47 protein-coding genes (2 of these 47 only partly in view) are annotated in these 57671 nt (G+C 45.6%); 5 read left to right on the top strand and 42 right to left on the bottom strand.

Annotated features, from left to right (window positions below; all coding sequences use genetic code 11):
• Positions 1-188: the 5' portion of an RNA polymerase sigma factor gene (locus tag ASL11_RS05295; RefSeq protein WP_056610566.1), read on the bottom strand. 385 nt of this gene lie to the left of the window's left edge; the window shows 188 of its 573 coding nt (coding positions 1-188); its start codon is at positions 186-188; its stop codon lies beyond the left edge, outside the window.
• A 139-nt stretch (positions 189-327) separates the two neighbouring features.
• On the bottom strand, positions 328-2007 hold the full coding sequence (locus ASL11_RS05290) for a hypothetical protein (protein WP_056610564.1): 1680 nt from the start codon (positions 2005-2007) through the stop codon (positions 328-330).
• Positions 2008-2272: 265 nt separating this feature from the next.
• On the opposite strand from ASL11_RS05290, the gene ASL11_RS05285 reads away from it, so the two are divergent.
• Positions 2273-3028: a DeoR/GlpR family DNA-binding transcription regulator gene (locus ASL11_RS05285; RefSeq protein ID WP_056610561.1), complete on the top strand. Its 756-nt coding sequence runs from the start codon at positions 2273-2275 to the stop codon at positions 3026-3028.
• A gap of 62 nt (positions 3029-3090) precedes the next feature.
• Here ASL11_RS05285 and ASL11_RS05280 read toward each other — a convergent pair whose 3' ends face one another.
• The 8 genes from ASL11_RS05280 to ASL11_RS05245 form a co-directional block, all read right to left on the bottom strand.
• Positions 3091-4350 (bottom strand): MFS transporter, encoded by a 1260-nt coding sequence (locus tag ASL11_RS05280; protein ID WP_056610558.1) that lies wholly within the window; start codon positions 4348-4350, stop codon positions 3091-3093.
• Positions 4351-4510: 160 nt separating this feature from the next.
• Positions 4511-6142 (bottom strand): beta-N-acetylhexosaminidase, encoded by a 1632-nt coding sequence (gene nagZ, locus ASL11_RS05275; RefSeq protein WP_056610554.1) that lies wholly within the window; start codon positions 6140-6142, stop codon positions 4511-4513.
• Positions 6143-6169: 27 nt separating this feature from the next.
• Positions 6170-6985 (bottom strand): carbohydrate ABC transporter permease, encoded by an 816-nt coding sequence (locus tag ASL11_RS05270; protein ID WP_056610552.1) that lies wholly within the window; start codon positions 6983-6985, stop codon positions 6170-6172.
• Positions 6982-7866 carry a carbohydrate ABC transporter permease gene (locus tag ASL11_RS05265; protein WP_056610548.1) on the bottom strand — a complete coding sequence of 295 codons (885 nt, stop codon included), beginning with the start codon at positions 7864-7866 and terminating at the stop codon, positions 6982-6984. Before ASL11_RS05265 ends, ASL11_RS05270 begins: the two co-directional genes overlap by 4 nt.
• Before the next feature lie 14 nt (positions 7867-7880).
• Positions 7881-9227, bottom strand: a complete 1347-nt coding sequence (locus ASL11_RS05260) for an extracellular solute-binding protein (protein ID WP_056610545.1) — start codon at positions 9225-9227, stop codon at positions 7881-7883.
• Positions 9228-9321: 94 nt separating this feature from the next.
• On the bottom strand, positions 9322-10920 hold the full coding sequence (locus ASL11_RS05255) for a response regulator transcription factor (RefSeq protein ID WP_056610542.1): 1599 nt from the start codon (positions 10918-10920) through the stop codon (positions 9322-9324).
• Entirely contained in the window at positions 10917-12731 is a 1815-nt protein-coding gene (locus tag ASL11_RS05250; RefSeq protein WP_056610539.1) for a cache domain-containing sensor histidine kinase, read from the bottom strand. Before ASL11_RS05250 ends, ASL11_RS05255 begins: the two co-directional genes overlap by 4 nt.
• A gap of 40 nt (positions 12732-12771) precedes the next feature.
• The gene (locus ASL11_RS05245) at positions 12772-13215 is read right to left on the bottom strand and encodes an OsmC family protein (protein WP_056610536.1); all 444 of its coding nucleotides are present in this window, start codon (positions 13213-13215) and stop codon (positions 12772-12774) included.
• Between the two features lie 773 nt (positions 13216-13988).
• On the opposite strand from ASL11_RS05245, the gene ASL11_RS05240 reads away from it, so the two are divergent.
• Entirely contained in the window at positions 13989-14669 is a 681-nt protein-coding gene (locus ASL11_RS05240; protein ID WP_235550388.1) for an endonuclease domain-containing protein, read from the top strand.
• Between the two features lie 230 nt (positions 14670-14899).
• Here ASL11_RS05240 and ASL11_RS05235 read toward each other — a convergent pair whose 3' ends face one another.
• Positions 14900-16666 (bottom strand): methyl-accepting chemotaxis protein, encoded by a 1767-nt coding sequence (locus ASL11_RS05235; RefSeq protein ID WP_056610533.1) that lies wholly within the window; start codon positions 16664-16666, stop codon positions 14900-14902.
• Between the two features lie 208 nt (positions 16667-16874).
• On the opposite strand from ASL11_RS05235, the gene ASL11_RS05230 reads away from it, so the two are divergent.
• Positions 16875-17819 (top strand): diacylglycerol/lipid kinase family protein, encoded by a 945-nt coding sequence (locus tag ASL11_RS05230; RefSeq protein ID WP_056610530.1) that lies wholly within the window; start codon positions 16875-16877, stop codon positions 17817-17819.
• On the opposite strand, the gene ASL11_RS05225 is transcribed toward ASL11_RS05230, so the two are convergent.
• The 13 genes from ASL11_RS05225 to pdhA all read right to left on the bottom strand — a co-directional run bounded on the left by ASL11_RS05225 (position 17816) and on the right by pdhA (position 36824).
• Positions 17816-19996 carry an AMP-binding protein gene (locus tag ASL11_RS05225; protein ID WP_235550387.1) on the bottom strand — a complete coding sequence of 727 codons (2181 nt, stop codon included), beginning with the start codon at positions 19994-19996 and terminating at the stop codon, positions 17816-17818. The two genes, ASL11_RS05230 and ASL11_RS05225, sit on opposite strands and share 4 nt — an antisense overlap.
• Before the next feature lie 291 nt (positions 19997-20287).
• Complete coding sequence (locus ASL11_RS05220) at positions 20288-21988, bottom strand: methyl-accepting chemotaxis protein (protein WP_056610527.1); 1701 nt, start codon at positions 21986-21988, stop codon at positions 20288-20290.
• A gap of 43 nt (positions 21989-22031) precedes the next feature.
• Positions 22032-22889: a protein phosphatase 2C domain-containing protein gene (locus ASL11_RS05215; RefSeq protein ID WP_056610524.1), complete on the bottom strand. Its 858-nt coding sequence runs from the start codon at positions 22887-22889 to the stop codon at positions 22032-22034.
• Between the two features lie 57 nt (positions 22890-22946).
• Positions 22947-24173 (bottom strand): extracellular solute-binding protein, encoded by a 1227-nt coding sequence (locus ASL11_RS05210; protein WP_056610521.1) that lies wholly within the window; start codon positions 24171-24173, stop codon positions 22947-22949.
• A 100-nt stretch (positions 24174-24273) separates the two neighbouring features.
• Positions 24274-25941: an ABC transporter permease gene (locus ASL11_RS05205; RefSeq protein WP_235550386.1), complete on the bottom strand. Its 1668-nt coding sequence runs from the start codon at positions 25939-25941 to the stop codon at positions 24274-24276.
• Positions 25928-27028 carry an ABC transporter ATP-binding protein gene (locus ASL11_RS05200; protein ID WP_056610515.1) on the bottom strand — a complete coding sequence of 367 codons (1101 nt, stop codon included), beginning with the start codon at positions 27026-27028 and terminating at the stop codon, positions 25928-25930. The genes ASL11_RS05205 and ASL11_RS05200 overlap by 14 nt, the downstream gene beginning before the upstream one ends.
• Positions 27029-27101: 73 nt before the next feature.
• A complete protein-coding gene (locus ASL11_RS05195) occupies positions 27102-28163 on the bottom strand; it encodes an ABC transporter substrate-binding protein (protein WP_056610512.1) in 1062 nt (353 codons plus the stop codon).
• Positions 28164-28320: 157 nt separating this feature from the next.
• Positions 28321-29922: a response regulator gene (locus ASL11_RS05190; protein ID WP_056610509.1), complete on the bottom strand. Its 1602-nt coding sequence runs from the start codon at positions 29920-29922 to the stop codon at positions 28321-28323.
• Positions 29915-31729, bottom strand: coding sequence for a sensor histidine kinase (locus ASL11_RS05185; RefSeq protein ID WP_056610506.1), 1815 nt, complete (start codon positions 31727-31729; stop codon positions 29915-29917). The genes ASL11_RS05190 and ASL11_RS05185 overlap by 8 nt, the downstream gene beginning before the upstream one ends.
• A gap of 189 nt (positions 31730-31918) precedes the next feature.
• Positions 31919-33334 carry a dihydrolipoyl dehydrogenase gene (gene lpdA, locus ASL11_RS05180; protein ID WP_056610503.1) on the bottom strand — a complete coding sequence of 472 codons (1416 nt, stop codon included), beginning with the start codon at positions 33332-33334 and terminating at the stop codon, positions 31919-31921.
• 4 nt (positions 33335-33338) lie between these two features.
• Positions 33339-34679, bottom strand: coding sequence for a dihydrolipoamide acetyltransferase family protein (locus ASL11_RS05175; protein WP_056610500.1), 1341 nt, complete (start codon positions 34677-34679; stop codon positions 33339-33341).
• Between the two features lie 34 nt (positions 34680-34713).
• The gene (locus ASL11_RS05170) at positions 34714-35694 is read right to left on the bottom strand and encodes an alpha-ketoacid dehydrogenase subunit beta (protein ID WP_056610497.1); all 981 of its coding nucleotides are present in this window, start codon (positions 35692-35694) and stop codon (positions 34714-34716) included.
• Positions 35695-35741: 47 nt separating this feature from the next.
• Positions 35742-36824, bottom strand: a complete 1083-nt coding sequence (gene pdhA / locus ASL11_RS05165; RefSeq protein WP_056610495.1) for a pyruvate dehydrogenase (acetyl-transferring) E1 component subunit alpha — start codon at positions 36822-36824, stop codon at positions 35742-35744.
• A 218-nt stretch (positions 36825-37042) separates the two neighbouring features.
• Between pdhA and ASL11_RS05160 the strand changes: the two genes are divergently transcribed.
• On the top strand, positions 37043-37774 hold the full coding sequence (locus ASL11_RS05160; RefSeq protein ID WP_056610493.1) for an alpha/beta hydrolase: 732 nt from the start codon (positions 37043-37045) through the stop codon (positions 37772-37774).
• Here the strand turns inward: ASL11_RS05160 and ASL11_RS05155 are convergent.
• From ASL11_RS05155 to ASL11_RS36295, 12 genes are all read right to left on the bottom strand, one after another.
• Complete coding sequence (locus ASL11_RS05155; protein ID WP_235550385.1) at positions 37766-38587, bottom strand: lipoate--protein ligase family protein; 822 nt, start codon at positions 38585-38587, stop codon at positions 37766-37768. The genes ASL11_RS05160 and ASL11_RS05155 overlap by 9 nt on opposite strands.
• Positions 38588-38661: 74 nt before the next feature.
• A complete protein-coding gene (locus ASL11_RS05150; RefSeq protein ID WP_056610491.1) occupies positions 38662-40482 on the bottom strand; it encodes a peptidoglycan D,D-transpeptidase FtsI family protein in 1821 nt (606 codons plus the stop codon).
• A gap of 138 nt (positions 40483-40620) precedes the next feature.
• A complete protein-coding gene (locus ASL11_RS05145) occupies positions 40621-42798 on the bottom strand; it encodes a methyl-accepting chemotaxis protein (RefSeq protein WP_056610631.1) in 2178 nt (725 codons plus the stop codon).
• Positions 42799-42980: 182 nt separating this feature from the next.
• The gene (locus ASL11_RS05140) at positions 42981-44264 is read right to left on the bottom strand and encodes a peptidase U32 family protein (RefSeq protein ID WP_056610489.1); all 1284 of its coding nucleotides are present in this window, start codon (positions 44262-44264) and stop codon (positions 42981-42983) included.
• Positions 44265-44289: 25 nt separating this feature from the next.
• Positions 44290-45216, bottom strand: a complete 927-nt coding sequence (locus ASL11_RS05135) for a peptidase U32 family protein (protein WP_235550384.1) — start codon at positions 45214-45216, stop codon at positions 44290-44292.
• A 23-nt stretch (positions 45217-45239) separates the two neighbouring features.
• Positions 45240-46337, bottom strand: a complete 1098-nt coding sequence (gene mltG / locus ASL11_RS05130) for an endolytic transglycosylase MltG (RefSeq protein WP_056610624.1) — start codon at positions 46335-46337, stop codon at positions 45240-45242.
• 125 nt (positions 46338-46462) lie between these two features.
• Positions 46463-46762, bottom strand: a complete 300-nt coding sequence (locus ASL11_RS05125; protein WP_056610487.1) for a DUF1292 domain-containing protein — start codon at positions 46760-46762, stop codon at positions 46463-46465.
• Positions 46759-47067: a DUF1292 domain-containing protein gene (locus ASL11_RS05120; protein WP_056610485.1), complete on the bottom strand. Its 309-nt coding sequence runs from the start codon at positions 47065-47067 to the stop codon at positions 46759-46761. The genes ASL11_RS05125 and ASL11_RS05120 overlap by 4 nt, the downstream gene beginning before the upstream one ends.
• A gap of 6 nt (positions 47068-47073) precedes the next feature.
• Positions 47074-47490, bottom strand: a complete 417-nt coding sequence (gene ruvX / locus ASL11_RS05115) for a Holliday junction resolvase RuvX (RefSeq protein WP_056610483.1) — start codon at positions 47488-47490, stop codon at positions 47074-47076.
• Positions 47491-47507: 17 nt separating this feature from the next.
• The gene (locus tag ASL11_RS05110; protein WP_028555746.1) at positions 47508-47768 is read right to left on the bottom strand and encodes an IreB family regulatory phosphoprotein; all 261 of its coding nucleotides are present in this window, start codon (positions 47766-47768) and stop codon (positions 47508-47510) included.
• Positions 47769-47878: 110 nt separating this feature from the next.
• A complete protein-coding gene (gene alaS / locus ASL11_RS05105; protein ID WP_056610481.1) occupies positions 47879-50506 on the bottom strand; it encodes an alanine--tRNA ligase in 2628 nt (875 codons plus the stop codon).
• 91 nt (positions 50507-50597) lie between these two features.
• The gene (locus ASL11_RS36295; RefSeq protein WP_157256823.1) at positions 50598-50765 is read right to left on the bottom strand and encodes a hypothetical protein; all 168 of its coding nucleotides are present in this window, start codon (positions 50763-50765) and stop codon (positions 50598-50600) included.
• Positions 50766-50903: 138 nt separating this feature from the next.
• Here ASL11_RS36295 and ASL11_RS05100 point away from each other — a divergent pair, with 138 nt between their 5' ends.
• Positions 50904-51134, top strand: coding sequence for a DUF3951 domain-containing protein (locus tag ASL11_RS05100; RefSeq protein ID WP_056610479.1), 231 nt, complete (start codon positions 50904-50906; stop codon positions 51132-51134).
• A gap of 386 nt (positions 51135-51520) precedes the next feature.
• On the opposite strand, the gene ASL11_RS05095 is transcribed toward ASL11_RS05100, so the two are convergent.
• From ASL11_RS05095 to ASL11_RS05070, 6 genes are all read right to left on the bottom strand, one after another.
• On the bottom strand, positions 51521-52630 hold the full coding sequence (locus ASL11_RS05095) for an SGNH/GDSL hydrolase family protein (protein ID WP_235550383.1): 1110 nt from the start codon (positions 52628-52630) through the stop codon (positions 51521-51523).
• 180 nt (positions 52631-52810) lie between these two features.
• Positions 52811-53566 (bottom strand): Cof-type HAD-IIB family hydrolase, encoded by a 756-nt coding sequence (locus ASL11_RS05090; RefSeq protein ID WP_056610477.1) that lies wholly within the window; start codon positions 53564-53566, stop codon positions 52811-52813.
• Positions 53567-53692: 126 nt separating this feature from the next.
• Positions 53693-54745 carry a Gfo/Idh/MocA family protein gene (locus ASL11_RS05085; protein ID WP_056610475.1) on the bottom strand — a complete coding sequence of 351 codons (1053 nt, stop codon included), beginning with the start codon at positions 54743-54745 and terminating at the stop codon, positions 53693-53695.
• Positions 54745-55725 carry a Gfo/Idh/MocA family protein gene (locus ASL11_RS05080; protein ID WP_056610474.1) on the bottom strand — a complete coding sequence of 327 codons (981 nt, stop codon included), beginning with the start codon at positions 55723-55725 and terminating at the stop codon, positions 54745-54747. The genes ASL11_RS05085 and ASL11_RS05080 overlap by 1 nt, the downstream gene beginning before the upstream one ends.
• A gap of 38 nt (positions 55726-55763) precedes the next feature.
• A complete protein-coding gene (locus ASL11_RS05075; protein ID WP_056610472.1) occupies positions 55764-56936 on the bottom strand; it encodes an ROK family transcriptional regulator in 1173 nt (390 codons plus the stop codon).
• Between the two features lie 47 nt (positions 56937-56983).
• Positions 56984-57671, bottom strand: the 3' portion of a protein-coding gene (locus ASL11_RS05070; RefSeq protein ID WP_235550382.1) for a carbohydrate ABC transporter permease. 155 nt of this gene lie beyond the right edge of the window; 688 of the gene's 843 nt are visible here — the last part of the coding sequence; its start codon lies beyond the right edge, outside the window; its stop codon occupies positions 56984-56986.

Below are 57671 nucleotides of genomic sequence, written 5' to 3'. Positions count from 1 at the left end.
CCCTTGCCTGTTGTCCACAGACGCGTAAACACCAATTGTACGATTTCTCTAGCTTCCTGCTCATTCTTCATGGATTTCATAGCAAACGAGTACACTAGCTTAGCATAACGATCGTAGAGCTCTTCTAAAGCAGAGTGCTCTTTCGCCATAATTAGCTGCATAAGCTCCCCATCTGTTCGATTTCGCATAGCTTGGCTCTCCCCGAGTGAAATTGATGTCTAATTAACTCTTACATTACCATATTTCCAGCTCGAATAGACAAAAACTCCAACCTTTCTGCATCAAGCAGAAGGCCAGAGTTCACAGTTACAGCTTTTCTGTTACCTGCTACCTGATTTCAGTTTTTGCAGGATCTAGAACGAACCACACTTTTCCTACGTTTTGCCCCGTCGTATCCCCAGGGTTTTTATCTTTAATCCAATAGTACAATGGCCAACCTTTGTAGGTGTTTTGCTTGGTTCCGTCAGTTCGAGTGAATTCTCCGAAATCACTCCCATTCAAATCACTCGACACCGTCAGATTCGCATCATAGAAAATCGGCCAATTTACAATACATGCACCAACACAAGAGTTCACATCGGCTTTATCCTTGGTAAACAAGTACAGCGCCATGCCATTAGCATCGACTAGATATGTGCCAAGTTGATCCGATTTGCTTGTTTTTACCGAACTGTTGACAGCTTTCGTTCCGCTGAAAGTCGCTGGATCTACGACGAACCATACATTACCCACATTTTGTCCTGTCGTATCCCCCATCTTCTTATCGTCTACCCAATAGTACAAAGGAAAGCCTTTGTAGGTTGTTTGCTTCTTGCCATCCGCACGAATGATCGTTCCAAAATCAGCCGAGTTCGTACCCGTAGGTGCAGCTATGTGGTCGGCATTATATAAAGGCCATTTCTCCAAACATTTTCCAGCACAATTGCTGACACCTTTCGTATCTTTGTCGTAATAATAAAGTGTCATGCCCTTGGTATCCGTCAAATAGTTGCCAAGATCGGCTTTGGTCCCTATAGCAATTCCAGCTGCCGGCTTAATGACATACCAGATCTTACCAACCGCATCGCCTTTCGTATCCCCTGCTGCTTGATCCATAGCATAATAATATAAAGGCCATCCTTTGTACATCAATTGCTGCTTACCATCTTTACGCAGTAACACACTGAAATCGGCTGCTTGAAAGCCTGCTGGCACCATCAGTTGATCATCGTAATAGACAGGCCATTTTGCTAAGCAAGCATCCACACATGAATTCGGATCAGCTGCATCTTTTGTAAAATAGTAGAGTGTCATTCCTTTGGAATCAGCCAAATAGCTTCCAAGTGCATCGTTTTTCTTTAATTGAAGTGATTTGTATGTAAGTACTTCAAGCTTATTCGCAGCAAGGATACCTTTTTCTGATAACACCGTTGCAAGTGTTTTGTTACTGCCTTTCAATGGCGCGTGCAAGGCTTCGATTGTTGCAGTTGCCACATTCATATTGACGACTTGCCCTACACTTGCGATTTTGGATAATCCCTTTTGTTCAGCGAAAGCAAGTGCCTGATCGAACTCAAAATCTGTTCCCTGCTTGTAACCGAGGGCTTCCAGTAACACCTTGTAATATGCTTGAGCTGTGATGCCAGATACGGGATCAAATTGATCTCCACCTATGCCTTGCCAACCTAGCTCAGGGTGATCTTTGAGGTAACCAAGAACCGCTTGGCCCTCTTTGTAGACAAGACTCGCATCCTTGAAATTATTCATCCCACTGTAAGCTAATGCTTCAGTTTCCAGTCCTTTTAATCGTAGAAACATGATCGCTGCTTGAAATCTCGTTGTAGACTTATTTAGATATTCCGTCGTAAGTCCGTTGCCGTCTCCTTGTAAAATACCCAGATCGCCTGCCACATCGGTCTCTGATTTCACATGCATTTGCTCAGCTGCAATCGCTGTCAAAGCGGTCAGACCCATGATAACACCTAGAAGTACAACAGCTGAAATGACTAATTTCTTTAAATACCTCATACCCGTACACGCCTCCTTAAATGGGGTGAAGCAAACTCAATTTTGAGTGGAATGCTTTTCCTATTTAAGGTAACGAAGCGGAATAGATATCGGTTTGTACTTCTTTCATAAATTAATTAAACAGAAGAAATGAAACAACATTTCATCGGATAGACGACCTTCCTTTGCCATGATAAGATATAGGGAAGCGTTATTTTTAGCCAAAAAGCCTATTAACATAGAATCGTTACTTAGCTTTCCAGATGGAAAGCTGTCAGGAGGTACCATGGGAAAGACCGATGTTCGCCGAGATGCCATCATGCATGCAATTAAAGATAAAGGCTCCATTGCCTTGACGGATATTGTGAAGCAATTCAATGTCTCTGAAGCAACTGCACGACGAGATCTAGAAATTCTCGAGCAAGAAAAACGCTGTATCCGCACCTTTGGCGGAGCTGTGCTTGAGAGCTTGAAAGTGGAAGTTCCCTTCTTTAATAAAATGGACCTCTACACAGATGAAAAGAAAGAAATCGCTGACAAAGCCCTTCGTTACATCGAGGATGGCGATATTATCGGGCTAACAGGTGGAACGACTACGACTTTCATTGCCAAAAAACTGAACCAATTCAAAAACTTAACCGTCATTACGAATGCCGTGAATATTGCCTATGAGCTCATCGGAACGCCTGGCCTTCAGTTGATTCTAACTGGTGGTGTGATTCGCACACAAACCTTTGAGCTTTCAGGTCCGCTTGCAAATGCTACACTTGATAATCTCAGTATCCGCAAAACATTTATGGGCTGCGACGGTATCTCCCTCTCCCGCGGCATGATGATCTACAACGAGCTTGAAGCCGAAACGAATCGCCGGATGATGAAGCAATCGATGGAAACGTATCTGGTGGCTGATCATTCCAAATTTAGCCGAAGCTCTTTGTTTGTTATTGGTGAGGTACAGGAAGCAGTTGGAATCATTAGCGACTCCTCCATCACGCCTGAAATGAAGCTGGCGTTCAAGGAATCGGGAACACCATTTCTATAAAACAATAAAGCGATATCCCTAGCCATCAGGCCAAGAGATATCGCTTTTTTCGCTTTATATGCTTATTTCAGTTCACTGCTTGGCTGTGGAATTGGAGCAGACTTCATTTTCAAAGACGGCACCATAATACCAACACCGATAACAAAAAGCAACGCCGATGTGAGGTAGATCGATTCAAGTGAGAAAGACGCTTTAATCGTCCCTGCCAGACTCATGGTAATGACCATCGAACCCATAAAGAGCGGTGTTAGAATACCATTCACGCGTCCAACGAAAGATTCCTCGGCATTCCCTAGAATTAATGTACTAATCCCGATCTGAATAGCTGGCATCACAAGTCCTGAGATAAACTGCATCAGAAGTGCCAACCATACCAAATGCGTCACACCTAGCATGGCAAAAGTGGCTGCGCTAACCGCCATACCGACGGTGAGCATCGCTTGTGGGGATATTTTTTTGGCAAAGGCCATCGTTACACCACCGCCTATAATCATCGCGGCCCCATTCGCCGCCATAAACCACTGCAAGCTCGACTTCTCTAAGCCTAATTGCTCAGTTACTAGAAAAATGCCAAGTGGGCTTATCAACCCAATCGCTAGACCAGCAACTGCAAAACAACCACCAAGGATGACTAGCATACGGTTCCTTAGCACATAACGAAAGCCTTGACCCATTTCCGTGAAAATATGCGTAGTGCGCGGCTCCGATGTATCTTCTTTCATATCTTTAGGTAGGAACGTAAGAACCAGAGCTGATAACAGGAAGCATGCTCCCATGATCGCCACAGCCGTTTCGATCCCGAAACGATAATAGATGAATGAGCCCAGCATCGGCCCCAAAATCATGAAAATCGCCATCATCGATTGAAACATCGACATCCCCAGTTGCATTTGCGAAGCAGGGACATGCACTTTAAACAGCTTCATGTTGGAAGGTTGAGAGAATTGGGAAAGAATCGATGACACCAATGTGGCGAAGAAGATCGCTTTCCAGGACCCCATATACAACGTGATCAAAATAACAAAAACAGATGCTGCGCTAAGTAAATCGCACCAAACCATCGTCAGCTTGGGCCTCCAGCGATCGGCGAATGCCCCACCGATAAAAGAAAAGATAAATATCGGCGCGAACTCCGCTACCGAGATTAAGGAAAGCGAGTATGGATCATTATTCGTCATGTCCGTAACATAGAGCAGAATCGCAAAGTTACGTATCCAAATTCCGATTTGAAGCAAAATGCCCGATAGCATAATCGTTTGAACGAATCGATTTGCAAAAAAAGATCGCATCGTTGGCTCGGATTGAGCGTTTGCTTGACTCATTTGAAAAAAAACACCCCTTCATCATTAGATCGCTTGTGAAATGCGTGAAATGTGCGCATTGTTCCTACGTAATTGGAAACGAAAAGTTTCACAAGCCTTTCTGATTTTACTAAGAGATGCATCAAGTTGCTAGATATAAATTTTGTATATTTATTTTCCCCTAGTCTTGTCTCCAGCCAATCGGATATTCCTCCGACAACGTGATAGGTAAACGCCCAACAGCTGCTTCACGACCAAGCAACACATTAGCTAGCGAAACCATCGCCAGCGGTCGATTCTCATAACAAGCATAGTACGTTTTCACTTCAGGGAACTCAAGCAAGTCATATGGATTACGCCCTGCCGCGACGATGAGATGCACATCTTCTTTCTGTGCCAATGCCTTAACCAGCTGTGTTTGTCCCTCAGAGAACGTCGCATTGTAGGTCACAATGACCACTTGCTCATAGGATTCGCAACGCTTCAATGTCTCCGCAATTTCCTCTTCGGAAGGAAATAAACCCAAGTACATCTCTTGCACAGGCTCCCCAGTCAACTCGGACAACACACTGCCAAGAGTTCCTTCACGATCAACAACCTCATCGATTTCCGTCCCCGATTGGACTTCCGTCCAAATCACGCATGTTTTCTCATTTACTTGAATGTTTTTACCTACTTCATCCTTGACCTTTGTGATGCTCTTACGACTTAACTCCTTCGCCAGCAGCTGATGTTCAGGTGTCGAGATGGGCCCATCTGGAACCTGCGTTAGTGTATCATAACGGATTTCACGCTTGTATTTATAGGTCATAATGCGTAGAACAGACTCATCAATGCGTGCTTCTGAAACCCGACCGCTTTCCACAGCAGCAATGACCGCTTCCATAGCCGCGATCTGACGCTCCAACTCATGGCTTACCAGCAAAATATCCGCCCCCGCTTCGAGTGCACGAACTGCCCCTTCCGCTACGCCAACCCCTTCAGAGATCGCCTTCATTTCTAAGCAATCCGTGACAATTAGCCCTTTGAAGCCAAGCTGACCGCGCAGTAATTCAGTCAGTATCTTGTACGACAACGTCGAAGGTACACTGCTGTCTTCCAACGCTTCAAAGACCACATGTGCGGACATAATCGCATCTACGCCGCCTTCAATGGCCTTAATGAACGGGGCTAGCTCCAGCTCCATTAATCGCTCCATGCTATGCGGAACCACAGGTAAATCATGATGCGAATCAGCTGTCGTATCCCCATGCCCAGGGAAGTGCTTCACGGTTGCGATTACGCCCATATCTTGCAACCCTTTGACAGCGTGCGTGCCCATATCACTAACAATTGCCGCTGTTTCACCATAAGAACGGACGCCAATGACGGGATTTAACGGGTTATTATTAATGTCTAAGCAAGGCGCCAAGTTCATGTTCACGCCCATTTGGCGAAGCTCTTTCCCCATCACCTTCGCGCTGGCGTAAACGCCAGATGGTGCAAAGGCAGCACCTAATGCCATATTCCCCGGCAGCAACGTTGCTCCCTTTTCAACTCGTGACACCATTCCGCCTTCTTGATCCACGGAAATAAATAACGGCTGGCCGCCACTATTGAGGGAGATCGCTTGCAAATCGGCAGACAGCTGAGCAAGCTGATGAGCGTCCTTCACATTACGACGGAAATAAATAACGCCGCCAATCCCGTACTCCTCGATTAATTGCGTAATATGAGGATTCGGTTCCAGTGCGTCAAACCCACAAGCGAATAATTGGCCTACCTTTTGACGTAACGTGAGTGGTTTATAGTTCGAATTTCCTGCTGATGACATGTATGTACACGCTCCTTGAGAGTTTAATTAGGCTTTGATATTTTCCATGATGCCTCTCTGTAGAAGGAGATACATCACAACAACCGGAATCATGCTGATCATGATCGCCGCGCATAGCGAACCATAGTTCATATTCAATTGGTCATAGAAGGCCACCATGCTCACAGGGAGCGTCCTCAGCTTCTCTTTGGTCAGAAATAAATTAGCCATGATGAATTCATTCCAGCTCGTAAGAAAGTTCAACATGAATACAGTAAATAGAGACGGTAGTGAAATAGGAACGATGATCCGACACAACAACCCGTATATGGAGAGCCCATCCATAATGCCCGCTTCTTCCAGTTCATTCGGTATGGAAGTAAGGAAGCTGCTTACCATGAATACGGTCCAAGGTAATCCTACTGTCACATAAGGCAGAATTAATGCTAATGGTGTGTTATACAGATGCAAGTTTCTTAACAGCATATACAACGGGACCAGTAGGGAAGCGGCAGGCACCAGCAGAGCCAGGATCAGAATCCTTTTCAGAACAAGACTTAACTTTGGAAAAGACATCCGAGTCAGCGCATAAGCGGTCGCAGTTCCTAGCGCTAACGAAACAATAGCTGAAACCGTTGAATTGATCACACTATTCATAAAATAATGGCCCACATGTGCGCCATTCCACGCATTCCAATAATTCGATAACGAAAGTTCTGTGGGAAAGGACCATGGGGCAGTAATGATTTCTTTATTCGTTTTGAAAGATGAATTCAACGTCCACACAAGTGGAAATAAAATCACCCCGATGTAGATCAACAAGACCGCATGTGGAAAAACACGGCGCAGGAGGCTTCCTCTCATAAGCGCGCCTCCTCCTGGTTCCTTGTGAACCATCCGAATACGGACGTTAAGAAAGCCGTAAAAAGGAGGATCAATACCGCGATACTGTTAGCGTAGCCATACTCACCGATTCGATAAGCTTTTTTGATCATATAGGACGCCATAACTTCCGTAATACCATAGGGATTCCCACCTGTCATGACAACTACAATGTCCATGGCTTTCATGCCGCCTGTAATGGATAAAAGCAACATAACCACAATGACGGGTCTTAGCAGCGGCAGAATGACGAACCATCCTTGTCTCAGGCTGCCTGCACCATCCAATTGAGCGGCTTCTACCAAATGTTTCGGAATGGCATAGATCGCAGATACAACGAGCACCACATAGAATCCCATCCATTGCCAAGCATTTGTAATCAAAATGGCGAGCATCGCCGTCGCCCCATCTGCCAGCCAAGCATGCTGCCAGCTCGATAAACCGACAGCTTCTAAGACTTGGTTAAGCAGCCCCGCCTGTGGATGATAAATGAAATCCCAGAGTACACCTACGACTGCAGTCGATAGAATCGTTGGAAGGAAAATCAATGTTTTATAAAATGCTATCCAACGCTTAATTTTACTCACAAGCAGTGCGATACCTACGATTATGGGAATTTGAATCCCCATGGAAAAACCAATAAAGTACATATTATTTCGCACGGCAATCCAGAAATAAGGATCTTGAAAAGCAGCAACGAAATTGTCCAGCCCATTAAATGTTGCCGGGGAGATGCCGTTCCACTCTGTAAAACCGTAACGCAGCGACATCAGCATTGGATACAAGAAAAAAGTCGCAAATATGAGCAGCGTCGGCAAAGTAAAGAGCGTATATGCCCAAGCATTTCTTCCCATTTTGTTCATATGTCATCCTACTACTATTTGGAATGGGTTTCTTCTTTATTCGAAGCCTCTTGCTGCTTCTGTAATTCCGTCATCAGTGAGGCCGGATCTGTTCTTCCGCCAAGTAACTCCTGCATCCCGCGTTCAAGCTTCTCGCGAACCTTCGTTTGAATGCGGGAATCGAAGGCCGGGAAGGTTCCTTTACTATTCGCAAACACATGTAATATTTCCGTAATCAAGGGGTTCACTTGACTCGTATCTTGCAGCTTCATCGCCGGTGGCATGCCCTCTTCAACCAGTTGCCTCTTCTGCATCGATTCTGTATACATTTGCTTAATGAATTCTTTAATCGCCAGCAATTGTTCGGGGGTTATCTTTTTGGAAAAGCCATAAGCATTGGACCAGCCCCCATTGATATACCCGTCCCCTGGCCCCCCCATAGAAGGGAAGTTCATGAAGCCGACATCACGAGCAATGACTGATTTCTCAGGATCAAGGAGTGGCGTGTTTGCCCAGCTGCCATCAAACATGAAAGCTGCGTTTCCACTGCTGAATGTATTTTGCTGTTCGGCATAGGCAAGCGCTAGACTGCCATCTTGGAAATAGTCTTTCTGAATGAGTGTTCGATACTGTTCAAAAGCTTTCAATACCTCTGGGTCTGTCCATTGCTTGCTCCCATTCAAAAATCCCTCGATCGATTCCGCACCTGCCGTGCGTACCCACATTGTATTAATCATCATATTAATAACCCAGGAGTCTTTAGCGGCCATGGCAAAAGGGGTAATCTTGGCAGCTTTCAACTTCGCCGCAGCGGCTACCAGATCGTCCCAGGTTTCGGGCAGCTTGATTCCCTGCTGGGTCAAAATCTTTTTGTTATAGTACAGGCCTTCCACATAACCAGCCATCGGGATCCCATAGATTTTGCCATTCACCGTGAACTCTTCGAAGCTATAGAACTTATCCGTTAACCCAAGCTCTTGCAGGATGGGGGTTAGGTCCAGCAATCGATTCGCTTTCACATAATCCTTCGTATCCGTGCCTCCGAACAGGTCGAATATTTCTGGCGGATTCCCAGCAGCCATTTCTGCTCGCAGCTTTTCGAAACGATTCACCTTATCTTCCACACCATCTAATGTAATCGTCAAGCCAGGCACTTTGGCTTCGGTCGCTTTGACAACATCCTGCAGCATGGCGAGACGTTTCTTCTGCGTATCCTTTACCTGTGTATGCCGGATGGTCAGCAAGATTGGCGCATTCTGGACACCTTTCCCGTTAGACGCATCACGCCCTGAATCCGATTCATCCGAAAATATACTGCATCCCGACAGCATGAACGTGAGAGCCACGGCACCTGCGCTCCAAATTAGTGTTCGTTTCCTCATCCACTTAGTTCTCCTTTAAGCTTACCATCTAAGTATAATTGAACCCCTGTACGTACTAAAGACAGATAAATTCCTAATCTAGGGGCAAATTCCTCTAGTTCCCTTCCTTACGCTTATCACGATACTCGGAAGGAATTTCGCCAGTAAACTTCTGAAATACCTTAGTAAAATAGCGCCGTTCAATGTAACCCACACATTTTCCGATATCCGTAATGCTTTTGTCACTGTGAAGCAACAAGGATTTCGCCTGCTCCATCCGATGTTTCGTCACATACTCCACAAAGGTTTCCCCAAAGTGTTGTTTAAATAACAAACTGAAATAACTCGAACTAATCCCTAAGGAGCTGGCTACATCTTCAATGCCGAAATCCGTTGAATAATGCGTTCGAATATAATCCTTAGCAGCTGCCATGAGGAGCTCACTATTTTTCTTCTTATTCGTACCTTCGAGCCCGTTCGATACAAGTTGTACCATAACCTGCAGTAAATGCGGGATACTTTCGCTTTTATCCAGCTCACGCCAAATCTGTTCTTCTTCCTGACTATCGAGGGCATTCATTTCACGCAGCTCTCTCAGCACATGCAGGATCAAATAGTGCAGCATCTGATAGGCGCGAGCGAATGAACCCTCCGACAAACCCTCCAGCAATAATTTAAGGCGATTCAGCGCATCCTCGGTCTTTGGACGATTCAACTGCTTCATGCCTGTAACAATTTCCTCTACCAAAAACCAAAGCGAACTACTCGCATCCGAAGATTCTTTGGCTTCTTTATATGGCAGCACAGATTGCTGCTTATCTAAATTCAACTGCATGAATCTCTGCAGCTTTCGATACGTATCCGCTAACTGTTGTAATCCTACAGGCCCTGGAAAGTAGCCCACACTAATCCCCAGCTTCACAGATTGACTAACATTTCGTTGAAGCTTAGGGGCTAGCTCAAGCAATTTCATTTCTACGGACATAGGGTCAGCTTCCTCCCACGCCATGAGCAGTGACCATTCCCCTTCTCGCATCTGAAGAACGGTGTGGTTGGATATCTCGTCCGCCAAGGAATCCTGTAGGACATTACGTACAGCGAAGTTCCACAGCTTGCGTTCTTGCTCGGTCCACAGCAATGATTTCTGGGAATAATTATCTACATCAATAATGGCAAACACATAGCGCAGTGTCTCTAAATCCCCTTGATCAATTGGGAGTTGCGTACTCGCTGTAATATCCGCATAGTCCATCATGATATCTTGCAAAATCTTCTCGTAAGCCAAGCTTCTGATCTTCCCCCACTTAAGGAGTTCTTCCTGATGGTTCTGTTTCTTGGCACGAATTTCGCCGGCAAGCTTACGAATCGAATTCTCCAGTTCTTCGTAATTGATCGGCTTTAGAATATAATCACTCACCCCCACCCGCAACAGTGAGCGCACATAGTCAAAATCCTGATACCCCGTCACCATCAGCACCGTGCAGTCCTCATTGATTTCCCGGAGCTTATGGATAAACGTAATGCCGTCCATTTGCGGCATCCGAATATCACTCATCACGATGTCCGGGATATGCTGAATACATAGCTCCAAGGCCTCAAGACCATTTTTGGCTGTGCCTACAATATCAATTTCGAGCTCTTCCCAAGGAATGACCGCTTGCAAATTACGTAAAATGTTAGGCTCATCATCTGCCAAAATCGCTTTTAACCTCACCCTGCATCCCTCTTCCTTTTCGGAATGATCACTTTCATCGTTGTACCTTGACCTTCTTGGGAACAAATAAACATCCCATAGTGCTCGCCATATTGAATCCGAACGCGATCGGCAACATTACTTACACCAAGGCCTCTGCGCTCTTCATTCGATTCCAGAATCTCATGAAAAGGCGTCTCCAGCTCGGTTTTATAATGGAATTTCGCTAACTTTTCGTTGCTAATGCCCACGCCATTATCCGTCACATATAGCCCAATCCGATCGCCTTCGTCCACAACCTTCACCGAAATTACCCCCATATAATCAATGGGTTCAAAGCCATGTTGCAAGCTGTTCTCGACCAATGGCTGCAAGGTTAGCTTCAGAATGTCCTCATGGAGCAGTTCCGGAGGCGCCTCGATCGTATATTGAAACTGATCCTCAAAGCGGAACTCCTGAATTTCCAAATAGCTGCGCAAATGCTCAAGCTCCTGTTTCAATGTAATCTCTTCCCGGTTTTCCATTCCGATTCTCAGCAAATTCCCTAGACGAATCACCATCTGGCTGACTTTCTTTCCTTGGTTTTGGATGGCGAGTACATTAATTGACTCGAGTGTATTAAAAAGAAAATGAGGCTTAATCTGCGCTTGCAGCAACATGAGCTCTGCTTTGTTTTTGCGGTCCTGCTGACGCTTCACCTCTTCCAGCAAATCCTCAATCCTTACGACTAGACTATTAAATCCTCTCGCTAGCGCTGTGGTTTCATCCTTTCCGCTCACTTCCAAACGGGTAGTCAGATCACCACGCTCCACCTTTTTCATAGAGGACAGCATGCGAAGAATCAGTTGAATAATACGTCTTACAAAGACAAGGTTATAGACCAGAGCAAAGAACAAACAAATAAACGTAATACCTGCCACCAGCTTCATAATCGTCTCGATTTCCCCAGCGACATATTTCCATGACGTGATCGACACGACACTCCAATCCTGAACCCCCATCCCATTAATATTCAAATGATAGAGGGAAATCAGACTTTTTTCATTTTGAAAATCGGCTTTAAAACTGTAATTGTTGAATCCAAGATCCAATTTACCCTGGGTTAATTGAAGGACATTCGCCCCTTCTAAGCTTTGTTTATTATCGTAAAAAATAAGACCGTTTTTGTTGATCAGCAGATAACGTTTGGAGTTTTGCTCGCTCGTATTGAAGGATTTGAATATTTGATCCAGCTCATTAAATTTAAATTTCAACAGCATATAGCCGAGATTATCCATTGTCCAAAAATCTTTCACCATGCGCGCTTGGTAGAATTCGCCGCGGCCTGAACCGAACTCCTTGAACTCGGAGGGTCCAATCCAGAGTGGACTGCCATTCAGTTCCTGAATGTGCTGGAAGGCCATGCTTTGCTGAATCGTTTGCCATGGAATTGAACTTCCGCTCGTTCGCCCTGCGCTAAAAGATTTGCCGCTATTGTTGTAAATGACGACGGATTGAACCGGTGAATACGTCAGAATCGAGCCGCGAAGCAGCGTATCAAATGTGTTCAAATCATAGGAGGAGAGGGGATCCGCATTCGGTTTCGTTGCATCTATCGTACGATAGATGCCTTGGATGCTATCTTTTACCATCCAGAAGTCGGAGAAATAGTTCGCTTCCTTGAACATGTAGTAAATATTACGAGAGATCGCTTGCAGCGTGACTTCTGTTAAGTCTCCGTATTTCTTCTCAATAAGCTGCTGGGAGACCGTGTACACCGCTGACCCTAGGACGAATAAAGGGATGATGATGAAAAGTAAAAAACCGATAAATACTTTTTTGTTCAGATTCATCGTTGCGCTGCTCTCCTTCTAGATCGAATCGGACATCTGGTTACGCTCCCGAGATTCGAATCTCAGGTTCTACACTTATATGTACATTGCCTCGCAAGGCTTTGCTAATCATGCAAGTTTGTTCCGCACGGAATGCGGCTTTGCTTATTTTATCCAGTTGAGCTTCGGTCATATGTGGTGGCACAAGAATAAGAGGACGATGGACGATCGCGTTCACTTTCATCGTTGGTCGGTTCTGGACGTAGATGTGAGAGCTGAGTTCAAGGGATTGGATGCCTTCTCTTGCGAGCAGTGTGCCTAGGGTGATTATGTAACAGGTTGCCGCGGCGCCGAGCAGCATTTCTTCGGGATTCCTCCCCACGCCGGGACCATCAAATTCGCTTGGGACGGAAATGGATGTCTGGAAGCCATCCGTTTGGAGTTGGCCGGTCCCATGAAGACCGCCTGTCCATGTTGCTTTAAGTTCAAATACTTGTTCTGGCATGGGAAGTGTGCCTCTTTCTATGTATGATCAAAACCTTACGTTAAAACAAACCCTCAATTCACAATCAACCTTTCGTAAAGCCTTCCACTTTCCAACCTTGCAAACTTTCCAGAGCTTCCGAGCCTCCAAACCTTCCAAACCCCATCAAACCTTACAATCCTTACAATCCTTACAATCCTTACAACCCTGATCAAACCTCCAGCAAACCATGGTTGATTTGCTTTTATTGTAATGGAAGTGCCTATGATTCACCAGCCATGATCAACATAAAAAATCGTTCCCGCACCTGATCAGCACGAAAACGATTTATCTAACTACAATTGATCTCTATGAAATTGCGTAATTCATGTGTTGGAATATCAAAACAATGAAAGCCCTACCTCTCTTTCATCCTTGCGGCTCCAATGACCGCGCCAGTGCGAATTGCGTTACAAACACTTACTGCCGAAACACTTACGTTGCCTCGGGTTTACCATAAATGAGCTGATGGACTGCGCATTGGGAGAAAAACAAACAAGGAGAGGGGGTTACTTTCTTCTCGCTAATCGTTCGTGTGGGGTAAATGAGGCTAAATATGAAGTGTTTATATGGTTTCATTTCAATCAACTTTAATATTATATAATAATTGTACAAGTGTGTCAATACGTTGTTGATATACTGTGTGTATGTGCTAGTATATAGAAATAGTTGGTCGTAAAGCATACGCCGCTTTTCTAATATCCGCCCAGGCTGATATAGAGAAGTGGCTTTATTTATTTCAAGGAGGCATCCACATGAAAATTGAATTTGAAGTTGCACATGACGGCTTTATCGCGTACCACACGTCTACTCGAAAAGGTGACTCTCTTCGCAGACTATTGGAGGGCCACAGTCATGCTGAAAAACTATTTCTTTTGCAGGTCTGGTGGCCTTCTTTTAAACATTTCAACGATCTTCATCCTGAATATGAAGTGAAAGACTTCCGAGATGGAACCCGATTCCTTGATTTTGCTTTTATCAAACATACACTCAAACTTGCTATCCAAATCGACGGTTTCACAACCCACGCCTCGCAAATTAGCCGCTCCCAATTCTCGGATCACCTCATTCGTCAAAACCACCTCATCATCGATGGCTGGAAAATCCTCCGTTTCTCCTACGACGATATCAAAGATCGCCCACGTATGTGCCAACAAATCTTACAACAATTTATGGGCCCCTATCTGGGTATGAACGAAGGTCCGGTCAAAGTGATAAGCTACGTGGAGAAGGAAATTTTGCGTTATGCGATTTCCAGTAATAATGTCCTTACAACTCAAGATGTATGTCAAGTACTGGCTATCGAAGCTCAGAAAGCACGCCAACTGCTCAAGGTCATGCATGAGAAAAACATGCTTGAATCTGCAGGAAAAGGGACGCAACGGATCCGATGCTACCGCCCAACGGCTGAAATACTTCAGCATATGATGGGTTAGTGCGGAGAGATTCGGCGGATTCGCCCGCTTCAACTTCTACAGTGATGTTTTTCATCACTATCCGCATCACTATCCGCGCATTCCTCCCGATTTGACCTGCTTTAGTGATGTTTTTCATCACTAACAGCATCATTTTCCTCGGATTCGCCCCGATTCACCTGCTGTAGTGATGTTTTTCATCACTAACGGCATTACCAAAAACCCGCAGGCACAACGCCCGCGGGTTCACTTTACACCTTAAATTTCTGCAGCGAAATTTGCAATTCTTCCGCTAGTCCTGCCAGTGACTTCGCGGAATTCTCAATTTCCTCCGTGGTCGACATTTGCTGCTGACTCGCAGCAGATGTCTCTTGGCTGACGGAAATCCCCGTCTCCGAAACGGAGCTCACGATGCGCATCACTTGCTCGATACGCAAGTTCGCATCTACAAGCTGGTGGATGTTCCGATTCACATCTTCCACTTTCGTATTCACTTTCTCGACCGAAGTCTCGATATGTACGAACGATTCCTGTGCTTCCGCCGAAATCGTCAATCCCTCTTGCACTTTTCCTGCTCCTGCATGCATGGAGCTAACAGCTTGGTTGATCTGTCGTTGGATCGTCGAAACCAGATCCGTAATATTTCGCGCCGAAGTGGACGACTGCTCCGCAAGTTTGCGCACTTCCCCAGCAACGACCGCGAATCCACGCCCAGCTTCTCCTGCACGAGCTGCTTCAATCGCTGCATTCAAGGAAAGCAGATTCGTCTGCGTCGAAATCTCGTTAATGACATTGACGATTTCACCAATTTTGTGTGCATTTTTACCCAAAGCTTCGATAACCACATTAACGTCACGGACCGCGTCTGAAATCTCAGACATCTGTCCCGCGATCGAAACGACCGATTGTTTACCATGCTGAGCGGCCTGCGTCGCTTGATTCACTAGCGTAGCAACCACTTGCGCCGACTCATCAATTTGCTTCGTGCTAGTCAGCATAAGACCAACGGCCTCATTCGCTTGCGTCACACCAGCAAATTGCTTATCGAAATCCTCCGATAACTTCTGACTAGAAGTTGCAACCTGCCTTGCCGCCAGAGAGCTTTGCTCTGAGCTAGCAAGAAGCTCTTCGGAACTCGCTGAAAGTGTTAAAGCATTATCCGAGATTTGCATAACTAGGCTGCGCAAGCTTCCTGTCATGACATTAAAGGAATTCGTTAACTTACCTACCTCATCCTCATAAGGGTAGTCCCCTTTTACGGACAGATCTCCACCGGCTGCCTTTTCCATGTTTTCTTGGAGTTTGCGAATAGGTGTAGAAATGATCATATCCAACGTCAATGCACCCAAGGTCATCACAATAATTGCAATGATGATCGTCAGTATAATGACCCAATGCGAGGTCGCTGAATCCGAACTACTGGATTTCTGGAATTGTTCAGCCGCGGATTCTTTGAGCCCTACAAGCTTATCTAATGCTTCTACCGTTTTATCACCTTGCGGTGATACTTCATTATTGTAAACCTGATAAGCAACTTGATTATTTTGCGACGCTTGATCCATGGTTTTAGTGACGAATTCACGATATTTCAGGTTCAATTCCTCGAAGCTTTTGAAGGCTCCGGCCTCTTCCTCATTGAGCGCAATCCCTGCAATTTTCGTAACTAAATCTTTATTCGTGCCCGCATTCTCATCCAACTTGGCTTTTAACTTAGCCTTATATTTCACATCCGTGGATAGCATCATCTCTAGCAAATTAGACTCGGTTTCATTGAAATTTGTTTTTAGTTGATTAATCCATTTGACAGATAGCAGACTTTCCTCGTACATTCTAGTAGAGTTGCTAGACATCTTGTCCATATAATGATAGCCCGTAATCCCTACAATTAATAAAAATAAAATGGCAATCGCATTCATGAACAGCAATTTAAAACGAAGTTTCAGATTACGAAGGATGGACAGGTTCACGTTGAGCTTTCCTGTGCTATGCATGCTGTTCAATTCCGATTTCAATTTCAAAGTTACCCATTCTCCCCCCGAGTGTAAATCATCTAACAATCTTTTCCATGGCATAAAATCTAACATCAAAAATAATTAATTTACCTATGGTTTATTTTACAAAACAGTGCCCCTTATGTAAAGGAAAATTCGTATAAAACCTACGTAGAGCAATCGTTTCACTTACCATAAACTACCACCTCAGCGAAAAGATAAGGGGCAAATACACATGGAATCAATCGGAATTATTGTGAACCCGCTTTCAGGCAATGGCAGAGGAGCTAACATCTGGGGAGACATCCAAGCCTACCTTCAAGCGAATCGAATCTCTTATTTAGCCAAATTAACAACCCAAGCAGGTGAAGCAACGCAACATGCCATTACACTGATACAAGTGCATCACGTTCACCGGATTATTATTATTGGCGGAGATGGTACCGTTCATGAAGCAGCAGGTGGCGTTTGGCAGCATCAGAATAGCAACGGTTCCTCTCCAGTCTGCTCCCTCGCGGTTATCCCGGCAGGAACAGGCAATGATTTTGCAAAAGCCTACGGTATACCTAATCATCCATTGGAAGCACTACACATTGCCCTACATGCCGCCGACACATTGCAAATTGACCTACTTCATGCCAGTCAGATTAATCAGGTGGCAGTTAATAGCATCGGCGCAGGCTTTGACGGCATGGTCGCCAAACTTACGAATGAAGCCAGCTACAAAAAGTTTCTCAACCGCCTTGGATTAGGTAGGTTATCTTATTTCATCTCTATCCTTCGTGTGTTCGCAACCTATCAACCTTCCACCGCATGGATAGAGGTAGACGGAAGCGTAACGAAATTACCCAATATGTGGCTGGCTGCCGTTGCGAATATTCCTTTTTACGGAGGCGCCATTCAAATTTGCCCGACAGCAAGTCCAACAGACGGAATGGCCGATGTTGTTGTTATTCAAAGCAAAAGCCGCATTCGCCTCTTGCCCGTTCTTTTCACCGTGTACCAAGGTAAGCACACCGAGCATCCTGCTGTAACATTTTATAAAGGAAAATCGATCTCTATTCGGACAGAAAAGCCCTTGCTTGTCCAAGCAGACGGAGAGTTCGCCGGTTCCACTCCTCTTCAAATCGAACTCCTACCTGCCGCCATTACCGTCATACGTTCAAAACCCACAGCTTAAGCTGTGGGTTTACCTTTACCTTCACCATCGCTTGTCAGTGCCCATTGCTTCATCGTCACATAATCAATCTTCCCACTCCCCAATAGCGGCAGCTTCTCGATATAGCGAAACTCAGAAGGCATATAAATCACGGGCTGCCCCTCCTGCCTCATCAACTCGCGGAGCGCTTCAAGAGGACTCACCTTACTGGTATGAAAAACAATGATGCGCTCACCTTTTCGCCGATCAGGCACATGGACAGCAGCACAAACCGCAGGTGCGGCCAAACTCTTAGATACAAGCTCTTCGACCATGAGAAGCGATACTTTTTCGCCACCTATTTTAGCAAAAGACTGCAAACGCGCTTGAATGAACAAGTAACCTTGATCATCCAACGTCACAATATCCCCGGTGCTATACCACTCCGATGCAGGAACGAAGCCCCGACTATGAATCAAATACCCTTTCATCACATTCGGGCCTCTAACGAGCAGATGACCACCTGTCGCAATCCCATCTACCGCTTCCACCACAGCCTCAATCCCTGGCAGCAATTTGCCTACCGAACCTTTCTTCCCATGCATCGGTGTATTTAGTGATATAACGGGCGTCGTTTCCGTCGTTCCATAGCCCTCTAGAATGCGAATCCCGAATTTATCCTGCCAAATTTGGCGCACTTCCTCTTTCAGCCTTTCGGCACCAGCCACAACATAACGCAAGGAATGAGCAAAATCATAAGGATGCGCCGTTCTCGCGTAAGCACCAAGAAACGTTGACGTGCCAAATAAAATCGTAATATTTCTGTCATACACGAGCTCTGGAATGACTTTGTAATGCAAAGGATTGGGATATAGAACCAGCTTCAACCCCGAAAGAATCGGAAGCATCGTCCCCGCTGTCAGCCCGAACGAATGAAACATCGGCATGCTGCCAAGCACACTATCTGAACTATTAAAGGCAATAACAAGCCTTGCCTGCTGAATATTCGCGCAAATATTTCGGTGCGTCAGGACGACACCCTTCGGTTTACTCTCACTGCCTGAAGTGAATAGCACAGCTTCATTAAGACCAACACCCACTGGCCCCTTCTTCCGCATCAAAAAGTCCAACAAACCATGGAACTTATCTTGTAAAGTTAGCGCTTCCTTAACGTCCTCCAGATAAATAAGCGTGAATAACCTGCTAGCACTCTGGATAAAATCGGATAAACCCGCCTTCTCGATAAAAACTCTAGACGTCAGTACGGTACTCACTTCTGCCGTTTCACACGCTTCCAGCATTGCCTGCCTACCGGCAGAGTAATTCAATATCGCCGGCGTAACGCCTAATCGGAATACTGCAAACAACGTCACCACATGTCCCGCGGCATTGGGAAGCAATAAGGCAACCCGCCTTTGTCCATTCAAAAGCTTGCCCAACCGAACTGCCAATGTATAGCTACTCAACTGCAGCTTCCGATACGTCAATGCAGAATGACTCATCACATCTTCGCAAATGACCCGCGATTGACCATGTCGACTAGCCGCTGCCAGCAGTTCGTTGAATAAGTTAACCTCGGGTTGAAGGCGACTATCCAGCAAATGATCTAACAGTTTAGTGCGGATTGCCTCCGTCGCCTGCTCCTTTTGAACTTTTCTCGTGAACCGCTCATCACCTGCCGGGACCTGAAAAGCTTCACCAAAAGCAATGTTCACCTTTGGAAACCAGCGTTGCTTTATTTTTCCACGTAAATACGATAGCTTCGAATGCTCCAAACCCTCAATAGAAATCGGCACAATGCGTGCCTGCGATCGTAGTGCAAGGTATCCGATGCCACCATATATTTTCATCATGCCACCTGTCGTCGTGATTCGTCCTTCTGGAAAAATGACAAGAGGTGTTCCACTTTGAATCGTTTTCAGCATGGTACGAACCGCATAAGGGTTCGAGGTATCTACAGTGATATGTGCCCTGAAGTGGAGTACCCACGCAAATCGCTTCGCAATGTTCGTATTCACTACGAATGCCACATCTTTAGGCAAGATCAAAGCGAGCACCACCGCATCCAACAACGATACGTGGTTCGGAATAAGAACTGTTTTGCCCGTCATATCGAGTTTCGCCATGCCCGTCACTTTCACCTTAAAAGCAAGCAACACAAACAGACGCAAGCACGGAAGTAAAAGCCTTACTAGCGTAACGAACATCCATTTGAACATGGAAATTCCCCCTATTGGTATCTCAGTCTGTCAATAGTTCATTGTATGCGGGAAACAGAAATAAGACCTCGGCATGTGTATGCTTCGGTCTATTTATTCTTGGCTATGTATTGAAAAAACTTTTATCGAAGTCCTTTATGGTCAAAAGAAGAGACGACAACGTCCTCAAACCGCTTCATTATAGTTGAATTGATTCCCTCTTGCCCAGAAAAAAACTAAACTCTTACCGCACGTGCCATATCTAATCAGTGCGCGCGGTTTGAGTTCAACTTGTTCTTAAACATTTAGACACTATAATTTGAACTTGAGGATCAAATGCTGCAGATTTTCAGCCATTGCAGACAGATGAGTAGCGGATGATGAAATGCCTTCCATCGAAACCAACTGCATATCTGATGCACTGGCAACAGCCTGTGTATTATCGTTAGCATTTCTGGCAATGAATGCCGTCGAGGCAATAGATGCTGTGATTTGCTCGGATGAAGCGGCCATTTGCTCTGAAATAGCTGAAACCTCTTGAATTTCATTGTTGATATGCTGAATGGAATCGAGAATAGAGCCGAACTTTTCACTCGTCGTTTCAGCTACAGAGATCCCTATCGTAACTTCACGAGTAACGGATTGTATCGCCTCTACAGCGTGCTTAGTTTCTGTTTGAATTTCATGGATTAACGCAGCAATTTCGTTAGCAGATGAGCTGGATTGTGCAGATAATTTTTTCACTTCATTTGCAACGACGGCAAACCCTCTTCCTCCTGCACCCGCTCTTGCTGCTTCGATTGACGCATTCAATGCCAATAAGTTGGTCTGGGTCGCAATGTCAGAGATCATCGATACAATCGCACCAATTTCTTCCGATCGCTTCCCCAACCGCCCTACAAAGTCTGCCGTTGTGGTGGTGGAATCTTGAATGAATCCCATTTGAGTAACTACTTGACGGATAGACTCATTTCCTTGCTCGGCCTGTATCGAGGTTTCAACGGACTTTTCCGAAACGACGGATGAGGTTTCTGCAATTCGTCCGATTCCTATAGCCATTTCTTCCATAGCCTTAGCAGCTTCTTCTGTACTGATGAGCTGATCGGCGGCCCCTCCAGCAACTTCTTGAACAGCTGTGGCAATTTGTCTCGAAGAGGCAGCTGTTTGATTAGCACTTGCTGCAAGTTCTTCGGATAAAATAGCGACCTGAGCGGAGGTTGTAGCCGTTTGCTGCAAAGTTTCCCTCAAATGAACAACCATATCGTTCGCTGCTTTGGCCAATTGCCCCAACTCGTCCTTGCTTCTTATTTTTAAAGGCTGTACATCTAGTTCCCCTTTGGCTACTTGGACAATATGAGAAGTAACCTTATGTAAGGCTTTGGAAACTAGCAGATGAACACTCACAACGACTGCTGCCGCTGCAAGCAAGCTAAAGATCAACAATAAGGTCAGACCGGTCTTCGCTGAAGAGAAGGCGCCGATTGCTTCCTTCGTTGCATGGACAGCCTCGCCTTTATTATATATTTTCATTTTGTCAAAGATGGCCTGGACACTCACATTTAGCCCTTCTGCTTCTGCAAGCAATTGTGCAGCCTTAGCGCCATTCTTATTTTGACTTGCTTCTAAAATCTGTTTGTTGAGGTCTTTATATTCGTTCCATTTAAGTTTAAATTCATCGATATTTTTACGATCTTCTTCCAAGACAACCTTTTTATCATACTCGGTCATCGTTAAATCGATTTTTCGGTACACTTGAGCAATACTGCTTTCCTGTCTGTCTTTACCTGTCTTGAGCGTTTCTTCTAGATGCATCATTGTCAACCGCATGACATGCTCCACCTCGAAATTCAACTCATTGATTAACTCTACCCCCGGCAAAGAGACAGCCGTTATGGAATCAATCCGTCCCTTCATGATATTCATTCGATTGAGTGAAAATAGAGCCATAATAAGCATGAGTACAAAAATGATGGCAATCCCGAGCATAATTTTTTTCCCAACAGATAATCTCATATATCAACTACCTTCTATTCATAAAATAAAATGGCTGCTCACGCTATTCAAATTGAATCCATATCCCTGTCTTATCATCCGATAACTTGAAACGTGGGTAACGCAGGCAATCCTTATCATTTAATTCAAGATTAATCAACCAATCCGCATATCCAGCCAATGTGCTGTTTGTAATGCTGGTAGTCAACTCGTGAATGACGTCAATCGGCTCGCTGCCAAGTTCTGTATGCGGGAATAGCCCATCGCTAACAATCAGCAATGACTTCAACTGAATACGGTTGATTCTACCGTACTCGATGAAGTCGGCCAGATGTGGTTCTCCGCTCAAAACGGTATAGCCGGCCATCGTATTCATTTTCGATTTATTTTGTAAAATGATCGGTTTGACGAGCTCCCAAAGGTCTTCTCGCTTAACAATGCCATTTTCGATACCTTGTTCCCAAATGCGTTTGGATTCTAGATCAATATGCGCGACCTGATCGCGTGATATCGTTCGAAACGATCCATCCTGATAAACGGCAACAATCATGCAATCTCCAACCTGGGCATAATCAATAAAATTATCCTCTATTCGGATGAGAGCGAGCGAACTCGTCCATAAAGCTGCTTTATCCGATGTTTGGATACCGGCTTCCGCCATGTTCTCCCGTAATCGGATATTGGCTTGGATCACTAAATGCTTGAGATCAAAATCCGAAGCATCCTCCACTTGAAGCGACTCCAGGTACTGTTTGATTACTTGTGAGGCCAAGTACCCTCCCGTTTCTTTGTTAGGGCCCCGAAAGGGATGCAGAGAAGTTGCACCATCCAATACCCCAAATAAATTTAAACGTTCATTGCCGACGAGTGCATCTTCATTCCATTCACCGCTACCCTGCAAGGAGATTTTTTCTACATTCATAGTTGTTAAGCCACCTTTCTCTCATGTATGCGTGCATTCTTCATTCTATTTGCGAGGTCAATTCCCGAATTCATCCTCAAAATGTGCTTCCTTTACAAGTTTTGGCTCTTGTTCCAATTGCTCCAGAAGGGATTGCGTATATTCCCAGCGTTCGAAGTCGCCCTTAGCGGGCCTCTTTGCTGAGAACATACGTACCGAATCAAGAATCATCTTTTGACTCGTACTCCATTGCCCTTCTTCTTGCAGTTTCATTAGGACATCGGACCGCGAAGGAATTAGACCACTACTACGCCATAAAGAATCTTGCGTCTTCTCATGGATCATATAAGAAATAAAGCTGTTTGCCGCCTTCACTTTGGTTTCAGAAGAGTTTAAAACAATCAACCCATCGATGCTTGGCACAATTCCCTGTTGTTCCTGCCTGGGTAACCGCTGGGCATTATATTTGAACTTACCGCCAATATATCGTTCTACCGTTTGCAACTGTTCAGAAGAGCTTATGAATAAACCGATTTTCCCATTAATGAAATCACTTGCAGCCCGACGATGAGTGAGCGGCTTCATAATATTCAAGCTATGAACCCACTCTCCCCACATCGAAATAGCAGAGTCGAACTTAGCATTTTCATCGGGATTCCCATTGCTCGCCTCTACGTTTAAGCTCCCCAAATACCACGGCACTTCTTTGTCGAAGGCAATTCCCCAATGCCCTTTGTTAACGCCATCGTTCCCAATCGAGTTTGTTTCTATTGCAGCATTCACTACTTCACTCCACCCCGAAAACGAACCGTTTTGAGAGTTCTTCATCAGTTCCTCCCGGTAATAAAGCAACGGTATGCTCCCGCCGATCGGCACAGCCCAATCTAGGTCCGAATAGTGGAAGGGCTCTGTGAACGTAGGCTGCAGTTTCTTCCATTCTGGTATAGATAGATTATCTACGGGAAACACCGCCCCGGCATCCACTAACTGGCCAATTCCATAAAAGCTTTTAATTTCAGCAAGCTGTGGCGCCGCATTAGCGGAAATAGCCGCCATCAACTCCGTAAATAAATGATCACTCGAGCGGAAGTATCTCACATCCACATCGATATTAGGATACGTTTGCTGAAACTCATTAATAGAGGTTTCCAAGTCTTGACTGTAAACCCAAATGGAAAGGGCGGTTCCACTAACAAATTCTCCGCTCGTAGTATTCGATTTCTTATGATTAAACATAAAAGAAGTTACAATTATAAGGATCAGTTGTATCGCTATGCTCCAAATTATCCATCTGTTTAGCTTCATTTTTCCTCCCGGTAAGCTCATCATGACAATCTTTTTCATTGTAGCACGACAAGTTCCTGAAAACATGAGCCTTCATGAAAGACGCTTATCACGTAAGCCGTTACAACTGCAGCCCCTTCTTGCTAAGCTTATTAGCTATGATCAAGGAGATTAGCGTGGTAAGGGACAAGATCGATGCCAGGGCCGCACCTGTACCGTAGTTAGCGGTAAATACTTCGCTGTAAATCGTCACCGTAATGGTTGCTGTCGCCCCGTAGTAAAGAACAATCGTAGAACTTAACTCATTAATGGTCGTTACCCAACTCAGAATGGCTCCGGACAATACACCGGGTGCCATCAAACGTCCCGTTGTCTTGAAGAATGTCTTCATCGGCGGAACACCAAGGCTGATTGAAGCTTCTTCTACGCTGCGATCCAATTGATACAAGATTGCCGTACTGGAACGAATCGTGTATGGCAGCTTACGCACCACATAAGCGATGACCAGAATGACCCATGTCCCTGTTAGTACGACAGGAGGCTTATTAAAAGCAATGATCATGCTGATCCCCAGAACAGTTCCCGGCATGACATAAGGTATCATGATCAAGGAATCGAGCATCGCCGTTAACTTCGATTTCCTACGCACCAACACGTAGGCTACGAGCATCCCCATCACGACCATGATCACGATGGATATTAAGGAGTAGGTGTACGTATTTAAGATCGCCTTAGGTACGCGGAACAAAATTTCTTTATAACTATCTAAACTAAATCCATTTTGAAATACCGGTCCCTTCGTTTTGATGAAGGAGGTTACAATGACCGTCGCCTGAGGAATAATCGATACACAAGCGACCAACAGAGCAAAGCCAGTAAATAGCCATTTCTTCATCGGCCCCAGAATTTCCACTTTCGGTGTACGCATACCCGTCATCGTATAATTTTTGCGGGAGACAAAGTATCGTTGAAGAAATAGAATACTCGTAGAACAAACAATTAGGATCACACTTAACGTACTAGCCATGGCGGGGTTCCCACCCATCTCACTTATGAACTGCTCGTAAGCTAAGATTGGGAGTACTTTGAAACCTTGGCCTAGCAGCATCGGTGTACCAAAATCTGCAAACGATGCCATAAACACCATTAATGCACCAGCTGACAATGTAGGAAAAATCAACGGAATCGTAACGGTACGCAGCCTGTGGAAGCTTGAACGTCCCAAACTTTCTGCCGCCTCTTCGAGCGAAGTGTCAATTGTTTTCAGTGCACCTGAAACATATAAATAAATATGTGGATAGAACTGAAGGGTAAAGACGAAAACAATGCCCTTCCATCCATATATGGAGGTAAATGGAATCCCGATATCATGCATGAAACGTGTTAAAAAGCCGTTATTGCCTAACATCAAAATCCAAGAATACGCTCCGATAAAAGGAGGGGAAAGTAGGGACATAATAACAAGAATTTGAATAATACCTTTAAATTTCACATTGTAGCGAGTTGTAATATACGCAAGCGGAACTCCTATTAGGATCGAGAACACAGTTGTAAATACGGATACCTTTAAACTGTTCCAAAGCGCACTGTAATAATACTTCAGCTTAATAAAGTTCGCGTAATTAGCTAATGAGAACATCCCCTGGTCATTAAAAAAGCTGTTGAACAGCAAGGAGAATAACGGGTATACAATAAAAGCGAGTAGAAAAAGATATACAAATAGCGTTACCCAGGACCAGAAGTCCCATTGCTTGAAGGAGAACCACCGGCTTTTCTTAACGGTTTGCACGGTAGACCGCCTCCTTACCGCTTTCATCAAACATCGTTGCTTTGTCCAGCTGCAAATTCACATAAACAACCTGTTTCACCTTGCGCAGCTGATGGGGTTCAACAGCATGCTCTTGAACGTCGATCACAAAACCATTTGGAAGCTCGATTAAATAGCTTACTTTTTCGCCAAGGAAAGTAACGGATTTGACAGTACCTCGAATCAAATTCTCGCCTGTGTTCTCGGATTCAAGACGTATACGTTCTGGACGCAGCGAGAACATCGATTTCCCTTCGTATGGCTTCAAGAGAGGTAACCGGAAGGACGTTCCGAGCAATTGAATCTCTGCTTCGTTTTGATCGCTGCTAGTGCCGCGGCACTCGGCCTCGATAAAGTTCGATGTACCGATAAAATTAGCTACAAATTGGTTGGCCGGATAGGCATAAATGTCCTCTGGAGGAGCAATTTGTTGAATGATACCTTCGCTCATTACGGCAATGCGGTCGGAAACAGCCAAAGCTTCTTCTTGATCATGCGTTACATAAATCGTTGTAATGTTCAGTTCCTTTTGCAGCCTACGGATGTCCGATCTCATCTTGATACGTAATTTGGCGTCAAGGTTGGACAACGGTTCGTCCATTAACAGTAAGCCTGGACGAATAACGATAGCCCGTGCCAAAGCAATACGTTGCTGCTGACCACCGCTCATATTAGAAGGAACACGATCTCGCAAGTGCTGTAGCTGAACCATCTCCAACGCTTCCATTACGCGCTGTTCCGTTTCTTTTTTATTCACATTCCGAGCCTTTAATCCATAAGCCACATTTTCAAAGACGGTCATATGTGGGAAAATCGCATAGTTTTGAAAAACCATTCCAATGTTTCTTTCATGCGTCGGCACATCATTTATCTTACGATCGCCGAAGTAGATATCGCCTTCTTCTTGACGGTAGAAGCCAGCAATTGTCCGCAATAGCGTTGTTTTTCCGCATCCGCTTGGTCCAAGTAAAGTGAAGAATTCCCCTTCTTGGATTGTTAAATGAGCATCATTGACCGCCTTGGCGGTTCCGAAATATTTGGTCACGTGGTCAAAGACGATTTTTTGCATGTTATTTACCTCCAATGTCTAAGAAAAAGGTGCCTAGACCGTTAAAGTAAGGCACCGCTCATTTGATCAAATCTTATTCTTGTCCTGATACAATTTTGCCAAAACGTTTAATATTTTCGTCTTTCTTGGTGGAAGCCCAATCAAAATCATAGTCGACGAGCTTGATATCCTTGGCTTGTGCGATACCTTGAATCACTTCAGCATCCTTACGAACGGAACGGCGTTTGAATTCCTTTTGAATGAGAGACTGCACGTCTTTACCTACTAGGAAATCGATAAATTTCTTCGCATCTTCCATATTTTTAGCACCTTTGATGATTGCAGCTCCATCAGGTACAGCTGAAGTTCCTTCGGTTGGATAAATAATGCCGACTTTTGCACCACCTTCAACATAACGATAAGCGGCTTCCTCGAGTGTAACTCCAAGCGCAAATTCTTTGTCAGCTACCCCTTTATAAACCTGGCCGGAACCTGACAATACTTTACCATCCAGGTTGGTTACAAACTTCTTAATAAAACCCCACCCTTGGTCTTTTCCGTTTGCTGTCAGCATGGTGATTAATTGCGTATAGGAAGAACCGGACTTTGCAGGATCCGCATAAGCAATCTTCCCTTTCCATTTCGGATCCGTCAGATCTGTCCAGCCCTTAGGCTCTTCACCTGCTTTAACCAGTTCTTTGTTATACATGATGATCATTGGCAGTGCAGCAAATGGTGTCCACACATTGTTTTTATCTACATATTGCGGAGAAATATTGTCGTATTCTTTTGTTTTATAAGGTTCAAAATATTTTTTATACGCTTCGAGAGAATCGGCACCGCCAGCCCAAAACACATCGCCCAGCGGATTGGTAGCTTCAGCTTGTACACGTTTCAAGAGATCACCTGTACCACCGGAAATCAACTGTACCTCAATGCCTGTACGATCCTGAAACTCCTTAATAATTGGGTTATTGAGCTCAGCTGCATTCGGGGAGTACAAGGTAAGCTTACCGCTCGTCTTTGATGAGGATTGACTAGTCGCAGGTTGTCCAGAAGTTTCAGTCGGTTTCGCTGCTGGGGTCTCTTTGGCACCGCATCCGATCAAAGAACCGACAAGCAACAAGGATAAAAGACTGGTTAGTGATTTTTTCATTTTGTTAACCCTCCATATGTTTTGTGTCTTTATCTTTCTAGTTTTACTATACGTTCAAATGTAAGCACTCTCAATGTGACGAATTTTCGTATTTGTTGAAATTTTTGTTCAAAATAAAAACCCCACCAAGTCATGCAGTGGAGTTTTCATATTATGCCTATAGAGGAAGGGACTCAATCCCAAGCCGTTTGCGAAACTCTGTAGGAGTCTCCCCCGTATACTTGCGAAATAGTTGACTGAAATATCGCGGATCTTGATAACCGACTTGTACGGAGACCTCATAAATTTTAAGACGGGGATTCGTCAGCAACTCCTTGGCTTGTCGTACGCGAATCAAAGTCACGTATTCGAGAAAGCTGGTTCCAACCTGCTTTTTAAACAACCTGCTAAAGTAGCTTTCACTCATATGATAGCGCTCCGCGATACCTTGCAGAGAAATATCCTCAGCGTAATGTTCTCGGATAAACAGCTCGATCTCCTCGAACCCGCTCTTCTTTTGAGGATCTGATTGCTCCACACATTGCCGGTTCCACTCAAATAACGCATCGTTTAAGCGAATCAACCATTGTTCCAGCGAATCATCCACTCGTTCAATTGATGTTAAAAGAAAACCACTATCGATAACTATGTTATGCAATTCGTTATCTCGCAGCAGGAGCGAATTTAACGTTACGATAAATTCGAAAAAGCTTCTTCTTGCCTCCAATCCATCAGAATGGAGGTGTATGAGATGCGAATACCACAGCCGGGTTTGGGCTTCGATGGATGAAGCATTTCCCCATTTGACCAATTCGATCAAATCCTTCAACACGGTATGATTCACACTCGCAGTTTCTTGCTGCTGTTCAATGTCTTCAAACCATATGATTTTCTCGCCACCTAGAAAGACAGTTTGATACAAGGCCCGCATGGCTTGGATATAGGCAGTCGGAATCAAATCGATCGTTGTAAACGAATGGCTGACCGTTAGAACACATCTTTGTGCATAGGAAGATACTAACATCATTAGATTATCAAATAAGATCGCCAGATCGGCTCGTTCGACTTGACGATTGGCCAAAAGCGCATAACGCGTCTCGTTTATTCGCACTAAAGTAAGGGTGGACAGCTCTTTGATTCGTTCCTTGATCTGATCCCTAAGCTGGATGCTATCCGTACCCATGTCTTTAAGACCGTCCATTTGCAGCAATAAAACGCGATATGGAGGGATAACAACTCCTCCTTCTGTGCTTTCTATCCCAGTACCAAACTCTAACAACCATTCTCTTTCAAGCGTCCCCGCATAATCCAGCATAAGATCATAGAGAATCTTCTCTTCAATCAACGGCTGCTCCCAGCCATACTTAACCTTCATTCGTTCCTGTTGTAATTGCAATCGGCGATCCTCATCGAGCTTGGATGTAATGCGTCCAATGACTTGGATGAGCTCATCTGGATTGGTAGGCTTGAGCACAAAATCAGCAGCCCCCAGCTTAACTGCCTTTTGGGCATATATAAAATCATCGAAGCCAGTAAGAAATACAATTTTCACATGTGGCAGCAGCTCCGCCACTTTCTCAGCAAGCTGAATGCCATCCATCGCTGGCATCCGAATATCCGTCAGTAGGATGTCTGGCGGGTTAGCGATAATTCCTTCTAAACCGGCTTGTCCGTCCCTTGCTTCGCCAATCACGGTGCATTGCATTTCTTCCCAAGGAATTGTCAGTTTCAGCCCTTGTAGGACAAGCCACTCATCCTCCACTATGAATAGTTTATACACGATGATCCTCTCCTGAGCGCATAATGGGAATTTCGATAAGAATAATCGTTCCTTGCATGACCTCACTCTCGATTTCAAAACGATAGTTCGAGCCAAAGTAAAGCTGAAGCCGTTTGATCAAGTTTTCCAGTCCAATACCCGTACTCTGCTCACTATCCGATACGTATTTGCCGCTAAGGATACGCTCCACCATTTCGGATGACATCCCTACACCGTTGTCTCGAATTTCGAAGCTTACAAATCCCTCATCACGCCATCCTCTAATTGAAAGATGTCCTATTCCCGGTTTGATCTCTAATCCATGCGTGATGGCATTTTCCACGATTGGTTGAATCAACAGTTTGAGCGTATATAAGGATTCGATTTCTTCATCGATATCAATCTCGACTTCCAACTTATCCCCGTAACGCATCTGTTGAATCACAAGAAAGTTGCGAATTTGATACATATCTTCCTTAACTTGGATGAAAGGTTGCCCTTTGCGGATGCTAAACCGCAGCAACTCTCCAAGTGAAATAACTGTTTTACTAATATCCGTCATTTTATGAATACGTGCCATCCAATTGATCGAATCCAGTGCATTATAAAGAAAATGAGGGTTGAATTGGGCATGGATGGCTTTGATTTCAGCTTCCTTCAGCATTAATTGCTTCTTATAAACCTCATCGATCAACTGCTTGATCCGCTGTACCATTTTATTGAAACTGAGACCTAGCTGCCCGACTTCGTCTCTATATTTGGAAGAAAAGGCAACATCCATATTACCGTTTTCCACGAGATACATTAGCGATTTCAGCTTCCGCAGCGGATTCGTAATCGTTACCGATAACACATAGGCAACCCAGCAGGACACAACACCGAACAAGATCATAATAAATAACATCAAATTACGGATGCTGCTGCTCTCCTTTGTCAAAACGGCTACTGGCACAATACTAACGAGCTTGAAACCCGTAATCTCAGATGTATCGTAAACGACCATGACAGGAGCTGAATCTTTGCTGGTTGGTTCGAAAAATCCTTTGTTACCTGATAATACTTTATCTAAATAAGGTTCGTCTAACTTCGTACCCACGATATGCTTGGACGGCGTACTCGAAATGACATAGCCATTTCGATCTAACAGTAACATCTGTCCGCCAGGCTGCAAGTGGGCCTTGTTATACTTGTCAGCCAACGTATTCTCCATAATATCCACGATCATATAACCAAGCGGTTTGTTCGTTTCAATCTTCTTGAGCAGCCTGCCACTGCTTAAGACAATACCAAAATCCTCCGTCTTTTTCATGCTGTAATGCGTATCCCATATGATATTGCCTCCTGCTAGCCGCATTTTACGAAACAATCCCCAATTCAAGTTATAATCGTCGTATTGATTAGGAAGAAGGTTGCCGGTAAAATAACGATCCCCGTTCTCTCCAAGCAAGTAAATGGCAATATTCCAGTTTTTGAAGCCCAGAAAGGTATCCAGAATATCATTGACCCTTTTTTCATCCTGGTGCTTCTCTGCTAATGGTCTCCCCTGGTCCTTAGACAGTACATCTTGTATTTCTCTGTTGCTATAAATGTACATGGTCAATTGCTCGATATCTTTAACGAAATAATTCAAGCTGTAATTCACTTGAGACAAACTTTCAAGAATCGTCTTGCTCACTTGTGTTTGTACGACCTGTGACGATTTATAATAGGAAAAGGTTCCAAGAATGGATAAGGGGATAATTGCCAACGGAAGGAATAAAATAATGAGCTTTTTCTGAAGGCTTGTACCAAGTAAATAATTCTGAAATCGATCTCGTATGTTGGACATAACCTCACTCTTTCCGTGTGTTTGTAATCATAATTATCTTTATCCAAAGTCTTCTTTTCAATGACAATCGTACAGGACAATAGATCGGACTTCAACCCCCGCAGAAATTAAAAGAGTCCCGTAGAGTGGCTTTTCAGCCAAACTCCCGGGACTTTTATCTAAAGGCATCTAATAACCGTAATTAAAGAATTATTTGCCAAGTTGGTGAATCGGGTGTCCAAGTGCACCTTCAGCGGCATCCATAATCATTTCAGTCAATGTTGGATGTGCATGAATCGTAAGTGCGATATCTTCCAGGTTAGCGCCCATCTCAACAGCAAGCGCTAGCTCACCGATCAGATTCGAAGCTTCTGGTCCTACGATTTGTCCACCAAGCAATTGGCCTGTTTCTTTGTCACCGACAAGCTTTACGAAGCCTTGAGCCGCGTTCAAAGAGTTCGCACGTCCGTTAGCCGCATAAGGGAATTTACCAATGGTAACATTGATTCCTTGCGCTTTCGCTTCGGTTTCGCTTAGACCTACGCCAGCAATCTCCGGATCGGAGAATACGACAGCAGGCATTGCTTTGTAATCAACGATACTTGCGTGTCCAGCAATCGCTTCAGCCGCCACTTTAGCCTCATAGGAAGCTTTGTGTGCCAAGGAGAGACCAGGAACCACATCACCGATTGCAAAAATGTGAGGAATGCTCGTTCTACCTTGGTTATCGACTTCGATCAAACCGCGGTCTGTCATTTTCAAGTTAATCAGGTCTAGTCCAAGTTCGCCGTCTGTGTTCGGACGACGACCAACCGTTACAAGAACGTAATCTGCCGTGACTTGTTTCTCTTCGCCTTTAACTGTGAATGTAACCGTAACATCGTTGTCTGTTTTCGTACAGGATTGCGCTAACGCTTCGGTATGAACCTCTACGCCAACTTTCTCTAAGTTCTTAGCTACCAGCTTCGTTAATTCTTTCTCGAAGCCAGGAAGCACGTGATCAGAGCCTTCCAATACAGTCACTTTCGTACCGAATTTCGCATACGTTTGGCCAAGCTCGATCCCGATATAACCACCACCGATAACGATCATGCTTTTCGGGATTTCAGGCAAGTTCAACGCTTCTGTTGAAGAGATGATTCTTCCACCGTAAGGGAAAGCTTTCAACTCAATCGGACGGGAACCTGTTGCGATAATACAGTTTTTGAAACGGTAACGCGGTGCTTCTGCATCATTGAACACACGCGCTTCGTGCTCGTTGATAAACATCGCTTCACCTTGGAACGTTTGGATCTTGTTGCCTTTTAGCAAGCCGCTAACGCCACCTGTTTGTTTAGCAACAATGCTGTTTTTCCAAGCTTGTACCTTCGCAAAGTCCACTTTCACGTTCTCTACGGAGATCCCGATGCTATCGGCATGCTGAGCGTGCTCATACGTATGTGCTGCCGAGATCAAAGCTTTGGATGGGATACAGCCGCGGTTCAAACATACGCCGCCCCAAGCGTCTTTATCAACAATAAGAACACTTTGTCCAAGCTGTGCTGCGCGAATCGCAGCAACGTAACCGCCAGGACCCGCGCCGATAACCAACAAATCTATATCTAAAGAAGCATCTCCTACAACCATGATGTTACACCTCCAAGACGAGAAGCTCTGGATCAGCCAGAAGCTGTTTGATGTAGTTCAAGAAGCTTTGTGCTGTCGCTCCGTCAACGATACGGTGATCGAAACTCAAGGAAAGCGCCATTACGTGTCCAACAGCGATTTCACCGTTTTTCACAACTGGTTTTTCTGTGATACGGCCTGCACCTAAGATCGCAACTTCAGGGAAGTTGATTACCGGTGTGAAGAACATACCGCCAACAGACCCAATGTTCGTGATCGAAATGGTGCCGCCTTTCATTTCGTTCGGAGACAATTTGCCCTCGCGACCGCGCACAGCCAAATCCTTAATCGCTGCTGCGACGGACCATACGTTTTTACGGTCAGCATCATGGATAACAGGAACGAGCAAGCCGTTGTCTGTATCTGTTGCGATCCCGATGTTGTAGTACTTTTTGTAGACGATTTCTTGCTTCTCTTCGTCGATCATCGCGTTCATGACCGGGAATTGACGGCAAGCTGCAACCAATGCTTTCACGATGAAAGGAAGGTATGTCAGTTTCACGCCTTTTTTCTCTGCTAGAGGCTTCGTACGGTTACGAAGAGCGACAAGTGCCGACACGTCGATCTCATCCATCAATGTCACGTGCGGAGCCGTGTACACGGATTTAACCATCGCGTTCGCGATGATTTTACGGATGCCCTTGAACGGAATCCGTTCTTCGACGCGATCGCCAGATGTTACTACTTGCACTGATGACGCCGCAGGTGCCGCTGCTGTTTCGTCAGCTACTGGTGCTGCTGCATCTGTTGCTGCCGTAGCCGCTGTGCCAGCTCCTCCAAAGCCTTCCACGTCCTCGCGTGTTACGCGGCCGTGCTTCCCTGTAGGCGTCACCTCTGCGAGTGTGATGCCTTTCTCTCTTGCCAGCTTACGGACGCTAGGCGTCGCAAGCACTTCACGGCCCGCGCTACCTGTTGGCGCGGCTGCTGGTACAGCTGCTGCCGCAGGAGCTGCAGCTGGTGCTGCTACTGCTGCTGGCGCAGGTGCCGCAGCAGGTGGAGCTGCTACAGCCACGGCTGGTGCCGCGTGGCTGGAACCTTGATGCATTGAAGCCGCAGGCATCTCGCCTGTCACTTCAATCGTCATCACAAGCTCACCGATTGTGCAGACTTGTCCATCTTTGACTGCAACGCTGACGATCTTGCCTTCAACCGGACAAGGAACTTCAACGACTGCTTTATCATTCTGTACTTCCATAAGAATCGTTTCGTCAGTTACGGTGTCACCCGCTTTAACTAACATTTTCACGATCTCGCCTTCATGTATGCCTTCACCAAGCTCTGGGAACTTGTATTCAAACAATGCCACGTGTACGACCTCCTGTTACCTTCGACTGGGTGAATTAGAATTCAAGTACTTTCTTAATTCCAGCAATAACGCTTGCTGGACTTGGCAACCAAGCATCTTCGATCTGTGCAAATGGATACACCGTATCTGGTGGTGAAATACGTAGAACTGGCGCTTCCAGATGTAGAATCGCTTTTTCATTAATTTGAGCAATAACCTCTGCAGCTACTCCAGATGTTTTTTGCGCTTCTTGAACGATAATCGCGCGATTTGTTTTCTTAATGGAAGCGACAATGGTATCAATATCCAATGGAAGAAGTGTACGAAGGTCGATAACTTCGACTTTCACACCTTCTGTTTTTTCGATTTCTTCAGCGGCTTTCATGGATGTGTGTACCATTGCGCCGTAAGTAATGATTGTAACGTCTGAACCTTCTTTGACAACATTCGCTTTACCAAGTTCGACTGTATATTCGCCTTCTGGTACTTCGCCGCGGAACGCACGGTATAAGTTCAAATGCTCCATGAAGAAAACAGGGTCATTATCGCGAATAGCTGCAATTAGTAGTCCTTTCGCATCATAAGGATTGGAAGGAACAACAACTTTAATCCCTGGTGTTTGAACAAGTAGACCCTCAAGTGCATCAGTATGAAGCTCAGCCGCTTTTACCCCGCCGCCAAATGGCGTACGGAATACGATTGGGGAGTTATAACGACCGCCGGAACGGTAACGCATACGAGCTGCTTGCACGCAAATTTGGTCAAGTGCTTCGTAGATGAAACCTACGAATTGGATTTCAGCGATTGGGCGGAAGCCCTGTACGCCTAAACCAACCGCAAGTCCGCCGATTGCGGACTCAGCAAGAGGCGTATCGAATACGCGCTCTTCGCCGAATTCTTTTTGTAATCCTTCTGTTGCACGGAACACGCCACCAACATTACCAACGTCTTCACCGAACAAAATAACATTAGGATCTCTTTCTAATTCTACGCGCATCGCGTCTTTTATCGCTTGAATCATTGTCATTTGTGCCATGACTACTCTGTGCCTCCTAAAGTTAAAACTTGTTTCGAACGTTTGCTCTATTTATACAATTCTTTTTGTTCTTCCAAATGTGAAGGCGTAACTTCGAACATGGAGTCGATCAAACCAGCGACTGTCATCTTCTCTGTTTCTTCCGCTTTTTTGATGTGCTCAGCAACAGTAGCTTTCGCTTCTTCCTTCACTTTCGCTTCTTCTTCTTCGCTCCAAAGACCTTTTTTCGTCAAGAACAAACGCATACGTGTAAGCGGATCTCTTGGTTCCCAATCGGACTCTTCGTCTTTAGTACGGTATTTCGTCGTATCATCGGCCAAGGAATGTGGACGGAAACGGTATGTTAATGCTTCGATCAACGTAGCGCCTTCGCCTTTGCGTCCTCTTTCAGCAGCTTCTGTAACAGCTTGAACTACAGCTAGAACGTCCATGCCATCTACTTGCACGCCTTTGATACCCGCAGCAACGGATTTATGTGCAACAGAAAGTGCTCCTGTTTGTTTCGAATAAGGTGTTGTAATCGCGTAACCATTGTTTTGTACAAAGTAAATGACAGGCAATTTAAATGCGCCTGCAAAGTTCATACCTTCGTAGAAATCACCTTCAGAGCTTCCGCCGTCACCTGTGTATGTGATTGCTACACGCGGTTGGTTGCGTTTTTTGAAAGCCATCGCTACGCCTGTTGCGTGAAGAATTTGTGCGCCGATAATAATTTGTGGCATAAGTACGTGAACATCTTGCGGAATTTGTCCGCCATGTTGATGACCGCGGGAATACAAGAATGCTTGATAAAGCGGAAGACCGTGCCATACCAGTTGCGGCATATCGCGGTAACCAGGGCAAATGAAATCGTCTTTATTTAGGGCAAATTCACTACCGATCATGGATGCTTCTTGACCAGAAACCGGTGCATAGAAACCAAGACGGCCTTGACGACCAAGATTAACTGCTCTTTCATCCCATACGCGTGTGAATACCATTCTTCTCATTAATTCTTTTAATTGTTCATCGCTAAGCTTCGGCATTTTGTCGGGATTTACGACTGTGCCGTCTGGAGCAAGAACCTGCAATGGCTCAACCTTTTCTGTGGTCACTTCATAATTTGCTTGGCTGACAAGTGGCTTACTCATACCATTTCACCTCTTATATGATTTTGGTGCCTACTATCTGAACTTCTGTTATAGTATTATTATAATCCTGTTTTGGTGAATTGTACACCAGTAGTGGCGGGGTATCTCACCTTTTTTACTGTCAGTGAATAGTACAGTTTAACAAAATATATAATACAGTTTATAAGGAAACAACAACTGCTATAATACACCTACCCCAATTGAGAAGGAGATCCACGATGCTAGACGACTCCCGTTTGTATAAGCGTACTATTGTCAAAGATGAAGTCACCTCGAGCCTGCTTGGAGAAAATCGTCCCCTGCGGATCTATCTCCCCCCTGGTTATAACGAACTACTCTCTTATCCCGTTATTTACTGTCAAGATGGTGAACAGTTCTTTAATTTTGGCAGAATTGCTACAACCCTTACTCGTTTAATCTTAGATGAGGATTTAGAGCCTGCCATCGTAGTCGGTGTCGATGTGAATAATGTGAATCGGACATCCGAATATGCGCCTGAAGGAGAGCGTCATGATGTCTACTGTCAATTTTTCGCAGAGGAGCTTCTCCCTTATGTAGAAAGTCGTTATCCCGTCCGTACGGAGCGATCAGAACGCATTCTTGCAGGAGATTCACTTGGTGGAACAGTTTCCTTGCATCTCGCCTTAGATTATCCTAGCCTTTTTTGCCGAGTTATATCCTTGTCAGGCGCATTTTTCGACATAACCCGTGAAAGAATTAAACAAGAGGATGACTTATCTTGGCTTGAGATTTATATGTTAATCGGCACAGACGAAACTGACGTTACAACAGAGCGGGGTACCTTCGATTTCGTCCGGGAAAACAGACTGACGCACACGTTTTTGCAAGACAAAAATGCCACGCTTCACTATACAGAGAAACCTGGCAAGCATATATGGGGTTTTTGGCAAATTGAACTGCCAGAAGCGCTGCATTATTTTTTAGGATGAAATCGCATAGCGCTCCTTCATTAGCGTAATCATTTCATGTATCTGAGAATCGTCGGGATAGCCGGCGATTTCCTCAGCTTGAGCAAACGGAATGCCTCGATTGTTCATTTCCTGTCGCAGCTGCTCAACAAACAACTCTGCTGTTAATGGCAAGTGCAAACACTCCGCTAAGCTTGACATGCTTTCCTGAACCACAATCGGATAGTCATGTTTGGTTGATGATATGGCAGCTCTCTCATAAAAACCACGAGCTAATGCAGCCTTCTCCTCGCCGCGCCCTTCAACAATTAGAAAAGCTTGTACTGAAATAGCAAGCTGCTGTCTGCGTTGTGCAATACCGCAAAATTTACGCCCTCCAATACTCAGATCGAATTCTCCTGGGCAAAATGAACCAATAATTTCTCCTTGGTCAATTCGGTCCGTAATGGAAGCCATTACTTCTCGAATTACTCCGACCATTAGGTCGAAATCTTTGCGATGCTCCATATCTCCCGCTTCCTTCGGGAGCAGCAAAGAAATATTAACAACTCCCTTATCTAAGGGTACTGCCGCTCCACCAGAATTACGTACAGCTGTATCATAACCTTGGCTTCGCAGCCATTCGTCTGCATTCGCTGCGCTTGGCAATCGGCTATCTCTTAATCCCATAACGAACGCACGCGGGTGCCGCCAAATATGTAAGATGGGAGATGTTCCTTGCCCAATTGCACGGCATAAAAGCTCTTCTAAAGCAAAAGCATATAATATCGGTTTAGATTCGGTATCATTTGAACGATCTAGCAAGCGTAAAGTTGAAGGCAGTTGGGTCGCCATTATGTTAAGTCTCCTGAGTTTAGAATGTGTCATCAGCCTGGATAGCCAAATAGGCTTAACATCCATCATACCTGTTATTTGCTGTTTGACAACCCTTGGCTCGCCAAAATGTCCATGATCCCCTTAAATAAAGGAATCGCCTTATTACTTTCTGTTGGGTCTGTATTTTTGATTACGACAGAAACGGCATAACGAGGAGTCTCCACAGGTCCATAGCCAATGAACCATTGATTTACTTTCTCTTGATTACCATTTTGAATCTGCGCTGTCCCTGATTTACCCGCCAGCTTCCACTTCGCGCCTTGCAGACTTTGACCTGTTCCTTCTGTGACAACCTCCCTCATCCAACTCAGCAAAGTACGACTCGTTGCAGCTGATATTTTGCCATCATCAGAAGCTAAGCTTTTAACAGGAAATGCCTCCATCTCACGTCCCGTTTGATATTGGATTTCTTGCACAACTCTAGGGGTAAAACCCTTCCCATCATTCAACAAGGTCACAACCATATTCGAAGCCTGCAGTGGAGTCATTCTGACGTCCCTTTGACCAATTGCCGTTTGCATGAGAACCCCCTCATCATTCTCTGGGGTATGTGCAGCAAATAATTGCCCTCTCTCTTCGGAATCAAATTGTTCAAAAGCATCTCTCGTATCTGTTTTCCCTGTCCAGCCTACCTCATTAAGTACACCTAACTTATTGGCATATTTCTCTAATTGAGCGGCAGTTAGACGCCGCATGACATTCGCGAACACAATATTACACGATTGCGCATATCCCTCTTCTAAGGTTAAAGGTCCATGCCCATCTTTCCGCCAGCAAGTAAAGCCATACTTCCCGAGCGCCCCTTCACAATCAAACGTTTCCGTAGGTGTCACAACCTTCTCATCCAACGCTGCCGCGGCTACAATTGTTTTGAAAATCGAACCAGGAGCCGTCGCTTTGATTGCATAATTACTCCAATTATTACTGGCTAGATCTACTTGTAAAGGATTGTAGTTCGGCCTGCTCGCCATTGCGATAACATCGCCTTGTGCTGCCTCTTGCACAACTGCCGCTCCTTCGCGAATATTCAACTTATCCATTAGAGCTTCAATTTGCTGCTGCACATGGCTGTCTAAGGTCGTAATTAGCTTCACAGGGTAGAAAGAGTTATCCGGTGCAATCATCCGTGCGTCCAATCCCGCTAGAGGCCTCTTCCCCGCATCCGTGAAATAGGATATCGAGGTTTCACCCACACCCCGAAGCCATGCGTCGAACGATTTCTCAAGGCCTGCTCCGCCAATCTTCGAAGTCAGAGCAAGTCGCCCTTTTTCCAAATCTGAGCCGTAGAGTTGCATTACACGATCTGGATTTTGACCGATAAAGCCAACTAGCTGACGTGCTGTCATGCCAGTAGGATAGCGGTCTTCCATTTCAACTACCTTAATATTCGCTAAGCCTAACCCATCTATCTCCTTCACTTGTTGGGAACTCAACGAGAGTGCCTTCCCCCCATCTTGCGTCCCCCATACTTGCGGCTCTTTCAAATTACGAGCAAAGGATAACCAACCCTCTTTATTCGTCTTCAGAATACGTGCTAATTGGCTCACCTCCTGCCCATTCATCGCAAATTCGCTATTGATCGGGAAAGCGACCAGCGCTTTCACAATTTTGCCAGTCAATGGCTGTAGATTGCGATCTAATATCTCGCCTCTTCCACTCTCTAAGACAAGTGCGCGTTGCCTTTGAATCACGGAATTTTTCACCAAATTGATTCCTCGTGATGAATAGCTTTCCGTTGCGGCGATTTGGATCCAGAATAATTTACCGAATATACCTAGAAATACAAGCAGAATCAAAAAGAGCATCAAAAACATACGTCTCTTCTCCATCGATGATAATTGATTCTCACTCATGGTACGATCCCCTTTTATATGCTTCAATTGACCTTATTGCTATCAGTATCGGCATTCTAGCTTCACATCAAACCGCTTGCACGCTGCGAAAATGCAAAAAAATCCACCCTCCGATTGGAGAGTGGACTCGACTTGCTATTACACTTCGAATTTGGATAATGTATCGGTCAATGATTGGGACAATTGATCCAGCTTGTCCGACAATTTCACCAAACCATCACTAATGCTCAGTTGTTCGGAGCTTAGGGAAGCAACTTCCTCGGAAGTCGCCAACGATTCCTCAGCAACTGCACTGACATTCGTCATTGCATCCGACAGCACCACTTGTGATTGTTCTAGTGTAGAAATGGAGTCACTTACGGTGCTCAATTGAACAATAAAGCCACCCATATGATTCGTTACTTGTTTGAAAATGGTATCTGCTTCTTTTACAGCCATAATCTGTTCTTGGAAGATTGGGGTTGCTGTAGAAAGAACTTTAACGGTTTCGTCGATCTCACCTTGAATCGTTTCGGTAATTTGACCAACAACATCAATGGATTGTTTAGACTGATCAGCAAGTTTACGAATTTCATCTGCAACGACCATGAAGCCTTTGCCCGCTGTACCTGCACGTGCCGCTTCAATCGTGGCATTCAATGACAAGATATTCGTTTGCTTCGAAATGTTATTCAACAGATCCAAAATTTTACGGATCGAACGTGTGCTTTCTTTCAGTTTATCCACTTTATCAACCATGGAGCGAATCATTTCTTCCGTCAGATTCGTTTTGGCAATCAACTCTGACATGTACTTCGTTCCAAGCTCACTGGACGTTTGTACATCCGCTGCCGCAGTTCCCATCTCAAGATTGGCTTCAATAACTTGTTTCATTTGAATGCCGATATGATGCGTCAGCTCGTTGCCCTTCTCAGACTCCGTTGCCAAACCGCCTGCGCCATTGGAAATCTCATCCGTCGCAACAGCAATTTCTCTTGCCGCTGTTGCTGTTACTTTAGAGGAGTTCGTCAATTCTTGCGCCGTTTCAAATACGGCCTGTGCAGAAGTACTCGTTTGTTGTACCAGTGTCGTGATCTGCTGCATCATGACGTCAAAGCTTGCACCTAGCTGCCCAATCTCATCCTTGGACTTGTAATTGGCGCGAACCGTTAGTTTACCTTTGGCACCTTGCTGCATCAGGTTACGTAGATTAATCAGTGGACTACCAATCATTCTAGCTACGATGATACCGATGATGACCGCTGCAATCGCAGCAAATAAGGCGATCAGGAGCGTGTAGTTGTAAATTTTCTTCGCATCTTTCACTAGCGCACTAACTGGAATATCACCAACCAAGTTCCAACCCGATACGGCTGACTTGTAGAATGCAACCAAGTGATCATCTTTCGTAATAAAGGAACCATGTTCCTCTGCAATCTGTTCTTTCGTAAGTTGGATTGAAGATTCCTTGCCAATCTGACTCATATCTTTTAATGCAATATTCTTATTCGCCGTATTCGTAATGATGACATTACTGTCATCCCCTAATGACATTCCGCTAAGCTCTTTCGTTAAAATGTCTGTGCTTAGTTCTAAGACTAGAACAGCAGTAGAAGAGTTCGTTAACGTATTACGCATCAGACGGCTGATCGCAAACGTATTCGTAGAGCTGCTTGAGTAACCTTTGGCTTGACTATCTAACCAAGTCACTTTACCCGCGTTTTCTACAGTTGCTTTAAACCACTCTGTCGAAGCAGAATTTTCAGTTGCCGGAGAGCCACCAGCTCCCGTAATCACAATCAACTTACCGTCTGGACGATACAAATGAAGCGTTTTAATTGATTTGTTGGAGAAGGTCACTACGTTTAATTTCTCTGTCAATTGACGTGTAACATCTAGTGCTTCATAGGAGGATGCCTCCAATTTAGGAACCTTATCAAGTAAATCCTGCAATTCTTTATTGAGCATAATTTGTAACGATACATCATCAAAGGTCTGATACAGGAAATCTAATTTCTGACCTGCTTGTGTCACGGTTTGTAAACTGGATTCGGACACCTTATTCTTAATTACACTTTTGGAGACAGAATACGAAATCATCCCTACTACAAGAACGAAAAACAAAATACTAATAAAAAACATCAGAAATAACTTCATACCAACAGATTTCACAGGATTTTCGAGCTTAATGTTGCTCGGACCTTTGAACGCGTATGTACCATTCGGTGAAGTTGATCCACCACCTGCAGTGTCAACATTTCGACCCCTTCGAACTTGACCAGTTGCTTGAACTACTTTGTTTAAAATGGAGCGGATACCTTGGAGTTTTTTTGTCATTTCGTTCACCACCATTAGTTTCTAATTACCTTCTTTTGATTGTTTACTCAAATGAAAAGGTTTACATGCATTGTTACACGTAAATTTCGACATTCATTTCCAATATCCTCTATAAAACGATATAAAAGAATAAAAAAAAGCTTTCTCCAATATAACTTACACTGGAGAAAGCTTCCATGGTACTATTTTCCTGTTTTCTTACGCATCATATCCCATTTTTTCACAGGTAAATCCACTTTTATCTGAACTAACTGTAAGGGATGTCTAGCTGCGGTTAATTCTTGACCCGCTTCATCTTGGATAACGCCAACCGTTTGTTTAAAATGCGTCCCTTCAGGGCCGAAAAACTCAATTTCTTGGCCAGGCTTGAAATGATTCCTTTGCTGAATAAGAGCAATACCAGTATCTGCGTTATACCCCATAACCAATCCAACGAAATCAAAACCAACGACCTTATCTTCTGGTTCAAAAATGTGGTCCTCATGACCTGGCGCTTCATAAAAGAATCCATCGTTCAAAGGTCGATTCGCCGCTTTATGAATCTCATCTTGCCACACAGGATTGAGCTTGAAGTGCTCAGGATCCTCGAAATATGCATCGATCGCCTGACGATAAGCATTCACAACCGTTGCCACGTAGTGAATACTCTTCATTCTGCCTTCGATCTTAAAGCTATCCACACCCGATTCAATCATATCCGCGATATGATCAATCATGCTTAAATCCTTGGATCCCATGGTGAAAGCATCATCATCCTCAGCAAACATAGGGAAATCCGTTGCCAAGGGGGCATCAGGCGGCTGATCTTTCGTGAATAAGTCATATTTCCAGCGGCATGATTGCGAGCAGCCGCCGCGGTTCGAGTCGCGATCCGTAAAGTGATTGGACAACACACACCGCCCCGAGTATGAACTGCACATGGCGCCATGAATAAAGGCTTCAATTTCGACATCCACATGCGCCTTGATTTCATCGATTTCCTGCATGCTGACCTCACGCGCTAATACGACACGTTCGATTCCTTGATCTTTCCAGAACTGTACGGTTTGCCAGTTCATCACCGACTGCTGCGTACTAACGTGGACTTCGAGCTCCGGAGCAACGCGTCGACACGTTTCCATGATGATGGGATCTGCGGCGATAATAGCCGAAATACCAACCTCTTGCAGCCCTCGCAAGTACTCATCTAAGCCTTCAATATCCTCGTTATGTGCGTAGATATTCGTTGCTACGAATACTTTGGCACCATATTGCTTGGCGAATTCGACACCTTCACGCATTTCCTCTTTGGAGAAATTATCCGCGTTTGAACGTAAACCGTACTTCTGTCCACCGATATATACAGCATCTGCGCCATAATGAATCGCAAATTTCAGCTTTTCCAAATTACCTGCTGGAGCTAGAAGCTCCGGCTTATCTAGTCTTACACGCTTACCTCTGGCTCGTGCTTCTACGGCTGTAGTCATCTAGGAGTGCACCTTCTTTCTTCGATCAATATACCTGTTCTTTATAGAAAAAACCGAAACTTAGCTCACGCTCAGGATCTTGTAGCGCCACAATCGCATCCAGCCATTCTTGTTGAAACTCATAGCCTTCGGGATTCGCAATATAAGCATCAATCGCAGCGCGATAGCTTTTTACGACCGTTTCATTGTACTCTGATGATTTGAGCAAGCCTTCAATTTTCAAACTATCAATATTCCCATCGATAAGCTCTGGCAAATTCTCAAGCATACAAAAGTCTTCGGAACTCATAATGTGCGTACCATTACAATCCTCATAGACAGGATAACGTTGGTCGCGTCGTTCGTGTTCAATAAGAAATAGTCCACGCTCTTTCGAACGGTCCTCTTCCGTCTTTGTCCCTTGATGTGCCATATAATTTTTGACAAGCTCACGCTTGGAGTGATAAATATTCGTAATTCCATGCACTTGAACTTCAACAGGAATCTCTGACTTCGCTTTAAAATCCAGCACCTGCTCCATGTTCAACTCTCTTGCGAGAACAACTCGAACTGCGCCTTGCTTGCCCCAATAATTCGCGGTTGCATAATTCGTTGAAGTCATTTCCGCATTCCAATGAAGAGGCAGCGACTTAGGCAATTGACGAACCGTCATAAGGACTGCTGGATCTCCGAAAATAATGGCGTCAACATCATTTGCCTGAAGGGCGGCTAAGTAATCTTTTAAACCTTCGAGTGTTTGATTATCCAAAATATTGTTGACCGCGACATACACTTTCGCGTTCCGTTCGTGAGCCCATGCGACGGCTTCCCCGATCTCATCCAGCTTCACTTCGCCTGGCAGCCGAAGCCCGTAGCGATCTTCCCCTATAATAACGGCATCTGCACCTGCAAGTATCATTTGTTTCAAATCAGCGACTGAACCACAGCTGATGACTAATTCTGGTTTATTCACGTGCTTACCTACCTTCTGTCAACTTAATTCGTGGCCTTCTTACTATTTGCAATATTCTTCTTATGCTCTTCAAAGGTTTCTGCAAACAAATGACCCATAGTTCCATCCTTCTTCGTCACATAGAAAACATACTTCGTTTCCTCCGGATAGATTGCTGCCTTAATCGAGGCTAGACTAGGACTCGCAATCGGACCTGGTGGCAAGCCAGTATTCAAATACGTGTTATATGGACTCTCGATTTGAAGATCCTTTTCCAATAAGCGCTCCTTTGACTTATCGAATAAATACTGTACCGTCGCATCAATCTGAAGCGGCATGTTCATTTTCAAACGATTCACGATGACCCCGGAAACAGTAGCTCGCTCCGAATCAACAACAACCTCCCGCTCAATCAACGAAGCAATCGTCAGCATTTGGTGTATCGAGAGATTACGAGCCTTTAACTTGTCCTTCCAATCAGGTGGAAGCGTCGCGAGCATCTTGTCTAGTTGGTCTAATGAACGTTCGACAAACTCCTTTTCGGTAGAGCCTTTCTTAAATTCATACGTTTCAGGGAATATATATCCCTCTAGTCGATGTCTGATATTTTTAGTGTCCGGAATGGATAGCGTTGACTCATTTTTAAAGCCTGCAGGATCATCGACAAGCCCCAGAAACGTTTCTTTCTTCCAAGTACTCTGTTCGCTCACTTTCGTGGCGATCTGCTCAATTGTAAAGCCCTCAGGTATCGTGATGCGAATCATGTCTTCCTTCACAACATCTCCCTTGTTGAGCTTATCAATCATCGCTTCAAATGTCATACCTGGCTTCATCGCATATTCACCAGCTTGAAATTTGGAGCCCTGCTTTTTAAACTTTAAATAGTACGTGAAAATGGAAGAATTCTTAATGAGACCTTTGGTTTCTAATTCATCTGCGATCTGTATCGAGCTGGAGCCTTGCGGAATCGATACACGGACCTCTTGGTCAGTAGCATCAACTGGCTGCAGCGCACTTGCAATAAACAATCCAATGCCACCCGCTGTACCGAGAACAAGCAACACAACGATGCTAAAGCTAATCAATACCCATTTCAGCACTCTACGCTTAGGCTTCTGTAATTCTTCTAGCTCATCATCCATATTCACAACGCTTCGATTCCTCCTAAGAACATCCCTCATCAAGCCTTGGCTGTAGCTTACCTTACTAGCATTAACCATATGCACAACAAAACCGAGCGGATATCATCCGCTCGGTTATCTACTTCTCACAAATCGTCTTGCTCAGGGAAAACCATTTCGTCGTATAACTCCGAAACCGTTTCCCACTCATCGTCATCGTCAATGGTAACTAGTTCATATTCACCGTCAGCACCCGAAATGACACGAAAAAGAGCAACTTCCTCTTCCTTCTTCAAGGCTTCCGATTGCATAACAGCATATGTTTGGTTCTCATAGACGAATTCTTTCAGAAGTTGATACACCGTCGACTCACTTTGGTCGTCAGACAACAGAATATCATCCCCGTAAGTTTTGCGCAATACATCAGAAGGTGTTGTCAAACTCATGCTTCTTCTTCCTCATCGAACTCCGCCATTAAGGTGTTGAACGTTTCTTCCACAATGTTCCATTCTTCTTCGTCGTCAATGGTGAATAGCTTCAAATCCTCACCATCGTCGTCTTCTTCGTAACGGAATGCATACACTTCGTCGGATTCTTCGTCTCCGCCGTCTGTAGGCACAACCATCATATATTTCTTATCTGAACCGTCCACTTCGAATTTCATGATAACCTCGAACTCTTCTTCGTTGCCTTCATCGTCCGGGATGTAAATGATTTCTGGTTCTTCTTCACGCAATTCTTCTTTGGACATGTTCATTCACCTCTTCATATTGGCATCCATATACCCTTGTAGAATTAGCTGTGCAGCCATCTTATCAATGACTAGCTTCCGTTTCTTCCGACTTACATCCGCTTCAAGAAGCGTCCGTGTCGCAGCTACGGTTGTTAATCGCTCATCCCATAGGTGTACTGGTACACTGATTTTTTGCTCTAATTCTTGAGAAAAGGCAATCGCAATCTCGCCGCGGGGGCCAATCGTATTGTTCATATTCTTGGGCAACCCCACTACAACCTGCGATACGCCATATTCATTAACAATCTGTATAAGCCGTTCAATGTCTTCTCCCGGCTTATTGCGGCGAATCACTTCAAGCCCTTGGGCCGTCCATCCAAGCTCATCACTTAATGCGACACCAATGGTTTTATCCCCATAATCCAAGCCCATCCATCTCATGCTGGTTCTCTTTTCTTCTATTTGTGTTGACCCAGATATGCACGAACTAATTCTTCAATCAGTTCATCCCGTTCCCGTTTACGAATGAGGCTTCTCGCATTATTGTGACGCGGAATGTAGGCAGGATCTCCCGAAAGCAAGTAACCAACAATCTGGTTAATCGGATTATACCCTTTTTCCTGAAGAGCATCATACACCGCCAGCAATACATCCTTCGGCGAAGTTTCGATCTCTTCCGCCTTCACATTGAACTTCATCGTTTTGTCCATGGAACTCATCAGGAGCACCCCACTTCCTTGTGACCTTTGTAAAATAATTGAAAAAACTTGCGTTATACATGTGATATATTCTCTATGGTTTTAAAAATTCCTGTCCATTAGAAAAATAATTATACGAATTGGGAAAGTAGCCCCTCGACACTCGCTAACGCCGCTTGCAATTTCGATGCATCCTTACCACCGGCTTGCGCCATGTCTGGACGACCGCCACCGCTGCCGCCAACGGCCCCCGCGACTTCTTTAATAATTTTACCCGCATGGAAGCCTTTGGAAACCAAATCAGGTGTTACAGCAGCAACTAGATTGACTTTATCTTCTGCAGCAGCACCGAGAACGATAACAGCTGAACCCAACTTCCCTTTCATTTCATCAACGATGTTACGAAGAGAATCCATATCAGCCGCATTGACTTGGGCTGCTAGAACAGAAACACCTGCAACTTGTTTCACTTGATCCGTGAGCGAACCTGCTTCAATACGACCAAGCTTTCCACGAAGTGACTCATTCTCACGCGCCAACTCTTTCAATTGCTGTAAGGTAGCATCAACGCGTTTAGGAACATCCGTGATGTTCGATTTCAGCAAGCCAGCTGCTTCTTTTAACAGTTGCAGTTGACCATCCAAATACTCATACGCACTGCGTCCAGAAACGGCTTCAATCCGACGTACGCCGGAGCCAATCCCTGATTCACTTACAATTTTGAACAAACCGATTTGACCTGTATTTTGAACGTGACATCCTCCACAGAGCTCCAAGGAATAATCGCCGACTTGTACAACGCGAACGATGTCGCCATACTTCTCACCGAATAGTGCCATAGCGCCCATTGCTTTCGCCTCTGCGATCGCTTTGAGGGAAATATCTACATTCGTGCTATTCCAAATTTGTTGATTCACACGGTGTTCTACGTCTTGCAGCTCTTCACTAGTGATAGAGCCGAAATGAGAGAAGTCAAACCGCAAGCGATCTGGTTCAACGAGGGACCCCGCTTGATTAACATGCGTGCCCAACACTTCCTTAAGGGCTTTATGCAGCAAGTGAGTCGCTGTATGGTTTTTAATGATATCCGTACGTGGTGCAGACGCTACAATCGCCTCTACCGAGTCACCTTTGCGAAGTACGCCAGATTCAACAATAACCTTGTGTACATGTTGGCCATGCGGCGCTTTCATCACATCAACAACCTGCAGAGTGACTTGTCCATTACGAATCGTACCATGATCACTAACTTGACCACCGCTCTCTGCATAGAAAGGCGTACGATCTAGAACAACCTGACAAGTCTCACCAACTCCGACAAGCTCCACGAGCTCATTCTCATGGACAATCGCTTCGATATTAGCAGTAACTACCAATTCATTATATCCAACAAATTCGCTTTTAATCGTTAATTCGGACAGTGGTCCGCCTTGAACCTTCATGCCGCCTTCTTTGTTACTAGCTGCACGAGCGCGATCCCGCTGCTCCTTCATGGAAGCATCAAAGCCAGCACGATCAACGGTTAACCCCTTCTCCGACGCAAAATCCTCCGTCAAATCAAACGGGAAGCCGTACGTATCATAAAGTTTGAAAGCATCCGGCCCGCTGATTTGGTTCGTGCCTGCTTGCTGCGTTTTCTGAACCATCTCGGCAAGAATGATCAACCCGTCGCTCAACGTCTCATGGAAACGTTCCTCTTCGGTACGGATCACTTTCTCAATGAACTCACGCTTATCTACAACCTCTGGGTAATAAACACCCATGATGTCGCCAACCGTAGACACCAGCTTGAATAAAAACGGTTTATCAAGTCCAAGTACTTTCCCATAACGAACTGCCCGGCGCAGCAAACGGCGAATGATATAGCCGCGACCTTCATTGGAAGGAAGCACGCCATCTCCAACGGAGAAAGCTACTGTACGGATATGGTCAGCGATGACTTTAAGAGCCACATCATGCTCTTCATTTACATGGTAAGTAACACCAGTGAGCTCACACGTTTTCTCAATGATCGGCAAGAACAGATCGGTATCGAAGTTCGAGTCAACATCCTGAAGAATGGAAGCGAAACGCTCCAATCCTGCGCCTGTATCAATATTTTTATTAGGAAGCGGTGTGTAGCTGCCATCGGAGTTGTGGTTGAACTGTGTAAATACGAGGTTCCACACTTCAAGGAAACGCTCATTCTCGCCGCCAGGCCAGCACTCTGGATCAGACAAGTCACCGTATTTATCGCCGCGATCGTAGAAAATTTCTGTACAAGGACCACAAGGACCTTCACCAATATCCCAGAAATTATCTTCTTTCAACTTATAAATACGCTCTTCTGGAATGCCGATTTGCTTGTTCCAAATGTCAAAAGCTTCCTCATCATCTTCGTGAACGGTTACTGAAATCCGATTTGGATCAAAGCCGATCCATTGCGGATCTGTTAGGAACTCCCAAGCCCATGGAATAACTTCTTTCTTGAAATAATCACCAATAGAGAAGTTGCCCAGCATTTCAAAAAAGGTATGGTGACGACGTGTTTTACCTACATTCTCGATATCATTGGTACGAATACATTTCTGAGCATTCGTAATCCGTGGATTCTCTGGGATTTCACGTCCATCCAGATATGGCTTTAACGGTGCAATCCCTGCATTAATCCACAATAAAGATGGATCGTTGTGCGGAACTAATGAGGAGCTCGGCTCAACCTTATGCCCTTTACTTGCGAAAAATTGCAACCACTTCGAACGAATTTCACTTGCTTTCATCTCTGTGAGCCTCCATATTTAGGATAAGTTTACAAAAAACAAAAAACGCCCCTGCAGCTAACAGGGACGAATCATCGCGGTACCACCCTGGTTATTGGTTTCGTACTCCCCTTGCCAACGGCGTAGAGCGAATCCAATCTCCTTGTGCGGATTTGTAACGGGTCCAACCGGTGGAGTTCATCCACACTCCGAAACGAGCTTTGGGCCATCCTAGCACCGAAAGGTTCTTCCAGCCGATCTTCGCAGTTTTCGCTGCCAAGCGGAACCTCTTCTCTGACGATGAGCTATGGCTTACTAAGTTTCATCAACGCTTTAATTCACATATAGATAAGGCAAATTATAACTTTATGGGGGTTGCCTGTCAATATTAGGGCATTTTACGGTAGAATATAGTCATATGGAGGTGCTTCACATAGATATTTCAACACTTACTTTGCTCGGTCTCATTTTCCCCATCTTCGTCATAATCATTTACATAATGGTGAAGACAGTCATTAAGAAGCAAATTCCGGACAGCCGTTACAATCCGTTTGACTACATAACGGGGCAATCACATGTTGAATTTCAAGAACAAAAGGAACAAAAAGAGGAAGATGACAGCCAGGGTGATGTGATATTCCAGAATTAATTAGAAAACGAGCCCGCGAATCCGCGTTGCTCCGTTTTTGTTCTTGCAGAATTTATAAGAATTAATAGTGTGAAGCGGCAAAGAAACAGTTTGTTGCAGAATTAGTTAGAAAAAAATTTGCTGAGCTCCATTTCCAATTGTATAAATATGCATAAACAAATCATCATTCAGAAGCAACACGATCGTTCAAGAATGTCTACTTGAAGTCGATCCATTCTTTTCCCCCACATAAGAACCAGTTCTCATAACGAGTTCCGCTTTGGCCGTATTCCGGAAGACACTCAAATTGGGAATACCAGCGTACTGCGCGAAGCTTGGAAAGTCGTATGTAATCACGACAAGCCGGCTGCAAATCGCTGCCGGCTTGATTGTACGCTATGTAAATATTATAAAAGCAGTTTTTTTAGAACTGGTTCAAGTGCGTCTGCCATCCGCAGAAAACCAAGATCCGTTGGATGCGAGCCGTCTACTGTGCATTCGAAGAAATCTTCATTACCGAGCGATCCGGAGCCGTCGAAGAAATAAATATTCAAGTCCCCTTGCTCCCGCAACTCGTTAACGAGAGACTGTTCGAAACGCTTACGTTCCATTCTGGCCTCGTACAAGTGTGGGGTCAGCTCCTCACGCGCGTAACGAATTCGCGAGACAACCAAGATCGGTGTTACCGGATGAACTCCCCTATAAATTCTAATAAATTCCGGAAGTGTCTTACGGAAAAGTTCGGTGCTCACGCAATTGCCTTCATAATCAATGACCATACACGCAGGGTCATTAATCTGCGAAATGATTTCGGCAACCTCCGGCTCTCCCTTGCCGCTTCCAGAGAAACCAAGATTAATAAATTCCAGCGGAATTCTTCGGCTCAAAATGTTCGTATAAGCCATGCCAGGCCGCGAGGCGCAGCCGCCTTGCGTAATCGAAGTTCCATAGATGACTACTTTCTTTCCGGAAGCGTAGTTGGGAGGAGCGGTTACGGTTGCGCCCTCATCTAAACCGATCCATATCTCCTCCACCCCTTGATAGAGCGGCAAGTTAAGGACGATATTACGCATCGAGACATTCCAATTGGTAAATAACGCACATTCATACTCGGTGAGAATGAGGTCATATTTCGTTGTGTTGACGTACCTTAGGGGAAGGAGACTGTCGGGAGAACCCACGTAGCAATCGATGCCGCATTGTCCGGTTGCCGGCATATGTACCATATTGGCTTTGCCTTTCAGTTTCACCCTTACCGATAGAGAAGAGGAATCCGACTGAAACCGGATTTGTCCTCCTGCAGTATGATTGGCTAAGCGATCGACGGCTTCCGGAGTAGCCCCGGATGGTAAAGTCGGCAATCTGCGATAGATTTTTTCTTGCGCAAACCAAGCTAACCCGGAAATTTGAAAAGGCTGCTCCATAGGGGAATACCAATGAATCAAGCCATCGAACGTTTCATTGGGACGCATTCCGGGATCGTATTGCTCTATCAGATTCTTCTCTTTTTTTTCCACATGACCATTCCTTCCATAAACAATGGTGTATAATCGTTTACGACCCAATTCTTATTTACAGGAATGCAAATTTTGCCTGTACTTTGATTACTGAAGGGAGCGGTGGAGTTTACGACTATGTTTTCCCCCTACCTTTATACCGGCACTAACCCCCGGCTCTCAGGCCCCTTATACAATTGTTCAGAACTCGGTTATGTCCAGACCAAAAATAAATTTTTGCACTACCTTGGCGACACCGTCCTCGTTGTTGGACGCAGTGACGGCATCAGCGATCGCCTTGACCTGCTCCTCAGCGTTGCCCATCGCCACGCCAAGCCCAGCCGCCCGCAGCATCGAAATATCATTCTCGCTGTCGCCAACCGCCAAGACCTGCGCCATCTCGACGCCAAGCAACCGGCAAACCTTCCGCACGCCGCTTTCCTTCGTGATTCCCTTGACAGAGATTTCCACATTGACCGGAGCGGAAGCGGTAATCTCTAACTCACCCCAGCCGAGCAACTCCTCACGGATACGCGCCACTACCCCCAAATCGTCATGCTTCATGCCGAATTTCATCCAATCCGTTTCGAACAGCTCTTCGCTCCAATTGCCCTGGCCAGACAGGCTCTCCACGGAATATCCCCAGAAGTGAGCATCTTCCCGGCGAGCCAGCTCATGCAGCCGGCGAACGGTTTCTCGCGGCAAATAGGTGCGAGCCATCAACTGGTTCGGCCCTTCCCAAATTTCCGCTCCGTTCAACATAACCATAGGCGAATCGAGCTCCAGTTCCTCCCAAAAAGAGCTTGCGGTCTGCATCCCCCGCCCTGTAGCGAACATTACGGTTACCCCATGATCCACAGCTTTCCGGAGCCACTTCTTCGTTTCTTCCGTCACCTGCTTATCGTCGGTAAGCAGCGTGCCGTCCATATCCAAAGCCAGCAATTTATATTCAGGCATTCCCTTGATCTCCTCCATGCTCTCTTTCCGATTACAACGACAGACTGTCGACAGGCACTCGCCCAAAACTTCCAACAGCTTGCCCGTCATAAACCAGGTCGGGATTCTGCGACAGCTTATTTCCTGCTAAGCCTTCACGCGTCCACTTTCATCCAAAGTTATCGGCTCACCCCGGCGAACCGACTCGTAAGCCGCTGCAGCGACAGCAGCCGACCGAAGGCCGTCCTTGCCGGTAATCGGCACTTCCCTGTTGTTTCTTATCGCATCGATGAAAGCCTTCACCAGACTGCGGTTCATATCGTCTCCCCAGTGGCTCCACTGGGCTTTCATTCTCTCGTCGCTGTAGACCTCGCTCTTCTGGCCAAAGGCATTGACGGAAAGCAGACCGTTCGATCCAACAATCTCCAACGTAACATCTCCCCAGTAAGGGAAGGACTTCGTGCGCGACCAGCTGGTATCGATCGAAGCAAAAGCTCCGTTCGCGAACTTCACGTGCAATATCCCGGCGTCATCCACTGGAATCTCATGAAACAGGGTCGCAGCTTCAGCGTACACCTCCGTTACAGGACTGTCCAACATCCAGTTGAGCAGATCCATGACATGAACGGAATGGTCCAGTAGGGCGCCTCCACCCGATAGCGCAGGATCAATGAACCAACCTCCTGGCATGGTGCCTCGGTTCGAGCCTTTCACTGCAACGACCTCGCCGATTTCGCCCCTGTCGATCGCTGCCTTGGCCTGCACAACTGCAGGAAGGAAGCGGCAGGGAAACGCTGTCATCAGCCGGACTCCGTTCTTCTCGCAAGCAGCTACCATCTGTTCCATTTCCTCCACGTTCAAGCCTAGCGGCTTCTCACACAGCACATGCTTTCCCGCTTCCGCTGCGGAAATCGTGACCTCGGCATGATGAACGTTCTCCGAGCAGATGACCACCGCATCACAGCCGCTGCTCAGCAGCTCACGGTAATCCGCAAAATAACGGATTTCGGCATCCTCCTGCAAAAACGGCTCCACCCGAGCACGGTTCTCATCCGCTATGCCCGCTACCTTCACACCTGGTAGCATCCTGAGCTGGCGATAGAAGCCGGCAGCATGGCCATGGGCGAAACTGATCATACCTATCTTTACAACATTCGTTAACTCAGTCAATACGTCTCTCCCCTTCCTGTCCAACTTCATCACTGTATACGTACCGGACGACCTGTGGCGGCGGATTCAATCGCGGCAAGGCCCGTCTGCAGCGCACTTCGGGCGTCAGCGATCGTTATGTCCGGCTCGGCGCCGGTCTGCAGACATTCCACGAAATGAGCGAGCTCCAAGTAATACGGATTATACATAGAAGGGCTTTTGGGAAGCGGGAGAGCAGGGGTCTCAGGCAAATCGTTATTTACTTTGAACATCTTGAGCGAAACGGCTTCCTCACTGTTAAAGCGGATGACACCTCCACTGCCGGCCAGTTCCACGCTCGTCGTAAAAGGGCCTGGAAATCCCCAATAGCCCTCGAGATGCGCAATCCCGCCATTTTCGAAACGCAGGGTAGCCAGAGCATAGTCGAGACCCTCGTGCCTACGGTTCATTGCATACACGGATACGGCCTTCCCGAAGATGCTTTGAGCAAAATCAATATCGTGAATCATTAGGTCGAGGATCACTCCGCCGCTGATCTCACTATTGGTGTACCAAGTCTTCGCAACACCCGGATTACCGCCCATCCGTCTTGTATGCAGCACTCCAGGCTTCCCGACTACTCCATCTGCAGCCTTGCAGCGTATATCGGTATAGCTTGGGAAGAAGCGTACCACATGACCGATGAACAGCCTTACTCCCTGCTGCTCGCAGACAGCAGTCATCTCATCCGCTTCCTCGAGCGACAAGGCGAATGGCTTCTCGCAAATGATATGCTTCCCGAGACGGGCGGCCCTGAGAACAAATTCCTTATGCATGTGCGTTGGTAAGCAGATATCTAAAACCTCCGGACACGCCTCCGACACCATTTGATCGAAATCCGAAAAAGCCTTTGTCTCCAACCTCCCGGCAAGCGCCCGAGCTGCTTCTTCCTGCATATCACACACTCCGACAAGCTTAATACCGGGCATTCTAATCCATTCAGCCCCATGGGTACGGCCCATTGTACCACAGCCGATTACAGCAATCTTCATACAGGATTCTCCTTTTCGCAAAACAGCCTTAACCCCCGTTAAATGACTGATAAATGTATCGGCGGAACGTCGAAGAACCGGTTCATGACCAGCCCAGCCGCCAGAACCGAATCGTCCGGTGTCTGCTCCAGCCGAAGAAGTCGGACCTTACGGCAGGATTCCGGAATGTTCTCCAGAATACGCTTTCTAAGCGGGTCCATCAGATAATTTCCCGTATGGTCCAGCACCTTGCCGGTAAACAGTACATGATCTGGGTTCAAGAAGGTGATCAAGTTACTGAGGGCGGAGCTTACCGCCTCGGCCATCTTTGCAAGCCACTCCCGCGCAACCGGATCCCCTTCCCGAATCCGATGCCCGAACTCCTCCAGCGTAAATCCCAGGTTGCGTTTCATTCCGCTTCCAGAGACCAGCGTAGTCAGGCAGCCCTTGGCTCCGCAGTGGCACGGCAGGGCTTCGATGCCGAAGAACGTTTTACAATGCCCCAGCTCGCCCGCCACATGTCCGGCCCCCGAATTCAGTTGCTTGTTCATCACATGAGCTCCGCCGATGCCGTAATCCAATTTTACTGTCACGTTATGATTCGATGCAGCCAGGCTTCCGTTCAAATTTTCCACAAGCGCAAGAAGGTTCGCGTCATTCTCCAGATAGACCGGCAGGTTGTAATGCTGCTCAAGCCTTTCCCTTAGCGGGAAATTCCGCCAATGCAGACCTGAAGAAAGCAGCACGACGCCGTCCGTGGAATCGACCAGCCCCTGGATACTACATCCGATGCCTTTGAGCTGGTTCATCTTCGGCACCCGTTTTAGCAAATGGTCGATCACCTTAACGATGCACTCGACCTTATTCTCATCATGGTCTTCATTACTACCGGAAAACATCGTTTCCGTGACTTCACAGATGGGTACATTCCGGAAATCCACCAGTGTACCACGCACGTATTTGACCGCAACCTCGATCCCGATGGCGAATAAATTTCCGCTTTTGACGACAAGTGGAACGGGCTTGCGGCCCACCCCGTTTTCCAACGGAACATTTTCCTGCAGAATATCTTCTCTAAGCAGCCTGTTTACAATGTTCGTAATCGTCTGCGGGGTCAGTCCCGTTTTCTCCGCCAGATTTACCCGGGAGATCGGCCCTTCTGCGTAAATCAATCGAAGCACCTTCTGCTGATTCACAGACTTCAGCCATTTACTGCTTGTGTTCTCGTTCATTTGTGCACAAGACAGCTCCTTCCTATCGCTATCCCTTTTCTCTCTACCTAGCCCTTAACCGCACCTAAAGTGGCGCCCTGCATAATCATCCGCTGGAACAGCATGAACACAATGATCGAAGGCACCATCGCAATCATCACCCCTGCAAACAACGTAACCCAATCCGCCGTAAACTCCATCATTTTATTGGCTTGGTACATCTGCACCGCAATCGTGTATTTCTCCGGATCGCTCAAGTAGATGAACGGACCCATAAAGTTGTTATAATATCCGAGGAACTTGAAAATGGCTACGGTAACAATCCCGGGAGTAGAAAGCGGCACGATGACTCGCCAAAAAACTTGAAAGATCGAAGCGCCGTCCATATGCGCACTTTCCTCCAAATCCTTGGGCAGCGACTTCATAAAGCCTCCCAGAAGCATCAAGTAGAATACACTTTCCCCTAAGGCGGACAGCAAAATCAAACCTGTCAGGCTGTTGGTTAAATGTAACTCACGCATGATTACGTATTGAGGAACCAAGGCATTAATGCCGGGAAGGAATAACGAAAGCATGATCAAGCCCCAAATGAGGTTCCTTCCCTTGAATTCCATCCTTGTCAGCGCATAGGCATTAAGTGTAGTAAAAAAGAGACTTACTACAAGGCTTCCGCCCACATAATAAAGTGTATTTAACAAGGATTGACCGAAGCCATATTCGGTCCAGGCAATGACATAATTCGACCATTGCGCTTGT

It is taken from the genome of Paenibacillus sp. Soil750 (assembly GCF_001428045.1).
GTDB classification, from domain to species: Bacteria; Bacillota; Bacilli; order Paenibacillales; family NBRC-103111; genus Paenibacillus_E; species Paenibacillus_E allorhizoplanae.
Note: the sequence above shows the minus strand (reverse complement) of the source record. Positions and strands in the feature narration are given on the sequence as shown.

Coding starts and splice junctions, on each gene's coding strand:
- ASL11_RS05230 (WP_056610530.1), top strand. CDS start 16,875: ATGGAATCAATCGGAATTATTGTGAACCCGCTTTCAGGCAATGGCAGA.
- ASL11_RS05145 (WP_056610631.1), bottom strand. CDS start 42,798: ATGACAAAAAAACTCCAAGGTATCCGCTCCATTTTAAACAAAGTAGTT.
- ASL11_RS05220 (WP_056610527.1), bottom strand. CDS start 21,988: ATGAGATTATCTGTTGGGAAAAAAATTATGCTCGGGATTGCCATCATT.
- ASL11_RS05200 (WP_056610515.1), bottom strand. CDS start 27,028: ATGCAAAAAATCGTCTTTGACCACGTGACCAAATATTTCGGAACCGCC.
- ASL11_RS05080 (WP_056610474.1), bottom strand. CDS start 55,725: ATGAAGATTGCTGTAATCGGCTGTGGTACAATGGGCCGTACCCATGGG.
- ASL11_RS05195 (WP_056610512.1), bottom strand. CDS start 28,163: ATGAAAAAATCACTAACCAGTCTTTTATCCTTGTTGCTTGTCGGTTCT.
- ASL11_RS05260 (WP_056610545.1), bottom strand. CDS start 9,227: ATGAGGAAACGAACACTAATTTGGAGCGCAGGTGCCGTGGCTCTCACG.
- ASL11_RS05225 (WP_235550387.1), bottom strand. CDS start 19,996: ATGTTCAAATGGATGTTCGTTACGCTAGTAAGGCTTTTACTTCCGTGC.
- ASL11_RS05155 (WP_235550385.1), bottom strand. CDS start 38,587: ATGGCGACCCAACTGCCTTCAACTTTACGCTTGCTAGATCGTTCAAAT.
- lpdA (WP_056610503.1), bottom strand. CDS start 33,334: ATGGTTGTAGGAGATGCTTCTTTAGATATAGATTTGTTGGTTATCGGC.
- ASL11_RS05140 (WP_056610489.1), bottom strand. CDS start 44,264: ATGACTACAGCCGTAGAAGCACGAGCCAGAGGTAAGCGTGTAAGACTA.
- ASL11_RS05250 (WP_056610539.1), bottom strand. CDS start 12,731: ATGAATCTGAACAAAAAAGTATTTATCGGTTTTTTACTTTTCATCATC.
- ASL11_RS05125 (WP_056610487.1), bottom strand. CDS start 46,762: ATGAGTTTGACAACACCTTCTGATGTATTGCGCAAAACTTACGGGGAT.
- ASL11_RS05150 (WP_056610491.1), bottom strand. CDS start 40,482: ATGAGTGAGAATCAATTATCATCGATGGAGAAGAGACGTATGTTTTTG.
- ASL11_RS05210 (WP_056610521.1), bottom strand. CDS start 24,173: ATGAAGCTAAACAGATGGATAATTTGGAGCATAGCGATACAACTGATC.
- ruvX (WP_056610483.1), bottom strand. CDS start 47,490: ATGAGATGGATGGGCTTGGATTATGGGGATAAAACCATTGGTGTCGCA.
- ASL11_RS05075 (WP_056610472.1), bottom strand. CDS start 56,936: ATGAACGAGAACACAAGCAGTAAATGGCTGAAGTCTGTGAATCAGCAG.
- nagZ (WP_056610554.1), bottom strand. CDS start 6,142: ATGTCATCAGCAGGAAATTCGAACTATAAACCACTCACGTTACGTCAA.
- ASL11_RS05185 (WP_056610506.1), bottom strand. CDS start 31,729: ATGTCCAACATACGAGATCGATTTCAGAATTATTTACTTGGTACAAGC.
- ASL11_RS05120 (WP_056610485.1), bottom strand. CDS start 47,067: ATGTCCAAAGAAGAATTGCGTGAAGAAGAACCAGAAATCATTTACATC.
- ASL11_RS05285 (WP_056610561.1), top strand. CDS start 2,273: ATGGGAAAGACCGATGTTCGCCGAGATGCCATCATGCATGCAATTAAA.
- ASL11_RS05240 (WP_235550388.1), top strand. CDS start 13,989: ATGAAAATTGAATTTGAAGTTGCACATGACGGCTTTATCGCGTACCAC.
- ASL11_RS05270 (WP_056610552.1), bottom strand. CDS start 6,985: ATGAGAGGAAGCCTCCTGCGCCGTGTTTTTCCACATGCGGTCTTGTTG.
- pdhA (WP_056610495.1), bottom strand. CDS start 36,824: ATGAGTAAGCCACTTGTCAGCCAAGCAAATTATGAAGTGACCACAGAA.
- ASL11_RS05085 (WP_056610475.1), bottom strand. CDS start 54,745: ATGAAGTTGGACAGGAAGGGGAGAGACGTATTGACTGAGTTAACGAAT.
- ASL11_RS05170 (WP_056610497.1), bottom strand. CDS start 35,694: ATGGCACAAATGACAATGATTCAAGCGATAAAAGACGCGATGCGCGTA.
- ASL11_RS05265 (WP_056610548.1), bottom strand. CDS start 7,866: ATGAACAAAATGGGAAGAAATGCTTGGGCATATACGCTCTTTACTTTG.
- ASL11_RS05110 (WP_028555746.1), bottom strand. CDS start 47,768: ATGAGTTCCATGGACAAAACGATGAAGTTCAATGTGAAGGCGGAAGAG.
- ASL11_RS05245 (WP_056610536.1), bottom strand. CDS start 13,215: ATGCCAGAACAAGTATTTGAACTTAAAGCAACATGGACAGGCGGTCTT.
- alaS (WP_056610481.1), bottom strand. CDS start 50,506: ATGAAAGCAAGTGAAATTCGTTCGAAGTGGTTGCAATTTTTCGCAAGT.
- ASL11_RS05090 (WP_056610477.1), bottom strand. CDS start 53,566: ATGCCTGAATATAAATTGCTGGCTTTGGATATGGACGGCACGCTGCTT.
- ASL11_RS05280 (WP_056610558.1), bottom strand. CDS start 4,350: ATGAGTCAAGCAAACGCTCAATCCGAGCCAACGATGCGATCTTTTTTT.
- mltG (WP_056610624.1), bottom strand. CDS start 46,337: ATGGATGATGAGCTAGAAGAATTACAGAAGCCTAAGCGTAGAGTGCTG.
- ASL11_RS05290 (WP_056610564.1), bottom strand. CDS start 2,007: ATGAGGTATTTAAAGAAATTAGTCATTTCAGCTGTTGTACTTCTAGGT.
- ASL11_RS05160 (WP_056610493.1), top strand. CDS start 37,043: ATGCTAGACGACTCCCGTTTGTATAAGCGTACTATTGTCAAAGATGAA.
- ASL11_RS05100 (WP_056610479.1), top strand. CDS start 50,904: ATGGAGGTGCTTCACATAGATATTTCAACACTTACTTTGCTCGGTCTC.
- ASL11_RS05215 (WP_056610524.1), bottom strand. CDS start 22,889: ATGAATGTAGAAAAAATCTCCTTGCAGGGTAGCGGTGAATGGAATGAA.